50 protein-coding genes and 1 pseudogene (2 of these 51 cut by a window edge) are annotated in these 57,671 nt (G+C 34.8%); 10 read left to right on the top strand and 41 right to left on the bottom strand.

Features of this window, described 5'->3' with window-relative positions:
- Together ACTYBU_RS16915 and ACTYBU_RS16920 are read right to left on the bottom strand one after the other, a co-directional pair.
- On the bottom strand, window positions 1-268 hold the 5' portion of the coding sequence (locus ACTYBU_RS16915; protein WP_445491520.1) for a hypothetical protein. 38 nt of this gene lie to the left of the window's left edge; only the first 268 of its 306 coding nucleotides appear in the window; it begins with the start codon at window positions 266-268; the stop codon falls past the left edge of the window.
- 67 nt (window positions 269-335) lie between these two features.
- Window positions 336-653, bottom strand: coding sequence for a hypothetical protein (locus ACTYBU_RS16920; protein WP_445491521.1), 318 nt, complete (start codon window positions 651-653; stop codon window positions 336-338).
- Window positions 654-1,406: 753 nt separating this feature from the next.
- Between ACTYBU_RS16920 and ACTYBU_RS16925 the strand changes: the two genes are divergently transcribed.
- Entirely contained in the window at window positions 1,407-1,634 is a 228-nt protein-coding gene (locus ACTYBU_RS16925; protein WP_445491523.1) for a hypothetical protein, read from the top strand.
- 1,407 nt (window positions 1,635-3,041) lie between these two features.
- On the opposite strand, the gene ACTYBU_RS16930 is transcribed toward ACTYBU_RS16925, so the two are convergent.
- From ACTYBU_RS16930 to ACTYBU_RS16950, 5 genes are all read right to left on the bottom strand, one after another.
- Window positions 3,042-3,431 (bottom strand): MerR family transcriptional regulator, encoded by a 390-nt coding sequence (locus ACTYBU_RS16930; RefSeq protein WP_445491524.1) that lies wholly within the window; start codon window positions 3,429-3,431, stop codon window positions 3,042-3,044.
- A gap of 73 nt (window positions 3,432-3,504) precedes the next feature.
- Window positions 3,505-4,665 (bottom strand): MFS transporter, encoded by a 1,161-nt coding sequence (locus ACTYBU_RS16935; RefSeq protein ID WP_445491525.1) that lies wholly within the window; start codon window positions 4,663-4,665, stop codon window positions 3,505-3,507.
- A gap of 277 nt (window positions 4,666-4,942) precedes the next feature.
- A complete protein-coding gene (locus tag ACTYBU_RS16940; protein ID WP_445491507.1) occupies window positions 4,943-5,386 on the bottom strand; it encodes a JAB domain-containing protein in 444 nt (147 codons plus the stop codon).
- Between the two features lie 874 nt (window positions 5,387-6,260).
- Window positions 6,261-6,794 (bottom strand): hypothetical protein, encoded by a 534-nt coding sequence (locus ACTYBU_RS16945; protein WP_445491526.1) that lies wholly within the window; start codon window positions 6,792-6,794, stop codon window positions 6,261-6,263.
- 396 nt (window positions 6,795-7,190) lie between these two features.
- Window positions 7,191-7,457: a hypothetical protein gene (locus ACTYBU_RS16950; RefSeq protein ID WP_445491528.1), complete on the bottom strand. Its 267-nt coding sequence runs from the start codon at window positions 7,455-7,457 to the stop codon at window positions 7,191-7,193.
- A 1,286-nt stretch (window positions 7,458-8,743) separates the two neighbouring features.
- Here ACTYBU_RS16950 and ACTYBU_RS16955 point away from each other — a divergent pair.
- Genes ACTYBU_RS16955 through ACTYBU_RS16965 form a run of 3 tightly spaced genes read left to right on the top strand, consistent with a single transcriptional unit; the run spans window position 8,744 to window position 9,424 of the window.
- Window positions 8,744-8,995 (top strand): Abi family protein, encoded by a 252-nt coding sequence (locus tag ACTYBU_RS16955; protein ID WP_445491529.1) that lies wholly within the window; start codon window positions 8,744-8,746, stop codon window positions 8,993-8,995.
- Between the two features lie 34 nt (window positions 8,996-9,029).
- Complete coding sequence (locus ACTYBU_RS16960) at window positions 9,030-9,203, top strand: Abi family protein (protein ID WP_445491627.1); 174 nt, start codon at window positions 9,030-9,032, stop codon at window positions 9,201-9,203.
- On the top strand, window positions 9,200-9,424 hold the full coding sequence (locus tag ACTYBU_RS16965) for a hypothetical protein (protein WP_445491530.1): 225 nt from the start codon (window positions 9,200-9,202) through the stop codon (window positions 9,422-9,424). Before ACTYBU_RS16960 ends, ACTYBU_RS16965 begins: the two co-directional genes overlap by 4 nt.
- Before the next feature lie 861 nt (window positions 9,425-10,285).
- Here the strand turns inward: ACTYBU_RS16965 and ACTYBU_RS16970 are convergent.
- From ACTYBU_RS16970 to ACTYBU_RS17010, 9 genes are all read right to left on the bottom strand, one after another.
- Complete coding sequence (locus ACTYBU_RS16970; protein WP_445491531.1) at window positions 10,286-11,545, bottom strand: MFS transporter; 1,260 nt, start codon at window positions 11,543-11,545, stop codon at window positions 10,286-10,288.
- A 5-nt stretch (window positions 11,546-11,550) separates the two neighbouring features.
- On the bottom strand, window positions 11,551-12,756 hold the full coding sequence (locus ACTYBU_RS16975) for an ATP-grasp domain-containing protein (protein WP_445491532.1): 1,206 nt from the start codon (window positions 12,754-12,756) through the stop codon (window positions 11,551-11,553).
- A gap of 30 nt (window positions 12,757-12,786) precedes the next feature.
- Window positions 12,787-14,040, bottom strand: coding sequence for an ATP-grasp domain-containing protein (locus tag ACTYBU_RS16980; RefSeq protein ID WP_445491533.1), 1,254 nt, complete (start codon window positions 14,038-14,040; stop codon window positions 12,787-12,789).
- A gap of 36 nt (window positions 14,041-14,076) precedes the next feature.
- Complete coding sequence (locus ACTYBU_RS16985) at window positions 14,077-15,099, bottom strand: PrpF domain-containing protein (RefSeq protein WP_445491534.1); 1,023 nt, start codon at window positions 15,097-15,099, stop codon at window positions 14,077-14,079.
- Window positions 15,096-16,943, bottom strand: coding sequence for an asparagine synthase (glutamine-hydrolyzing) (gene asnB / locus ACTYBU_RS16990; RefSeq protein ID WP_445491535.1), 1,848 nt, complete (start codon window positions 16,941-16,943; stop codon window positions 15,096-15,098). The genes ACTYBU_RS16985 and asnB overlap by 4 nt, the downstream gene beginning before the upstream one ends.
- Window positions 16,936-18,471, bottom strand: a complete 1,536-nt coding sequence (locus ACTYBU_RS16995; RefSeq protein WP_445491537.1) for an FAD-binding protein — start codon at window positions 18,469-18,471, stop codon at window positions 16,936-16,938. Before ACTYBU_RS16995 ends, asnB begins: the two co-directional genes overlap by 8 nt.
- Window positions 18,468-19,847, bottom strand: coding sequence for an MmgE/PrpD family protein (locus ACTYBU_RS17000; protein WP_445491539.1), 1,380 nt, complete (start codon window positions 19,845-19,847; stop codon window positions 18,468-18,470). Before ACTYBU_RS17000 ends, ACTYBU_RS16995 begins: the two co-directional genes overlap by 4 nt.
- A gap of 31 nt (window positions 19,848-19,878) precedes the next feature.
- On the bottom strand, window positions 19,879-21,006 hold the full coding sequence (locus ACTYBU_RS17005; RefSeq protein WP_445491540.1) for a glutamate-cysteine ligase family protein: 1,128 nt from the start codon (window positions 21,004-21,006) through the stop codon (window positions 19,879-19,881).
- 276 nt (window positions 21,007-21,282) lie between these two features.
- Complete coding sequence (locus ACTYBU_RS17010) at window positions 21,283-21,423, bottom strand: hypothetical protein (RefSeq protein WP_445491542.1); 141 nt, start codon at window positions 21,421-21,423, stop codon at window positions 21,283-21,285.
- Window positions 21,424-21,581: 158 nt separating this feature from the next.
- Between ACTYBU_RS17010 and ACTYBU_RS17015 the strand changes: the two genes are divergently transcribed.
- Window positions 21,582-22,898 carry a helix-turn-helix domain-containing protein gene (locus ACTYBU_RS17015; protein ID WP_445491544.1) on the top strand — a complete coding sequence of 439 codons (1,317 nt, stop codon included), beginning with the start codon at window positions 21,582-21,584 and terminating at the stop codon, window positions 22,896-22,898.
- A gap of 397 nt (window positions 22,899-23,295) precedes the next feature.
- Here the strand turns inward: ACTYBU_RS17015 and ACTYBU_RS17020 are convergent, their stop codons facing one another.
- From ACTYBU_RS17020 to ACTYBU_RS17105, 18 genes are all read right to left on the bottom strand, one after another.
- Window positions 23,296-23,670: a JAB domain-containing protein gene (locus ACTYBU_RS17020; RefSeq protein WP_445491629.1), complete on the bottom strand. Its 375-nt coding sequence runs from the start codon at window positions 23,668-23,670 to the stop codon at window positions 23,296-23,298.
- A 745-nt stretch (window positions 23,671-24,415) separates the two neighbouring features.
- Window positions 24,416-26,143: a hypothetical protein gene (locus tag ACTYBU_RS17025; RefSeq protein ID WP_445491545.1), complete on the bottom strand. Its 1,728-nt coding sequence runs from the start codon at window positions 26,141-26,143 to the stop codon at window positions 24,416-24,418.
- A gap of 231 nt (window positions 26,144-26,374) precedes the next feature.
- Window positions 26,375-28,285, bottom strand: a complete 1,911-nt coding sequence (locus ACTYBU_RS17030) for a UvrD-helicase domain-containing protein (protein ID WP_445491546.1) — start codon at window positions 28,283-28,285, stop codon at window positions 26,375-26,377.
- Window positions 28,278-30,167, bottom strand: coding sequence for an ATP-dependent nuclease (locus ACTYBU_RS17035; RefSeq protein WP_445491547.1), 1,890 nt, complete (start codon window positions 30,165-30,167; stop codon window positions 28,278-28,280). Before ACTYBU_RS17035 ends, ACTYBU_RS17030 begins: the two co-directional genes overlap by 8 nt.
- A gap of 1,020 nt (window positions 30,168-31,187) precedes the next feature.
- Window positions 31,188-31,718 carry a hypothetical protein gene (locus ACTYBU_RS17040; RefSeq protein ID WP_445491549.1) on the bottom strand — a complete coding sequence of 177 codons (531 nt, stop codon included), beginning with the start codon at window positions 31,716-31,718 and terminating at the stop codon, window positions 31,188-31,190.
- Between the two features lie 15 nt (window positions 31,719-31,733).
- Entirely contained in the window at window positions 31,734-32,075 is a 342-nt protein-coding gene (locus ACTYBU_RS17045; protein WP_445491551.1) for a C40 family peptidase, read from the bottom strand.
- A 214-nt stretch (window positions 32,076-32,289) separates the two neighbouring features.
- Window positions 32,290-34,107 (bottom strand): reverse transcriptase domain-containing protein, encoded by a 1,818-nt coding sequence (locus ACTYBU_RS17050; RefSeq protein ID WP_445491553.1) that lies wholly within the window; start codon window positions 34,105-34,107, stop codon window positions 32,290-32,292.
- 550 nt (window positions 34,108-34,657) lie between these two features.
- Window positions 34,658-35,245 carry a lysozyme family protein gene (locus ACTYBU_RS17055; protein WP_445491554.1) on the bottom strand — a complete coding sequence of 196 codons (588 nt, stop codon included), beginning with the start codon at window positions 35,243-35,245 and terminating at the stop codon, window positions 34,658-34,660.
- Between the two features lie 102 nt (window positions 35,246-35,347).
- Window positions 35,348-37,441, bottom strand: coding sequence for a CD3337/EF1877 family mobilome membrane protein (locus tag ACTYBU_RS17060; RefSeq protein ID WP_445491555.1), 2,094 nt, complete (start codon window positions 37,439-37,441; stop codon window positions 35,348-35,350).
- 11 nt (window positions 37,442-37,452) lie between these two features.
- Window positions 37,453-37,884 carry a hypothetical protein gene (locus ACTYBU_RS17065; RefSeq protein ID WP_445491557.1) on the bottom strand — a complete coding sequence of 144 codons (432 nt, stop codon included), beginning with the start codon at window positions 37,882-37,884 and terminating at the stop codon, window positions 37,453-37,455.
- Window positions 37,884-40,337: an ATP-binding protein gene (locus tag ACTYBU_RS17070; RefSeq protein ID WP_445491558.1), complete on the bottom strand. Its 2,454-nt coding sequence runs from the start codon at window positions 40,335-40,337 to the stop codon at window positions 37,884-37,886. Before ACTYBU_RS17070 ends, ACTYBU_RS17065 begins: the two co-directional genes overlap by 1 nt.
- Before the next feature lie 12 nt (window positions 40,338-40,349).
- Complete coding sequence (locus ACTYBU_RS17075) at window positions 40,350-40,739, bottom strand: TcpE family conjugal transfer membrane protein (RefSeq protein ID WP_445491560.1); 390 nt, start codon at window positions 40,737-40,739, stop codon at window positions 40,350-40,352.
- Window positions 40,736-40,966: a TcpD family membrane protein gene (locus ACTYBU_RS17080; protein ID WP_445491562.1), complete on the bottom strand. Its 231-nt coding sequence runs from the start codon at window positions 40,964-40,966 to the stop codon at window positions 40,736-40,738. Before ACTYBU_RS17080 ends, ACTYBU_RS17075 begins: the two co-directional genes overlap by 4 nt.
- A gap of 4 nt (window positions 40,967-40,970) precedes the next feature.
- Window positions 40,971-41,993, bottom strand: coding sequence for a conjugal transfer protein (locus ACTYBU_RS17085; protein ID WP_445491564.1), 1,023 nt, complete (start codon window positions 41,991-41,993; stop codon window positions 40,971-40,973).
- Window positions 41,990-43,969, bottom strand: a complete 1,980-nt coding sequence (locus tag ACTYBU_RS17090) for a type IV secretion system DNA-binding domain-containing protein (protein ID WP_445491566.1) — start codon at window positions 43,967-43,969, stop codon at window positions 41,990-41,992. The genes ACTYBU_RS17085 and ACTYBU_RS17090 overlap by 4 nt, the downstream gene beginning before the upstream one ends.
- Entirely contained in the window at window positions 43,923-44,732 is an 810-nt protein-coding gene (locus tag ACTYBU_RS17095; protein ID WP_445491568.1) for a hypothetical protein, read from the bottom strand. The genes ACTYBU_RS17090 and ACTYBU_RS17095 overlap by 47 nt, the downstream gene beginning before the upstream one ends.
- A 1,221-nt stretch (window positions 44,733-45,953) precedes the next feature.
- Window positions 45,954-46,532: a hypothetical protein gene (locus ACTYBU_RS17100; RefSeq protein WP_445491569.1), complete on the bottom strand. Its 579-nt coding sequence runs from the start codon at window positions 46,530-46,532 to the stop codon at window positions 45,954-45,956.
- A 693-nt stretch (window positions 46,533-47,225) separates the two neighbouring features.
- On the bottom strand, window positions 47,226-48,335 hold the full coding sequence (locus ACTYBU_RS17105) for a hypothetical protein (protein ID WP_445491571.1): 1,110 nt from the start codon (window positions 48,333-48,335) through the stop codon (window positions 47,226-47,228).
- A 1,220-nt stretch (window positions 48,336-49,555) separates the two neighbouring features.
- Here ACTYBU_RS17105 and ACTYBU_RS17110 point away from each other — a divergent pair.
- Complete coding sequence (locus tag ACTYBU_RS17110) at window positions 49,556-49,837, top strand: DNA-binding protein (protein ID WP_445491573.1); 282 nt, start codon at window positions 49,556-49,558, stop codon at window positions 49,835-49,837.
- 234 nt (window positions 49,838-50,071) lie between these two features.
- Window positions 50,072-51,595 (top strand): annotated as a pseudogene (locus ACTYBU_RS17115) (IS1182 family transposase); the annotation flags it as partial.
- A 118-nt stretch (window positions 51,596-51,713) separates the two neighbouring features.
- Here ACTYBU_RS17115 and ACTYBU_RS17120 read toward each other — a convergent pair.
- From ACTYBU_RS17120 to ACTYBU_RS17130, 3 genes are all read right to left on the bottom strand, one after another.
- Window positions 51,714-51,965 carry a hypothetical protein gene (locus tag ACTYBU_RS17120; protein WP_445491574.1) on the bottom strand — a complete coding sequence of 84 codons (252 nt, stop codon included), beginning with the start codon at window positions 51,963-51,965 and terminating at the stop codon, window positions 51,714-51,716.
- Window positions 51,966-51,993: 28 nt separating this feature from the next.
- On the bottom strand, window positions 51,994-52,137 hold the full coding sequence (locus ACTYBU_RS17125; RefSeq protein ID WP_445491576.1) for a hypothetical protein: 144 nt from the start codon (window positions 52,135-52,137) through the stop codon (window positions 51,994-51,996).
- A gap of 188 nt (window positions 52,138-52,325) precedes the next feature.
- On the bottom strand, window positions 52,326-52,526 hold the full coding sequence (locus ACTYBU_RS17130; RefSeq protein WP_445491577.1) for a hypothetical protein: 201 nt from the start codon (window positions 52,524-52,526) through the stop codon (window positions 52,326-52,328).
- 470 nt (window positions 52,527-52,996) lie between these two features.
- Here ACTYBU_RS17130 and ACTYBU_RS17135 point away from each other — a divergent pair, with 470 nt between their 5' ends.
- Together ACTYBU_RS17135 and ACTYBU_RS17140 are read left to right on the top strand one after the other, a co-directional pair.
- Window positions 52,997-53,479, top strand: coding sequence for a hypothetical protein (locus tag ACTYBU_RS17135; protein WP_445491578.1), 483 nt, complete (start codon window positions 52,997-52,999; stop codon window positions 53,477-53,479).
- A gap of 8 nt (window positions 53,480-53,487) precedes the next feature.
- Window positions 53,488-55,152 (top strand): helix-turn-helix domain-containing protein, encoded by a 1,665-nt coding sequence (locus ACTYBU_RS17140; protein ID WP_445491580.1) that lies wholly within the window; start codon window positions 53,488-53,490, stop codon window positions 55,150-55,152.
- 281 nt (window positions 55,153-55,433) lie between these two features.
- Here the strand turns inward: ACTYBU_RS17140 and ACTYBU_RS17145 are convergent, their stop codons facing one another.
- The 4 genes from ACTYBU_RS17145 to ACTYBU_RS17160 all read right to left on the bottom strand — a co-directional run bounded on the left by ACTYBU_RS17145 (window position 55,434) and on the right by ACTYBU_RS17160 (window position 57,066).
- Complete coding sequence (locus ACTYBU_RS17145; RefSeq protein ID WP_445491581.1) at window positions 55,434-56,273, bottom strand: MBL fold metallo-hydrolase; 840 nt, start codon at window positions 56,271-56,273, stop codon at window positions 55,434-55,436.
- Window positions 56,274-56,571: 298 nt separating this feature from the next.
- Window positions 56,572-56,688 carry an aminopeptidase gene (locus ACTYBU_RS17150; RefSeq protein ID WP_445491583.1) on the bottom strand — a complete coding sequence of 39 codons (117 nt, stop codon included), beginning with the start codon at window positions 56,686-56,688 and terminating at the stop codon, window positions 56,572-56,574.
- A gap of 7 nt (window positions 56,689-56,695) precedes the next feature.
- The gene (locus tag ACTYBU_RS17155; protein WP_445491585.1) at window positions 56,696-56,923 is read right to left on the bottom strand and encodes an aminopeptidase; all 228 of its coding nucleotides are present in this window, start codon (window positions 56,921-56,923) and stop codon (window positions 56,696-56,698) included.
- Window positions 56,920-57,066, bottom strand: a complete 147-nt coding sequence (locus ACTYBU_RS17160; protein WP_445491587.1) for an aminopeptidase — start codon at window positions 57,064-57,066, stop codon at window positions 56,920-56,922. Before ACTYBU_RS17160 ends, ACTYBU_RS17155 begins: the two co-directional genes overlap by 4 nt.
- A 581-nt stretch (window positions 57,067-57,647) precedes the next feature.
- Between ACTYBU_RS17160 and ACTYBU_RS17165 the strand changes: the two genes are divergently transcribed.
- On the top strand, window positions 57,648-57,671 hold the start of the coding sequence (locus tag ACTYBU_RS17165) for an Alp7A family actin-like protein (RefSeq protein ID WP_445491588.1). It continues 1,119 nt past the right edge of the window; the window shows 24 of its 1,143 coding nt (coding positions 1-24); it begins with the start codon at window positions 57,648-57,650; its stop codon lies off the right edge, out of view.

The following is a 57,671-nucleotide window of genomic DNA, read 5'->3' on the forward strand; positions in this document are numbered from 1 at the left end:
AGGAAGTCGGTAGACCTATGGTACTAATAACAAGGGTATATACACCAAATCTATCTTTTTCAATTATTTGTTTTTTAATAGCGATATATGTTAATGCAGGTGTGACTAAATACAAGAAAACACTTATCATTGTTAAGGCAGTTAAATAGTATATAGGGTGAATTTCTATAATATTTTCATTCAAAAAATAAGCAATTCCCTGACCAAATATTCCTAATATGGTAGCTAAAATGATACTTCCAATTATAAGAACATTAGCTTTTATCATCATTCTCACCTCCAATTAATAATCAATAATTAAAAGCCACAGCAAACCATTCAACTTTATTTCAAATCTACATTTGCTTATTTTCTACATGCTCTACTCCATTTTCTGTATAAGATTCTAAAATAATTTTCCCTTTATCCTTATAATAAAAATACGTTTTATCATCATTCTTTAGTTTAATACCAACCATAAAATTTTTACTTCCACTTAAATTTGCTATAAACGATCCACTAGAGATAATATCCTTTTTAGAAATGTTTTTTTCGGTTGTCAAATAGTTAATTACATTACCTTCAACACTTTTTTCTTTAAATTTTATGCAAGCAATTGGACTTCCTATCAAAATAAATAAAACGAATAATACAATCCAAATTTTCTTCCTCATTTAAACCACCTTTATATTTTCTTGGTATCATTTAGTGTAACTTTACACTTTCCCTGTTGTTTTTTCAACCCTTTTAATTCTTAATTTTTCCGACGACTGGAAAATGCCAACACTAAGTTTCTTAGTATCGGCTCTATTTTTTAATAATTTTATTATCTTTTCAATGACTTTATTATTCTTTTCCTTTGTCCGAATGCTTCCATAGAAACATGATAGGAAGAGCTTTAGCCATATGGTTGTGTCCCTTGCATTGCGTGATCCAATTCTCCTTCATTACTTGACAGGATCCAAAATGGAGATGAGTATAACTCGCGACAAGGTTCCCCTTCTGATACTCCTCTAGCTTTTTTCCTCGCGTTCCCTTTGTTTCTTAAGCATATGGCATATGGAACTTCTCCTTTTGGATGGAAAAGTAGAGTAGTGTAATTCATGTCCTTTCTATTTTACATTGCCATGATACAAGAAAAGCCATTCAGTGAGGATTCTTTTATCCTATTATTCTCGATTTCTTGTTCCACCCAGGTCACCGTTTAAATCTTTGCTGTATTTCACACTTAAAAATACGCTACCTTTTTTTGTTATAGGCTATGTTAAATTTTATTGTTGATTTATTAAGAAAGGCTGTTTTCGTAAAGTTTTGTTGTTTTTGGTATTTAGATTTTCTGTGTTGAAATTTATCCATAGAAACATTTAGATGGGCTGACTCGTCAAATGAGAATGATACTAATAATAAACTTTGGGAGGTAATGTGATTTGAGAAAAGCTATTCTTATTTCATTATCCTTAACTTTTATATCTTCACTTCTTTTTGGTTGTCAAAATATCACTACTGAAACTGCTGTTAATCCAACAACTAAGACGGAAAACAATAAAAAACTGTCAATTAATAGTGATTTTATAGCGTCAGCATTTCAAAAACAACCTTCGTATAAAGTCTTTTTTATTTTTTGGTTATCGAAATCGAGTGAGGTTGCTATTTAACTATATCTAGTCTAAGAAGATTTTTTTAGAAATAACTAGAATAATTGAAACAAATAGAAGGATGATTTAGAAGAATAATTAAAGGTTCCACAAGGAATCTTTCTACCAAAGAAGAAACGTTGTTTTCTTCTTTTCTTTCTTCCTTGAAAGTTATTCTATTAATATTACCTTATATGAAAGATACTCCACGAAAAAAAGGAGATTTCTCTCCCTCTTTTACAGTTTCTAGTGATCTTTCATGCTTAAGGATCTCCTTTGATATGCATTACATGATTGAATATTTCTATACAGTTATCTGAAACAAGAAATTTTTAAAAATTTTTCTTGCAAGATTCCCTTCTCTTTTTCCTCTTTACTATAAACGGATTTATCCTTGTCCTTTACATACGCTGATTTCAAGTATTCGCTTATTATAATTGTTAAGGAATAAATCACATCTCTGAATTTATATTCTCCAAGCTCACAACGGAATATAGCTTATGTTATGAGTTAGTGACTAAGTTAGACCTGCGCAGATGGATTTTTAGAATTGTGATTTCTATAAAAGATATCTAAAGAGATATATTATCTTTCTATCTTCTATTCTTCCTTTATTGTTAGATTTCTAAGTTCGAAGAAACGTTCTTTTCCTCTTACTAAATTAATTAATTTTGATTTTTTCTTATGCAAATCTATCAAATCTTAACGCCGATTATGTACATGACCTTGAAAAAAAGTATCTTTATGGCGTTCAAATAACTCTTATTATACAGAAATGGACGATTAGAACCCTACATCACATTAATTTATGAGGTAGGGTTTCGTTCTGCTTGCTTTTCTTTGTGGAATTGTCTTTTATTATTATTATCAATTAACTTAAGGTGTTTTGCATATTTTATTTGTTTAATATATTAGCCCTATAAAACTATACTGTTAAATATTTGATACAAACAAATCGACCATCAAAAGACGGTCGATTTGTTCAACTATAGCAGTTGAATAAAGAAGTATATCAGGAATTTTTGAAGATGCTACATTTAGTATTCGAGTAAACTATCTTATAAAGAAACACCTTATACACTAATAAATTTCGAGAAGAAAACAGGAAGATATTTCGGTCAACCAAAACAGGAACTTTCTCCTTTTGTACATCCAGAACGACAAGTATATTTCTTTGCTTCATTTGTTCAGACTAAAAACAAAGAGTATTGGAAACACACAATTATTGATGCGGAAACTAAACGAGCACTTGAAAGCTCGAATGCTTATCACAGTTATGTGAATCCATATAAATTAGTTTCTTCATACAGTCGTCCTTGTGAGTTTCGATGCCTCTAAAAAGACATGGTTATCTTGCTTTACAACAAAGACACTTATTGCGACATAGTGGAAACATTATGTCGCAATCAACGTACTGTGTATTAACACCTATATGTCAAGCTCTTTAAACTTATCTTTCTTTTTCTTAATTAATTCATTGAAATTAGATAATTTATAAATTAATATTTCCAAGAGTTCTTCTCTCTCTTTAATTTGTTGTTTTACCAATGTAGCATGGGCATTTAATAATTCATAGCATTCGTCTAAATAATCCTCTGCATAAAAATCAATATATTTTTTGATTTCTGCTAGTGGCATGCCTGTCTTTTTTAGATTGATAGTAAAGCGGAGGGAAAGGATATCCCTTTCCGTGTAAACTTTGTACCCTCTTTTGTTTTTTAATAGACCTGAAATTAGACCAACTTTTTCATAGTAGCGCAAAGTATCAACCGAAAGATTAACAAGCATGGATACTTCAGAAATTCTATAGGTTTTCAAATCATCACCTCATAAAGACCCAGTATGGTCATTCTTTAGTAAATAGAAACTTGTTTGTCACCCGTTTATACGATTATACTAAACTAATTTCTTCTTGCAAGAGACTAGTGGCTGAGAAAACAATTAGTGCTATTATAGTTAAAATGGCAGCAAAGAAAGAGACTCCGTAAAATCCTGAGAAGTGTGTAATCAGAAACCCACCTATTATTCCATCAATGGTAGTACCAAGATACATGACAGCGTTAGAAAACGCAGAAATAGTACTTCGCATTGTTGGAGCAGATTGTTGCATAGACACCATGAGTAAAGGAAAAAGGAGACCATTAACGAAAAAGTTTAGTGTAAGCATGGTAATCGATATGATTAAGTTGGACGAGAATGGCAGAACGATATAAAGAATAGCAATAATAATCAATTCTGAAAGAAAAACCCACTTAAAACCAAATTTATTAGTAACACGGTGGCTAATTAATGTTCCAATTAAATTACCTGCTCCAATTGCAAGCATTGCGGTTCCAATGCCGGCAACGGTCAATTTATAACTCATTGATAGCCAAGTCCCAGTAAACTGTGTCATAGCAAAAATACCCATTTCAAAGAAAAAGTAGGCGAGTAAGAACCAAAGTGCTTTATTATTTTTAAATAAATCTACAAATATAGACATCATGGATTGCTTACTATGCTGTCCAACCGTCAAGTTTGGTAACAAAAATAAAACTATTACGGATAAAAACAAAGTACACACCGAAACAAAAAAAAATGGAGTTCTCCAAGACAATACAGCTAAGTAACTACCTATCGGAATTCCAATGAGTTGAGAAACTGCAAAACCCGCAGTTACATAACCCGTTGCTTGCACAACACATTCTCTTTTAATAACTACAGGTATTGAAGCCCAAACTTGCGGTGTTACAAATGAAGCACTTATACCAGCTAATAGGCGAAATACTAACATCATAACAAAGTTTTCAGAAAGACCGCATAAAAATGTTGAAAGGGTAAACGCTAGCATGCCCCAAAATAGTACTTTTTTTCGGTCTCTTCCGTCAGAGAATGGTCCAGAAAGAAGGGCAAAACAGGCATACCCTATAGCATAAGCACTGACAAGCCAACCTGATATACTTGTAGATACTTGATAATATCTTGAAAGTGTAGGTAATAATGGAGCAACTAAGAATGTATCAGTTCCAATTAAAAATGTAATAAAGAAGAAAATAACAGTGTATTTTTTCATGATTCCAACCCCTTGTTTTAAGATGATTACAATATAAAACAAGGAGTTAACTCCATGTCAACACTAGAGATAGTAATTGTATTTATTGCGCAGTACGAAGAAACTGTATATTTGTATTTAAAAGTACTATTAATATTTATCCAATTTTCCTTTCTATCTTCATTGTTAGCTTTCTACGTTCGAAGAAACGTTGTTTTCTTCTTTTATTCCTTGATTAAAAAATAACAGTAACATCAAAAGATTTCCGAAGAAAAAAAGGGAGATTGCTCTCCCTCACTTACACTTGCCCGTGCTCTTTCATGCTGTAATAATCAGCTTTTGCATTGACGATTACATGATCTAATACTTCAATCCCTAATACTTTCCCGCATTCTACTAATCTTGTAGTTACGGTTATATCTTCTAGGGAAGGATTTACATCTCCGCTTGGGTGCTGGTGACTCACAACGATGGAAGCACTGTTATTAAGAATGGCTGCTTTAAATACTTCCCTTGGAATAACTAAGGAAATATTCAATCCTCCTACGTGTGCGCGGTGTACTGCTACTACTTCATTTTTGGTAGAAAGACACATCACGAAAAATACTTCTCTGTCTTCATCTCCGATAAACTTTGCGGCAACGATGGCTGCATCTTGAGGAGATCGTATGATATATTTTTGCTCGCCCTCCACTTCCTTGATTACTTGTTTAATGCGTACTACTTCATATACTTTTTTCATGTTTCCTCTCTCCTTTCTGCGTTTGAGAGAGGATCAACAATTCGCGCAAACAGGGGGAAGGGCGTGCTGACGAAGAAGCACGCTTGCCAGTTTTGGGTAGGAAAAGTCCAGAAAAGTTCCTTCTTTCTGGACTTTTTCGTTAGAAATCGAGAAAAGCCCAATAACTTAGCAAGCGTTCCATTGCGTAGTTGGCAAGGTTACGCTTGTTTAGCCCACTTGGCTTTTCCGCTTTCTTTCCCAAAACACCCGCCCTTCCCGCTGTCATAAGCGAACTTGTTACAATGAGGAGAACGAAGGAAGGATAGAAAACAGAAAACAAACAGAAAAAACGGCAAGGGTTCGATGCCCGCAGCCGTTTAGCACATAGCTTTTTCATTTATCAAAAAAGCGTTCTGTATGAACGTACTTTCTTCATACAGTCGTCTTTTTGGAGGTTCGATTCCTCTGAAAAGACGTGGTTTATTGGGGTAAAAAGAGTGATGCGTAAGCAAGCGAAAACGATTCCTGGCAACAGCCGGGAATTCCCCTCTTTTTCTTATCTTTTAAGCATTTCGGCTCGTTCGATGCGGCGGCCTGCTGCAAAGAAAATAGGAACCTACGGCATATAGGCGAAAGCCGTACAGTCCTTAGGTTTCAGGATTCTTTAGTGTCGAAGCGACACATACGGAATGACAGAAAAAAGTATTCCTTTTCTGATCAGTCCGTAGTGCAACCGACATTTTAAACATAAGTATCCCTTTTTCTTCTTTTATTTTTTGTTTGGTTTCTACATTGGGAGGAACGTTTATTTCTTTATTTAAATTTAATTGGTAACTTAATTAGCAACAAAAAAGCACTAAAAAAGGAGCATATTGGTTATGTGCCTTTTTACATCTTAAAGATTTAGTTCAGCAATTGTCTTAAAAATTCTTGAATAAACATCCTTTATATGTTCAGCAGTCTTTTCATCATTATATAAACCATATTCCCATTCTTTTAATGTATCATTTTCTTGTGATTTAAGAACTCCAACAGCATAACTATTACCAGCAGTCCAATCCCAAGTCTTCTCGTACTCTAAATCTTTCTCAGTAAAAGGAACATAATTATTAGTTCCTATAAAAAAGAATGGAATAGTTGAATTTAAGTAAACATCTGCATATTGACTTTCAGCAGCTTTTTTTAGATTTTCTTTCATAATAAATACAGCATTATAAGAATCTAATTCTTTAGTTGTCAGTTCCCCAAAAGAAATTTCATGAAAAGTAATTTGTTCCTCCTTAATTTTTGGCAGCTCTCCAACCACTGCTATGCTTAAACCTTCGCCTTGATACGTTTCGAATTGAGGACTTTGGGAACAAGCGGATAGGGCAAATATTAGAATGAATAACATAATATATAAATAATGCTTTCCTTTTTGATTTTTCATATGCAACCTCCATATATCATATTTTAACATAATATCCCAATAGTACTTTGTTTAATTTTAATAAGTTTATCTTTCTACGTTGGAAGAAACGTTGTTTTCTTCTTTTATTCCTTCCTTGGTTTTTTTACAATTAAAATTACCTTATACGAAAAATACTCCATTAAAAAGAGGAAGATCTCCCTCCCTCTATTTTAGTTCCTAGTGCTCTTTTATATTGTGGTAATATACTTTCTTATTGAGCATTACATGAATACTTCTATCTCTAATTCTTTCCTACGTTCTTCTAATCTTGTAGTTATCGTTATATCTTCTATAAAAGGACCACATCAACGCTTAGATCCACGCTAGGAGTTTTCCTAAATTCTAGCTTTTTAAGTATGCTTTTAATACTTTCGTTTACTGTACAGTCAAAATAGTAGTTCCTAATCGTTTTTTATCTACATAAGAATCAATTTTCCATTTCCCTTCAGACATTAGATTTAATGGAGCATTAAATTTTAATACAGAATCACTATCTGGAGCTTGTGGATCATCACTATTTAATACTTCAATTTTTCCAGTTGATAGTAAAGTTTTTTTATCAGATTTTTCATTCTGGGCATATAGTTTAATTTCTTTTCCTAATAATTGATCTCTTTCATTCTTTTTAATCCAGAAAACCAAGTATATGTATCTTTTTTACCTACTAAAATAGGTTTATCATATAGTAATCCAAAATTACCAACTTCTCCTAAAAGTTTGTACTCATTATCTGAAGCTACAAAGGTACTTTCAACAATGTTTGGAAGATTTTTTCGTTAGAAATCAAGAAAAGCCCAATAACTTAGCAAGCGTTCCATTGCGTAGTTGGCAAGGTTACGCTTGTTTAGCCCACTTGGCTTTTCCGCTTTCTTTCCCAAAACGCCCGCCCTTCCCGCTGTCATAAGCGAACTTGTTACAATGAGGAGAACGAAGGAAGGATAGAAAACAGAAAACAAACAGAAAAAACGGCAAGGGTTCGATGCCCGCAGCCGTTTAGCACATAGCTTTTTCATTTATCAAAAAAGCGTTCTGTATGAACGTACTTTCTTCATACAGTCGTCTTTTTGGAGGTTCGATTCCTCTGAAAAGACGTGGTTTATTGGGGTAAAAAGAGTGATGCGTAAGCAAGCGAAAACGATTCCTGGCAACAGCCGGGAATTCCCCTCTTTTTCTTATCTTTTAAGCATTTCGGCTCGTTCGATGCGGCGGCCTGCTGCAAAGAAGACAGGAACCTACGGCATATAGGCGAAAGCCGTATAGTCCGTTGTTATCGGATTCTTTAGTGTCGAAGCGATACGTACGGAATGACAGAATAAAGTATTTCTTTTCTGATCATTCTGTTGTGCTGCCGCTCTAAATCCTAAAAATTACTTGTTATACTACTTTCTTTTTTTCTTTATTTATTGTTTTATTTCTACGTTGGAAGAAACGTTTATGTTATCTTTTCTTGATTATTTAACACTTAAAATCACTTATAAATAGCATCTTTCAAATCGAATACTTTTAGAGAAAGTTCGTTATACTTTACATATCCGTATCGAATCAACCAAATAAAGAATCTTAAAATATCTAGGATTGAAGAACTTTTGTGAAAAAGTTTGATCATATTCTGCTTGTGTTGTGCCATTAATATTTGAGCGGATCTCATAACTTTTCCTAGTCTCTATACCTTTTTTCTGTTTTAAATAAATTAAGACGTAACGTTGAAACTAATTTTGTAGCACATCCCAAAACTTTTAATAGTACTCTTTTACCTTTATCCTTTATCCCTACATGCTATATACACGAAAACATTATAAAGCGTATTCACTTCAATTCGTTGACAAAGATGTTCCCAAGGTATATGATCATAGTAATAGAACCCACCACGCCTCTTAACAATGCGGACCAAGGTGGGTCATTTTATTTATTCAAGGAGAAATGTTACGTTGGATTCTGAAAAAGATATTCCAAAAGTTAAATTACCCACTACATATACGGAACAAGTGGAATTATTTAAAAGCAGAAATTTACATATAGAGAATTCTGACAATGCTGAAAAAACACTACAAAGGATCAATTATTATCGACTTACAGCTTACGGACTTACTCTTAAAAATCCGTTAAATAAAGAGCAGTATGTTAGCGGTTCATCCTTTGAAACATTATTTTCTTTATACGAATTTGACCGAAAATTATAAAAATTATCATGGAGAAATCCCTATTTGGGCGGCAATGGAAGTAACATCCTTTGGATTCTTATCCAAACTATATCGAAATTTAAACGAAGATGTAAAAAAACACATCGCTAAAATGTATTACAATGTTCCATACCTATACCTAGAAAGCTGGTTGCAAACATTATCGAACGTTCGTAATGTTTGTGCACACTATGGAAGATTAAGATGATAACGTTCAAGCCTCGCTTATTTAAGAAAGAAAAAGAACAAGTGGATAATCGATATATATTTGCTGCAATATACATCATGCAAAGATTATTAATTAATATGGAAAAAACAAGATTTGTTACTGATTTAGAAGCACTGATTTTGGAGTATGAGGATAGTATTGAGTTTTCTCACATTGGCTTTCCTCCCAACTGGAGTGAACTATTAAAAAATAGTAAATAACAACTTTTTCATTTCTAAATGTATAAAGCCTTTTCCCGATTTGGAATGACTATTTAATCGGTTCCTTCTTTCTGTATTTTTTCGTTAGAAATCGAGAAAAGCCCAATAACTTAGCAAGCGTTCCTTTGCGTAGTTGGCAAAGTTACGCTTGTTTAGCCCACGTGGCTTTTTCGCTTTCTTTCCCAAAACGCCCGCCCTTCCCGCTGTCATAAGCTAACTTGCTACAATTGGGAGAACAAAGGAAGGATAGAAAAGGAAAACAAACAGAAAAAACGGCAAGGGTTCGATGCCTCTAGAAAGACGTGGATTATTGGGATAAAAAGAGCGATGCGTAAGCAAGTGAAAACGATTCCTGGAAACAACCGGGAATTATCCTCTTTTTTATCTTTTATGCTTATCGGCTCGTTCGATACGGCGGCATATAGGCGAAAGCCGTAGATTCCGTGGTTATCGGATTCTTTAGTGTCGAAGCGACACGTACGGAATGACAGAAAAAAGTATTCCTTTTCTGATCAGTCCGTTGATGCTGCCGCTCTATTAAAGTACAAGTATCCCATTTTCTTCAGTTCTTCCTTTATTTATTGTTTGCTTTCTACATTGGAATAAACGTTCTTTTCTTCTAAAATAGTTGGAAAATACTCGTTTATTTATCTCCTTTAAAACTTTATTTTTGCTACAAATATAAAAGGATAGATAACTTACATTCTATCCTCCTCTACCGCTTCTAAAAATGACTTATTCGAGTAACATTCATATTCTTTTCCTTGGAAAATCAACGGCTCGCTTAATTCTGTCACCATTTGATTTATCTTTTATCTTCATCAGAAAATATAAGTACTTTCTTTAAAACATGCCAAAACATTAAACAGAAATTTTATCAGATTTCCTATTCATATTTTTGGCTATTGAAATCGTTAGTAAAGAATATACCCCTCCAATTAAGATAATAATTGCGATACAAAGGTATAAAATACGTAAACTTATATTCTCTCCTAAATATCCTACACATAAATATGAAGTAAAACTAATATAGGAGATAAACATCGATATGGTGCTTTTTACTCTTCCTTGAAAACGAGTCTCTACCGAAGATTGAATCATGGTATCCGTATTAATGCGTGTACTAACAAAAAATAGTCCCATCAGAAAATATCCTATTACTGCCTGGTACGCATTATGAGCACTTAAAAACAACAATATGGCACCAGATAAACAACACATACCGATGGATAATACTTTATCTTCTCTTATTTTCTTCACAATACTAATTAATAATATACCTCCTAAAATTGCTCCAGCAGCCCAGGCTGAGTCTATTAATCCAAATTCTTTTGATCCTAAGCCCAAAACGTTCCCAGTAAATACTGGTAGTAAAACATTGGAAGTATATAAGGCGATATACAATATTAATTGGATAGAAGCAATCTTTACAATAAGCTTATTATTTTTTAAATAAGTTACACCTTCCCTAAAATCTCTAAAAAAAACATTAGATGTATTTAATTCATTCGAATTAGAATCTTTCGTTGGAACGATAATATTCTTTCTCACAAGGAATGTACAAAGTGCTGAAATAAGAAAAGAGAAAGCATTGAAAAACATAACAGAAACAGGACTAGCATAAGCAATGATCAAACCGCTTAAACTAGTACCTATTAATAATCCAATTTGGTTAAACATGCTGCTTAGGGAATTAGCCGATAATAATTGTGATGAATTGACAATTTCTCGAACTAGTCCACCGGAGGCAGGCAGATAAAAACGATCTCCTATTGAAACGAAAAAAACGATACAATAAATCATCCATATGGATAGATGATGGGAATAATATAATAACGGGATAAGCAAAATGATCAAACCACGAGATAAATCCGAAATCATGCAAGTTATTCTTCTATCCCATTTATCTATTAATACACCAATCCAAGGGGAAAAAAGAATTCCTGAAAGACTTGTAGTTGCTAATAGCCATCCCATGGAAAAAGTACTGCCTGTTAGCTTAAAAAGAAACCATGATATTCCTATAAACTGCATCCCATTTCCAATGGCAGAAATCCCAGTACCAATAAAGTATTTTAGAAATGCCGTATTTCTTAAAATAGAATGTGATTGTTTCTGCAATTTTTTCAATCCATTTCAATTTGAAATTTTTCGATAGAAGCGTTAATTTTATGAAAAACCTCTTCTTTTGTAGATCCTACCGCTAAAAAATAACCATATCTTTCAGAAGAATTTGAGAAGGATTTTATTTTTTTTCCAGGATACAAATTAATTTCATACCTTTTTATGTCCGGATCTAAACGGACCTCGTTTGTATGATGAATATGTTTTATTGTACCTTCCGGAAGATGTAGGTATTGAATGGCAGCTACACTTACATCCTTTTTTCGTTGAACAATTGGAACTTCTCCAGCTAATCCTTCAAATAATAAGGAAAACATATCAATGCCATAGGAGAGTTCAACCAAATCATAGATAAAATCTCCCCCAGCTCTAGTGTGGGACTCAATAAGATAAGCTTCGCCATTATCTATTATCATTTCTGTATGAGAAGGTCCCATCATATGACCAATGCTGGAAAGGAATTTACTTGTCATGTCACTAATTTTGTGGAAGAGCTCTTGCGTTAAAGAGCTTGGTATAATATGACCAGTTTCAACAAAATATGGACTCCCAGTAGTCAACTTATCTGTCATTGCTATCACTGTGTGTTCTCCATTCCAACTAAAAGCTTCTACACTTATTTCTTGTCCCTCTATAAATTTCTCAGCGAGTAGAAATGAGTCATATTCTGATTTGATATCGAAAAATGCCTTATCAATCTGATGGATATTCTCGATCTTATGAATTTGTCTACTCCCGGATCCATCTACTGGCTTTAGGATGATAGGATAACCGTACTCTCTTACCATATGAAGTACATCTTCCTTCGTCATAATTAACTTATAAGGAATAGTCTTCATCTTATTTTTATCGAGATGTTTTCTCATCTCTCCTTTATTTTTGGTTAATAAGACAGGAGCAAGAGGATTCCCCATAATGTTTAATGCTTTTCGGATATATGCTGCAGTTAAAAGCCCCTTTTCCTGCATGGAAACTACACAGTGAAAAGGTTTTTCTTTGTGTAAATACTTAAGCACTCCTATTGCTTTTAAGTCGTCTAATGACATCGTGATAAGTTGGTCAATAAGGGATAAATCCTCTAGTTTCACTTGATTCTTTTCTTGAATTACCGTTAGTTCAAATCCACTATTAACAGCTTTTTGGTAAAGTCTTGTCCAACCGCCAATCATGATCATTCTTTTTTTGTAAGAATTACTCCCTTTCACCATAAAAAAATTCCCCTTCAATGTTCATATCCTTTATTTCACAACGACTTTTATCTTTTTGCTGGCTTCTTCCAAACTGTTCATAATCGTTTCATTACTGTCACTAATACCGGAAAGGACACCAATTCCATCCGCTAATCCTTTAGGGTTATTCGTAACATGATTACCAAATTCATGCTCCATATAGAAATCTTTGATTCCATCCGTATTTAATGCAGATTCTGTTCCTTCAATCCCTTGCAATACACCAGTCTTTTGGGAGAAAATTCTTAAGTAGGCACCTACCCCTTTTACTTCGAAATCATAAGAAAAAGGCATGCCAACATGCATTTTGATTATTTCTTCATGAATGCTCTTTCCAAAAACCCAATTCATCATTAAAGAAATAGATCCTCCCGCAAGCCTCGGATTAATCTCCACAATTCTTGGACCTTCTGACGTAATAATAACTTCCGTATGAGCAGGACCAAAATTATAGTCAATGGCTCTTAACGCCTCCACAACTGATTCTATTACTTCGTCTTGCTTGGCAATTTTTGCAGGAAAAGAGGCAGTTTTGGCTATAAAATAAGGAGATTCGCATAATGTCCGATCCGTAATGCCTAAAACATAAATTTCCCCTTTAAACGATACAGTTTCGACACTAACTAAAGGACCATCCAGATATTCTTCCACTAATAATTTGGGGAATTTTCTTACTCCCCTATAATAGATTGGGTTTTCTTGATGGTTTTTTATAGGTGGATAAAAGTCTTCTTCCTTTTTAATAAAATGCACATTATCGCTTCCTTGACCATCCACCGGCTTCAGAATACAGGGATAGCCAATCTCCCCAGCAAACTCAATCGCTTCATCCATCGTTTCGATTAATTTATATTTTGGAACCTTAATCATCTTTTTATTAAGTACTTCACGAGTCAGATATTTGCTTCTTGCCGTTGCAATTGCAGATGGATTTGTTCCTATAACATGTAAGGAGTTTGCTAGAAGTGCTCCTTGATACATTTCTAGATCATATGTACTTAAAACTCCGTCAATTGGAAAAATTTCATTATATTTTAAAACTTTTTCTACTAAACCTTCATGATTTTGATGAGTATCAATGGTTAAAATATTATCGATATATTGAAGCATATGAGAATCAAGCTGTTTTTCCATTTTTAAGAAATGATTCGGCTTAAAGGAAACTAATGTTACAAATAAACCTAATCTTTTAGCCGCTTTCAAATATTCAATTCCTGTAGGACCGCGGTTTAATTCAAGCATTAGAAGATGTTTTTTATCCATTTCATCTATCTCCATTTCCATTAAAATGTTGAGCTTTTAACCTTCTATACTCAATAAGGGAAGAACCATTTTTGCTTTTTTATTATTAATTTTAACGAAGCAATAGTTATTTCTATTCCTTGTATTTATTGGGACTGTTCCTGTTGAATGGCGAATTTTAAGTGTGTTCTCTGGCTGATTAGCCGAATGATAAAGAATGGAATTTGGTGTATTTATCGCTGTTCCTAAACAAACCAATCCTGTTATCCCAAGACCCGGATGCCATTTATCGATATAAAGAGCTCGCGCCGCTATTCCCTCAAATTGTCCTTCACTCCCGTACTTTTCGATAACCAGGGCAATTTTTGGAAATACACTTGTTATGGGAAAACCTAATTTTTTCCCCACTTCTCTTCGCAACTCTAACAAATCAGGGATTAGATGATCCTGATTTAAAAATAAACTTTCCTCATCTTTGATGCCAAACTGGCTAGCATGAACTAAAACATAAGGATTCCCTGCATTAATGATGGAAACAGGTAGTGATCTACCTAAGACATCCAGAATCTGCGTACTTTTGCCTGTTGGCAGCAACTTTTCATCATACGAAACACAATACTCAATGCTGCAATTTATCTTTCCATACTTGATTTCGGATGTATCCACTTCAAATGATGTTTTTATATTGGTGTTTACCATAAAAACGGTTAGTTTTTGCTGAATTTCGGATGGCGTTATTAAGGATTGCCACATAGCTTTTGCGATAGCAGCCACTAAAGAGTGACCACAATTTCCTGAACTATCAAATTTGAACTTGATGGAATCTTCTTTTTTGATCATTACTTGTATAAACAAATAATCTAAATCACAATCGTTATGTTTACTTGGTCTTATTAACGCTATTTTGGTAGGACAGCAGCTTAAATGAAGTGCTCGCCAATTTTTATAAACAAAATCCATCACATCATGTAGTGTTTCATGTAGTTTAATCGAATTATCAAACAGTGCATCCTCCGATATAACAACCGTTGGGGAAGGTCCTCCCTCCCCATAAAAAAAAGCGATTGAAACATTTTTCATACACTAATCATTCTTTCTTCTTTACTATCAATAAATTGACGAAACCATAACTCTAAAGTTAATAAAGACCAGATTGCCAAAGAAAGTTGATTATTAGGATTGGAAAGTTGATTAATCATGCTCTCGATTTTATCTACATTAAAATAACCACGCTTCTCTACCTTTGTATCTAGAAGAATCTCTTTTGCAAACCTCCCTAGCTTATGATCAGGATGTAGCATTTGGCTAATGGGTAAAGTAAATGGTTGTTTCTTTCTTTTTATAATGCTTTCTGGTACCCATTTATATTTTTGAGCTGTATCGCTTAATAATATTTTTACTCGTCCGTCTCCTGAAATTTTTTTATTAGTAGGTATCGAAAAAGCAAAATCAACTACTTTCTTTTGGCAAAATGGAATACGAACTTCTAAAGCGTGTGCTGCACTCAAGTGATCCACTCGCAGTAGATGGTAAACCGGAAGTCGATGATTCACCTCAAAATTCAATAATGTGTTTAACTGTTCCGATGTTGGTTGATTCCTTATTTTCCTTAATAAACGATTCTGAACCTGCTCTGAACTTTGCATATCCAGTAAATATTCTTTGAAAGATGGAGAATACAGTTTTTCTCGCAAATTTTTGGAAACAGCAGCTAAACTACTAAAATAATTGGCTACTTTGTTCTCGACTCCATGAGAATCACTGGAGATGAAATCCTTTAACCGATCATATCCTCCAAAAATTTCATCGGAACCATCACCTGATATGGCTACCTTAAACCCATGATTCTTTATTTCTTGGAAGAGAGCATACGAACTAACGGTTATCGGATCTGCATTAGGTTGACCTAAATGCTTTATCACCTTAGGCAAAAGCGTTGGAATGTCATCTGGATTTAATTCAATTTCATGATGCTCCGTACCTAAATAATTCGCTACTTCCCTTGCATAATGCCTTTCATCCCCCTGCCAAGTTCCTGTATATCCTATGGTAAATGTATGGAGCTTTTCCTTATATTGCTTAGACACTAGGCTAGTTACGATACTAGAATCCAATCCACCACTCAATATGGAGCAAATCGGCACATCGGACTGAACTATTTTGGCTACTTCTTCTTCGAGAAGATGGGACAACTTCATTTCCAAATCTTCTGATTTAGTAATCTTCGTTTTTTCACCGGGATGATGAATAAATTTCTCCAGGTGCAGACCTTTATTAGGTTCCCAAGTTAAAGCATGTCCTGGTGGAATGGACCAAATTCCTGGAAAAGCTGTCACCGTTCCTATTGGACTTTCTAGTGTATACACAGCTTTTAAAGAGAAATATTTATCCATTGCCAAATGAGAAACATCTTTATTGATAGGAGCTAAAGATAATAGGGCTGAAATTTCAGACGAAAAAATTAATAACCCATCAATTACTGTATAAAATAAAGGCTTCATTCCTGCATGGTCTCTTGCCAATACGAGGGCCTGTTTCTTTTTGTCCCAAAGCGCACAAGCAAACATTCCATCAAGTTTTTTAAATGCTTCTATTCCATATACATGATATAAATAGGGGATGACTTCCCCATCGCATTCTGTTTGAAACGCAATATTTTTTTCCTTTAATATATCTCTGAGTTCCTTATGATTATAAATTTCTCCATTATACACAACCGTTGCACAAGAAGTGTCAAACGGCTGCTGACCACCTGCAGGATCCATAATCGCTAATCGGTTAATCCCCAACATACAGCTATCGATACTTTCTATCCCTATTTCATCTGGTCCTCCATGAACTAAGCTCACTTGTAATTTTTCTATAATTTCTTTATCGATGAATGAATCTCCGCGTAAACAACATGCACCAAATATCCTACACATAATTCTCCTCCAAGGTGTCAAATTGTGATTTTAAAAACGTAATCTCTTCCTTTTTTCCATCATTAAGCTGAATACGTATATTTCCGTCATAAGAGCCATCTTGATTAGGATATTCTATTAAACTATGCGCTCCTCTACTCTCTTTCCGATAAAGGCATGTTTTCGCCATTAACTTAATTAGGGAACAATACTTAGCGCTATTGGGATCTTGGTTTAACTCCTCATCATTTTCTAAAATATGAATGCATTTTTCTAATTCATGTATAGATCGCTCAACTCCTAAGTATTTGCTAACCATCCCACGAATAATTTTCAACGAATTGGATTGTTTAGCATCTATATCCATCTTGGAATCTTTTATTCTTTCTATTGCTAAGTTCACAATATTATTATCCATCTTGAAATGATTGACTGCTTCTTCGCCTGCAATTTTTCCAAATACCAATGCTTCTGTTAGTGCATTCCCACCTAATCTATTTGCACCATGTACGCCTCCTGTACATTCACCACAAGCAAGCAATCCCTGTAAGGAAGTTTGGCATCGCTCATTTATTTCTATCCCTCCCAGCGAATAATGTTCAACAGGGTTTAAGAGAAGCTGCTCATTTTTACCTGAGGCAATAATTTTATAAAGCTTTGGATTATATTGTTGGATGGTGTTTAAAGGCAAATTGTTAAGATTTAAATAGACCTTTCCTGATAACGCCATCGTATGAGAAACGATATCTCTTGTTTCAAGTTCCTTTGAAGGAAACTTGTCCATAATCCGTTCGCCTTTTTCATTTAGCATGATAGCTCCTTGTGAAAAAAGCTTCGTTCCTATATCAAAACTTCTAGGAGAGGTTAACCAATAAGGATAGAATTGTACAAACTCCATATCTCTTAAAATGGCTCCATGTTTCCAAGCCATAAATATTCCATCCCCTTTTATATCAGCAGGATTATCTGTATAGCGATATAAATAGCCTAAACCGCCGGATGCTAAAATGGTCTTGCCTGCAATAAAAGCTACCAGGTTGTTCTGATATTCTGCTATAGCTCCGTATACAACTCCATCTGTGCAAATTAAATCTACCACATTGACCTTGTCTACTATTTTCCCTCCAAGATGTTGAAATGTATCTCTCAAAGCTACTGTAACCGCTGTTCCTTTTCGTGTCGGTGGATGCCATCTACGATGAAAACGATGGCCTGGCGTACAAAGATCTGATTCAAATATCATGTCAACACCAAACGATTGAAGATCTTCTATAATAGATACAGACCCTTCAGCAAGCTTTCTTACCAACTGGGGATCAGCAATTTTATGACTATTTTTTAAAATATCTTTTTCAAATTCTTTAATAGAATCTTCTGCTAGGGTAATAGCTGAGTGTGTACCAACTGCTAAGGAAGAAGCTCCTGCTTTACCAGCAGTCCCTTTTGAAACCAACGTTACTTCCGCTCCATGTTTTCTTGCTTCTATTGCTGCTCTAAGCCCAGCTTCTCCCCCACCAATAATTAATACCTCACTTTTGAAAATAGTCATGATATGGCAGCCCCTGCATTTATAGACAACCCTTTAAAAAGATGTGACATATCATCCATTTCTTCTAATTCCATACAACGATGGAATAAATGATGAGCCTCATCTTCTTTTAATTTGGAAGAGGACAAGGAAATAAATTTATGTTGAAGCTCCTGGATAGTCAAAGGATTTTCAGGATCTCCTTTTGGGTAATAAATAACTTCCGTATAAACTTCCTCATTTTTTGTATAAATTTCGACCTTTGAAGCTCTTACTGCAGGATATAATGTATCCATCTCTTCGCTTGGATAAAATTCAACGCATGGCATAAAGCTTCGTATTTCTTTATTTGATAGTGCCGAATCTTCAAACATACTAGGGGTTACTTCGCCAGAAATAGCTGCATGGGAGATGCAGTAAGGTATACAAAATTTCGCGGTATACGATGAAGTTGGCTCCACATTGCTTAATAATTCGTACCCATTTGAATACAAATAAATTTTTATAGAGGAAATATCCTCTTTGCTTATTGCATGTTTTTTCATGATCGTAATAACACCATCGATTCCTGGATGAATATGTCGACAACAGGAATATGGTTTAAGCGAAACTTCCATAACTTTGTACGATTTACCCGATGGGTTAAACTCCAACTTGGACCAGTCAGGATTTTTAGACATGGCTTTACACAAGCCTCTTTCTCCTTCTAAAATCCTTTTTGGTCCGATTAACCCTCCATCCGTTAGATACGCAGACAAAACACCATCTGCCGCAGCTCTTCCAGTATGGAGCTGCTTACTCATCGCATCATCTTCAAGAAATTGCCACAATCCACCCGATAAAGTACCAGCATTTCCTATCGCTCCTGCAATGTCAGTTTGTTTATGCCCTAATAAACAAGACGCTGCAACAGCTGCACCAATTACACCAGCGGTTGCTGTTGTATGAAAGTATTCGTAGTGGGAAAGCCCTAAACATTCACCTAATCTAGTAGAAATCTCATAACCTGCTATAATCGCTACGATTAAATCTTTTCCTGACAAATTTTTATCTTGTGCAACTGCTAATGCTGCCGGAATGACCGTGGCACCTGGATGAAATACGGATGCATTATGTACATCATCTAATTCTACTGCATGGGAAGCTGATCCATTTATAAGGGAAGCGATAAAAGCAGAATCCGTTTCCCCATATCCTAAAACATCCGCCCCATTCCCCTTTCCTAAACTATCTGTAACATTTTTTATAATAGAAGTAACTTCACTATGCGTCCCCGCATAACAGCATGCAACCCAATCAATGAATAGTTCTTTTGTTTTCTTAATTACTTCCGTCGGTATCGAGTCGTAATCCAATTCTTCAACATATTTGGCTAAATTTAAAGTGTGGTTATCCATTAAAACAACTCCCTTCCTTTTTATAAATCTCTTATTTATTAAATTGTGGTAAAGGGGATAAATGAGAATAGCTTTTAAATAGTTCTTTCACGTCTTTCTGTTTATTAAAATCACTTAACATAAAATCCGCTGGCACTTTTCTCGCTTTAAGCAATTCATTTAAAGGTTGTAAATAATGGCTTCCTAAACTGTATTTATCTAAGGATTTTGCAGCACGAAGCAGAACATCCTCTGCCAACGCTTCCGGTTTAAACTTTTGAAATTGGCGATTCACTAAATTTGCTTTATATCCAAATTTAGACACTTCCTGAATATTATGCTTTGAAAAAGTGTCTGGTAGATAAGGAAAAGGCGTTTCATCAAGCATAATCCCTAACGTTAAAGCCGTATAAGCTTGAATTAACTCCAATGAATTGGTCATGTCAAATAACGTAACTTCTTTTCTGTAATTTTGGTCATCTCGAAAATATAATGTATCCCTAGTAAACGTACGTCGGTAAGAACGATCGGATTTTCCTATTGTATTTCCTAAATCCCAAACCTCTCCATGCCGAAACGGTGTATTCGCACTAAACAAAACGAAAGCTGGGGAAACATAATTAAAGCGATAATGCAATTCTTCGCGATTTAACTTCTTTTCCAATGATAAAGGCAGGCTTGCATTGACATGAATTCCAAATGTAGTCATCGCAACTTCTGCTGAAGCCCACTCTTGAATACCTCGAACTCCCCGAGGGCCTTCATAATCTAATTTCGCAGGGTGTGTACCAAAACAAACACAGTTCATCCCTTCAGTTAAACAAGAGGTTTGTATATTTTTATATAGAACTTGAAAACTATCCATTAAGTCAGAAATGGTAAACGCAATGGGTGTACTAATTTCTATCCCTTTTACATCAAGGGAAGTAAACTCACCACTTTTATTTACAAAATCGTATCCTTCTAAATAATAAGGACGACTGTTCGCTCCTGGATATTTTGTAACTAAATATTCTAATGAAGAGCCTTCCGTATTTTCTAAAACATTTTTCATCTTATCAAATGGTAAATCACTCACATGCAGTGGTGTATAGGATTTATCCGTCAGCATCAATTCAACTTCTAACCCCATCTTAAATTCATTATCATTTTTCTCAAAGAAAGATAATTGTTTTTGCATACTTTCGCCTCCATTAGGTTTTTGTTTTTATACAGAAACGGAAAATGGAATAAAAATACATTATCCGTTAGAAACATCATAACACTTTTCCAATACCAAATGAATAATAAATTAAATTTTTTAATATTTTATTCATATTCTACTTTTTCTAATCTTCTTGCTTAAAAGGATTGTTATTAGGCAAAAAAAAACCTTAGATTAGATAGTTGTTAGCCGTTAAAAAAGCTTGTACACTATCTAGTCTAAGGTCATACGTATTATTCTTATTTAGTTATCTTATGGCCATACAGGGTCAGAATAAGTTATTATTGTTCCGGCTTCTTTGGAATGGTTCGTTTCTAAATGTTGGTACTGACTAATACTTAATACAACAACCGTAGTTAAAGCTACTATTACTGTGAATATGTACTTTTTCATCCTCATCACTCCTGAACAATATATTAACATTTTTAATTATATATTCTTAACATTCTGACTGTCAATTGTATTTATTTGTAAAATAGCAATAATATTTTATTCTGTTGTTTATAACGGTATAATTAAAATATTAAAATAGGATTAATTGGAGGAATTAAATGAAAACCGTAGGGCAAAGAATTAAAGAAAAAAGAAAAGCTTTAGGGTTTACACAAGGGGATTTATCTGACAGGAATTTAAGCAGGGGAATGATTAGTTTAATAGAGAGAGACCAAACCACTCCTTCCATTAAAACGTTGGAACATATCGCCATAAAATTAGGGGTTCCAACAAGTGAACTTTTAGGGGAAAGCTTATCTGCTGCTGAAAAACAGGCTAATATTCATATGGATATTGTGGAAATTAAAAGAATTATCAATTTGTGCAAAGCTTTAATGAAGGCTGGAAAGTACAGCAACATAAATCAGATTTTACAAAATATTATACTCCCCAATGATCTCTCATTTTATAATGGTCCGATAAAGAAGATTTTAGGCCTTGTAGAAATAGAAAACCTTCATTATAAAAATGCGATTGAATTATTAAATGAGAGCTTGTTGTATTATTCACCTATGGAAGGAAAAAATTATATATCTTTATATTATTACTTATCAGAATGCTACAAAAAAACGAAAAACTATCATTTAGCAATTGAAAATTCACTGTATGGTTCCATTTTATTAAAATCTAAGCATTATGAAGATGATGTGCTACTACAATTGAAAATCCTTTATAATCTTGCCTATTGTTATTGCCGAATTAGTGAATATAAAAAAGGGTTGGAAGTGATTGAAGAATCTTTTCATTTAATGAAAAAATCACAACTACTTTATGCTCAAGGGTACTTCTACATGCTAAAAGGAATTGCAGAACTTTATTTAATGAGATTCTCAGAAGGTATAGTCTCTACTAGAAAAGCGCTTGAGTTATTGGAAGATAAAAAAGATTCAAAAGAGAGCATAGGTTGCTTAACAAATCTTGGTATTCTTTATCGAAATGTTAAAAAATATGATGATTCCCTCCTATATCTAGAAAAAAGCCTAATCAGTGCGGAAGAATTAAAGCATAATGGGCTTTTTCTTAATAATTTATATGAGATGATGCTCACATATTACAAAGTAAAAAATTACGCATTATTAGAATCCTGTGCAGAACGTGCATTGCTTATTTCAAGTTCTTCGCCAGATATTAAAACAAAAGTACTGATTGTGTTAGCGCAAAGTAAATTAGATCAAGGTATGGACGGAGAAGCTTTAACTTATATTAATCAAGCAGAAAAAATTTCAAAAGAAATAAACGATACATGCTTGGAAGCAAAAAGCTGTACGATAAAAGCAAATATCCTTAGTAATCAGAAACAGTTTGAAGAAGCAAATCGATTATTACAAAAGTCGAATCATCTATTAATGAATATGTCCTGTTTTAAGAATGACTAAAGACAGTAACAACTTAACTATTCTGCTTTAAATTTTCATAAATAACAGGAATAATAATACTACTCCTTATTATAGTAAGTTAGCCTTCCACATAGGTGGAAATGATAACAAAAAAGTTAATAAGCACATTGTGAGACCAAATGTCAGTATTGTCTTTAAAGTTAAGAGTATACAGTATTTAGTGTATATTTTTCCGCTTTACATGGAGTGGCGGGTATGTATTTTAAAAAGTACAGTGCTACTTATATTATACCCGCTAATTTTTTTACAAAATCTATCTTTCTACGTTCGAGGAAACGTTGTTTTCTTCTTTTTTTTATTCCATGATTAAACAAATAACTTTAACACTAACACCTCAAAAGATTTCCGACGAAAAAAAGGGAGATCACTCCCCCTCTTACACTTGCCCACGCTCTTTCATGCTGTAATAATCAGATTTTGCATTGACGATTACATGATCTAATACTTCAATTCCTAATACTTTCCCGCATTCTACTAATCTTGTAGTTACCGTGATATCTTCTAGGGAAGGATTTACATCTCCGCTTGGATGCTGGTGACTCACAACGATAGAAGCACTGTTATTAAGAATGGCTGCTTTAAATACTTCCCTTGGAATAACCAAGGAGACATTCAACCCTCCTACATGCGCTCGGTGTACCGCTACTACTTCATTTTTGGTAGAAAGACAAATCACGAAAAATACTTTTCTGTCTTCATCTCCGATAAACTTAGCGGCAACGATGGCTGCATCTTGAGGAGATCGTATGATATATTTTTACTCCCCCTCCACTTCCTTGATTACTTGCTTAATGCGTACTACTTCATATAATTTTTTCATGTTTCCTCTCTCCTTTCTACGTTTGAGAAAGGATCAACAATTCGCGCAAACGGAGGGAAGGGCGTGCTGACGAAGAAGCACGCTTGCCAGTTTTGGGTAGGGAAAGTTCAGAAAAGTTCCTTCTTTCTCGACTTTTTTCGTTAAAAATCGAGAAAAGCCCAATAACTTAGCAAGCGTTCCATTGCGTAGTTGGCAAGGTTACGCTTGTTTAGCCCACTTGGCTTTTCCGCTTTCTTTCCCAAAACGCCCGCCCTTCCCGCTGTCATAAGCGAACTTGTTACAATAAGGAGAACGAAGGAAGGATAGAAAAGGAAAACAAACAGAAAAAACGGCAAGGGTTCGATGCCCGCAGCCGTTTAGCACATAGCTTTTTAATTTGTAAAAAAAAAGCGTTCTGTACGAAAACGCTTTCTCATACAGTCGTCTTTTTGGAGGTTCGATGCCTCTAAAAAGACGAGATGAATCTTTTAGTATTACTCCTCGTTCGATACGGTTTCCTGTCTTCTTTAGTATCGAACCGACACGTACGGTATGACAAAAGAATGCATTCCTTGATAAGTCCGTAGTTGCAGCTGCCGTCTTATTTTTTTATTGAGTAGAATGCTTTTGTAAAAACTAGTTATGATTTTCCTATCTCATTAATAGAATATTGTTGACTCTAGCATGTTTGCAATGATCATACTTTATATTGTGACTCTACTAATTTTACAGTATTATATGTATTTATAGGCTCTTCGATTAAACTAATTAATTTTGATATTTCTTCTTCCTTAAGTACATTTAATGAATCTCTTACTAAAGTAGTGAAAATTCTAAAAAGTAAATCTAATTTTTCACTATATATTTTCCCTTTATTTTCTTTTTCTTTTTCTTGATTTATATTTCTTAATAAATCTTCTTTGTTAACCACCTGTCCTAAGCATAACTTTGAAGAAATGTAAGGATAGTCTGGTGATGGACATATTCTTACTAAATATAGAATTGCATCATAAATATTTATGTAACTGGACCACTGCATATAGAACTGTTTTTCTATAGAATACATTAATTGAAGACTTTCTCCAATTTTGAATAACTTACTTTTGGAAACTTTTGTTTTAATATCATAGAACTTATCTTTATTTGTATATATAGTAGCATTAATTTTTGTTCCATTTTGTTTTTTCTTGAACATAGAAAATTTAGTAGGTGTATTAAAGTAGACTTCAACAGCTGGAATTAAATCTTCTATTAACCACCTAAAAGTACTTTGAGCACTCCAAAGGTCCTCACCGGCAATATTCATATAGTCCCACACTAACCATACATTACTATGTGTGTTATACCAATTAAATCCATCATTATTATCTGAAATGGCATAAAGAAAACATCTGTATTTCCCACTATCTTTTTCATAGACCTTAATCATTGTTCCATTAGCATCAAAAATATGCCATTCACTCTCTCCAGCTGAATAATCATGATCTCTAGTAAATAGAATAATTTTTTCAAAGAGATCTGGTAGGATGCAAATTAATTTGTAGTTATTCAAATCATGTAACATTGGATAAAAGTTCTTTGACTCCAGTTTACACTCTATATTTTTTATGGCTTCAACATAATTTTCAATGAAAATATCTATTGCCCTAATTAAATGTTTGACTTCGTCAATATCCAGATGGAATACACAACCTCCAATACTAATTATATACGTTTTAAATTCATTACTTAAAGTATTCACCATTATATATGACCTCATCGAAAGTTCTAATGGTGTTTTATGTCCCCTATACAAGGTCCTTAATATTTCCTGATGTGAAAGAGTAATATTAACCTGCCGTAAATAAAAGCTATTAAAAGAAAATAAACAATTTCCTTCTCTTTCTTCTACCCTTGGTAAATGTGCTGAAATTCTGACACTATGAGAATTGACTTCAATGCTATTTATAAAATTATTTTCATTACTTATTACTTCATAACCATAATCCACTTGATAATCTCTTATTTGATCAACATATTCTTCAAGTGCTATATCCTTTTTACGAATTGCTTCCCTAATAACTTCGATGCTGAGCGCATATTGTTTTTCTTCATGATATTTAGTGATTTCTCTCTCAACTAACTTCTTTAAGTTTCTTGCTTTGAGTAGATTTAAATTTACTTGTTCAGAAGGAAGTTCTTGATTACTTTTTTCTCTATTCCATGCTCTTAATACTGGTCTCAAGTTTTCTAGTCCATGTAAATCGAAATCTTCTGGTAAATTATATATTGCTACCTTTTTTTTATCTTTAAAAGTACTCACTGAGATAATATGATCAATTTCCATATCAGTAATATTTTCAATTAGATTTTTTGTAATTTGACAACGTCGTTTATATGCATTCCATATTGCATACCGGACAGCATTCTCATCTTTTAATGACATAAAAGAAGGACTCCTTTACTATTTCTAAGTTAAAACAGAAAATAAAGAAGGGTGCCTTAGAAGTGTTTGTATTAACCTTAAGAGACCCCAATCGTTCCCATGATCAAGATATAGTTATAAATCTTATTTACAATAATAAATAGTACAATCTAGATACCTTTTTAAAACACACTATACCAATCTTTTAAAAGGTAATACAACAGCACTTTTTTACTTTTTCAATTCCTCAATCTATAGATATTTTATTTGCCACCCGGCATTTTTAAGATCTTCCTCATTTCCATCAATGGTGTCTTGCCTCATAGCCAAACAAAGGAGGTGGGTAGGTCTAGTTAATCCAACATAGGCAATACTTAAAGCTTCTGGAAGCTCTTTACCTTTCGGAATAATATGTTTTTTCTTTAAATACTCTCTTATTCTCATTAAGTCATATTGTTTAAAATAGGTCTCTAGATAAAGTGTTGCGGTATGAGTTTCTCCCTTTACATTATGAACTGTATCTATGCTAACAATTATTTCATCATTTGTATTTTCATCTTGATAGGTTATTGTATTTATCTGTTTTGTTATACATGAAGATTCATTAGTTTCATATATTTCTTTATTACAAAATTCTTTTAATTCATTACTGATTTGCTTATCCCCCTTAAAAAAAGGTATAAACTTTTGCATAATAAATTTAGATATTTCAACACTTATGTCTTCATCATTTTTAACCTTTATTACCCATCTTGCTATATGTCTATTTAAATTCACAACCAAAATCTTATTTTTTTCTTCTAGCTTCTCGACAAGTTTTCTTTCTGTGTACCATTTACCATCGATTCTAATATTCTCAATTCTCATTGTGTTTAATAAACAATTTATTAGTAGTTTTCGGCAACCTCTTACATTAGGATCATTAAACTGTGAAATGGCCTTTAAATACTCACCTAATGATTGGTAACTTTTTTTTATTTTCTCATTACTACTTTTAATGTAAGAAGTAAAATAGCTCGGAATTGTAATGTGCCCTTCATTGTGAACTTTAGCAACCCTACCAACTGCTTTAAAAATCTTTCTATCTTCGTTATGTAGGTTATTATCAATAATTATTTTAGAAAATGTTGGTAACACGTTTTCTATATTTGAATCATTAAATACAAGTATTATAGGTGGTATATTATTTATATTTAGATTTCCTTTTATATTTTGTGGTTTAACACACACTTTATCTACACAATCTGCAATCGATGATGAAAACCGTTTACTTTCAGCTAAAGAAAGGGGATTCTTAGGTTTCCATCTTAACTTACCACTTGAATTTTCAAATATTGCTTGATTTTCATCTCCAATACATTGAATACTTACTTGTTCTTTATCAAAGACACGGTATAATAATTCTATCTGGAGACTTGAGGTATCTTGCATTTCATCTATAAATAAATATCTAAACCGAGCAGAAATTAAATCCCTTGTTTCTGGAAATTTATTTAAGAATTTATAAGCCAATACATATGCATCATGAAATGAAAGGATTCCTTTATTAAATAGATCATTTTTAAGCTCTTTTAAATAGTTATAAGTATCTGACGTCTCACTATATACCTCACTCAATTTTTTGTTCCCTAAATAAATAAATCCTTCCTCTTCTAAGCCGAAATTCAACTTATTACAAAGATCATCTGTATTATATTTTCGATTTATATTTATCCGATATTTCCTTGGAATCTTTAAAAATGCCCTGTGAAAGTTTTCACCATATGTCTCTTGGTCAATGCTGTATACATTGTTGTTGTAAAAGTGTTTGTACGATGGAATTGCTAGGTATTTATTAACAAATATCTGTATAGTTGATACGTGATTAGGATATTGAAATAACTTACTAGCTTCTTGACTACTACTTCTTTCTTTAATCTCATTGACTCCGACATTTGTATGAGTTAAAACACATATTCCTTGATTGTTTATAAACGGAAGTTTCTTTTCAAGAATTAAAAGTTTTGCAATTAGAGTCGTCGTTTTTCCACTTCCAGGACATGCTTTTATGTCCACAGTTTCTAGATTTCTAATAACCATCCTGTGATCATCTTCAAATTTCCCTCCATAAGGCAGCAATATTGTTTCAATTGAATCTATATCTTCATTTGTAATTTCAATCATTTTTAAGACCTCCTTGGGAAGTCACATAATTAATGGCTTCAACTAAATAACTTAATTTCTTATCCCTTAATATAATTTTTTTTAATTCTTCTTTATCTTCGTTTTCTTCAATTAAAGTTGCAAAGCACTGACCTATAATTGCTTTAGATATTTTATTATTTACTTTGGTTATTTGATTTCTATATATATCATGAGCTATTTGAAAGTCAGTATAGTTCTTCTCCTTCCATGTAGCATTTAAGATATTAATTTCAGTTTCGATATCTTCATTTTTTTTATCTGTTAATCCATACTTATCACTATTTTGAATTTTTTTTGCTTGCAAAATTGCCTTCAATAATAATGGCCGAAGTTCACTTAAAGCAATATCATGTTCAAGTGTCCAATAAGGTGAAACAAAGGTTCTAACAACTTGTCCATCTAATCTTTCAACAATATTAGCTTTTTTCTCTTGTCGTTTCTCATAGTATGCTTCGCTTAATCCTTCATTACTTATATATTCCACAGTATCTATATCCAGGTCTGTCACGCATGCCACAGGAATATTTAATAAGCCATTTTCACTATTCTTTCGTCTAAAAATCCTTGAGTATCTTAAAAATGCCGTACTACCCACATTCAGTACCGTTACACCATATTGTGAAAATGGTTTACCAATAATCTTACTTAAGGACGGTAAGATTAAATTTTCAGCATCCCCCTCAACCATTATTACTCCTTGTGCAAAGAACATATCTGCTTTTGTAGCATCTAAAAATCGTTCGAGAAATAAGTAATCCCCTTTTAACAACTCGGTTTCATCGGATCTCATTGAAAAAATACTGTTATTACTACAGATAAACAAATTTTCTAATTTGATTTTTGAAGATAATGCAGTACTATGAGTACTTAATATAAGTTGAATATTTGAGCTTTCAGCTTCTTCTTGTAAATATTCAATTAGTCTGATTTGAGCTTGAGTATGTAGATGGGCCTCGATTTCTTCAATTAAAGCTAACTTAAGACCATCAAATTCATCCCTTTTTAACAATAAAAGTTCGGCAGCAATAAATAAAATGTTATGTGAGCCTAAACCTGGTTTTGAACTTTCAAATTCTAATGTAAGACGTTCAAGTATGTTTTTTAATTTCAAGTCTGAAACTCGAAAACCAGATTCTAAAACGTTATTTTTGTTCGAGAACTTATTAAGGTATGTATTAAGTTCTTCTAAAAGATTTTTCCCAAGCTGGTCTGGTAAATTTTCTTCATTTAAATCTTTTCCCTTAAAGTAAGAATCTATTTTTTTATTCGCTTCTTTAAAGGTATCGAGTAAAAAATGACTATCTTCATTTTCAAAAGCAGAATGACTGCTTAAAATGTTGGAAAGCCTTGAATTTTTCCTAGGTGCTAATTCAGTATTAGCATCTCTTAAAGGCTTTAAATACGTAGCCCTTATTCTATTTCTTGCCTCACTGTTTAATAATTTCCCCCCATCCCCAATACCCGCTTTTACATCGTAAAAAATTTTCTTTCCTTCTCTTTTAGCAAGATAAGAAATATGAAGTAAGTACTCTGTTTTTCCTCTTACCTTTTCAAACGACAACCATTCTAATAGATGTTTTGCTTCATTCAATGAAATGTCTCGTATTATACAAGAAATTTCTATAGTTTTAGCCCTTTCAAATTCGGGAGAATTTTTGTTTGGAATATGAAAATCATCAGTCTCAATCCTATTAAAATCATTACTTTGAGTGCCTAATACTAGTTTTATAGCATCAATTATTGTAGTCTTACCAGAATCATTTTCTCCTACAAACAAATTAAACCCCTTATTTAAGATTAAGTGTAGCCCGGGGTTTCCGAATTTGCGAAAATTTTTAATATGGATTTCTGAAAGGTACATTTTTCATACTCCTTTTATATTCTTATATTTTTAGTAAATTTTTAGTAATATTGTTCTTTATTTACATTATATTGCAAATCTTATAGTGATAAGTAACAAATTGTCGAATATTACATATGATTTTCATTTTCTGAAGTAAGGACAATAAATCTCCTTTAGTAGGCAAGAAGAATTAATGTACCTTTTTATAGAAATAAATTATTAACAGGGGGAGCTCTTATTAAGACCGAATCTTTCAGCATTTTCATTCTTGCAATACGAATGTTTTTCTTTTAATATTCTTTATAGGAAGAGAGACCATTGGAGGTCTTCAATGTTAAAAAATTAAAATTGGAAGCTACACTAGATGACAATATAATTTTCAGCATTCATACTTATTGGGTGAATTGTATTGTATTTTGGTTGTTTATTAAGGATGATACTAATACTTCAATTATTTTGGAAATACTATCCAGATTACTTAACTCGAAATAAAACTTAAAAATTACTATTAAGGTCTCTTCTCCCTTAAAAGGGGGTTAGAGACTTTAATAGTAAATAAATTATATTTATTGTATAACCCAACAAAAAAGACATCGACCGCATAAGAATCGATGTCTTTTTACTTTGTTCAAGATAACCTTGAATTCATATTTTTATCAATTATGCTTTATCCACTCAACCCTACGATGAAACAGTGACCCTTATGTCATTCTGTGAATGAGCATATCGATTAGTTGTACTAAGAGAATAACAGCAAGTCTGATGAATACACTAGGTAATTATATGATCCTAACATAATATGATGAAGAGGGAGTTAAAAGTGAAATTAAAATTTATTAACTTACTTTTCATATAGCATCATTATTCCATTTCGTTTAATCTGTGTTCCCACATAGTATCCTGCTGCAGACCTTAACACTTTTAAAGTAGTAATACCTTTCATACATAAATCCCTTAGAAAGAAAAAAATAATTGTGCACATTGTGAGACCAAACGTCATCATAGTGCACGAAGCTCTTTTTGTGCACACAGAAGCCTTTAATTTCCTGTTAACTCCCCGATATATTCGATATCATTTACTTTCCATCCCTTATTCTTTACATAAAGCAAATCTGTTTTTACTAACGTTGTGACCGTATCTGAAACTCCGTTATATTCTGTTGTAAGTTCAAATTCATTGATATAAGCGGTTTCCATTTTGCTGGCTTTATACTCATATGCTTTTAAGCCCGATAAAGAAGATTCCACGGATTCTTTTGTAGAAGGAATCTCGGCCCCAGATGGATGGGTAGAAGCAAATCCCTGGTCTGTCATAAGTGTTTCTACATTTTTGTATCGATCCTCTGTATGTTCATAGGTGAAAAACTTATCCAAGAATGTTTCATTTAAAAGAGCTGCTTCCGATCCGTGCACGTTCTTTAACCTTTTTATTTCCTTTTCATAGCGGCTTTGATTGGATTTTACCTCCTGCAGCTGTGCTTTTAAGCTAATGATATAAAAAAGGAGCAGAGCTCCTCCAATGATCATGATAAAAATTAATAGAACATATTTCTTTTGGAAAGGTTCCACTCTCCTCACTCCTTCCTATATTCGCCTGAAGCCTAGGAAAGGATAAAGTTTTTTCCATTCCTCTACAGAAGAAAAGGACGTTCCATTGCTGGAATTGGCATTAATAAACTGACCATTTCCGATATACATGCCAACATGAGAGGCACCAGGCTTATACGTGGAGAAAAAAACTAAATCTCCTGGCTTAATATTCTCCTCTGAAACAGGAGAGGTTTTATCAAATTGAGATTGTGCAGTCCCCGCAATATCGATCCCGATTTTTCCAAATGCATATTCCAGTAAACCGGAACAATCAAATCCTCCTGCCTGCGGAGTTCTTCCACCCCATACATAAGGAATGCCAAGGTATTTTTTCATAATCACCAAAACTTCTTCTACATTAAACGATTGCGTGCCATCATTACTGACTACCGTTTTTCCTCCCTCATTATAATAACGAAGCACATGATCGACATATTCGTAGGGTAAGTGCCCAGCGCCTTGTTATATTGCTATAACAGGTTTCCAAACACTCCCCTCCGAACCGGACTTACACCTCTCAATGTATCCGGCTCTCCATCCATCCTTGCATTTATATTTCGCCTTTATGCCGTTTTATATGGCATTTTGTACATAACGCAATCGTTTTTCGTCTTCTGGCTATCATTTGAATTTCGAGGAATGTATTTGTTTTCTTATTTTTAACATCTTTTAATCGCTTGACATGATGCATATGGATGTCAGTATTGGTTGATCCGCATAATTCGCATACTCTTGCCTTCAGTCGATCTGATAACTTCGTATAACTCAAAGTATATTGGTTGTTTGGTAAGATATCTGGTTTGGTCTTTACTGTTACATCCATTTTTCTTGGAAAAGATCGCTTGAGGAACGTAAGGGATCTCATTCCATTGGCTGTTTCATACGTAATCACGAATTCGCCATTCTTCATATACTTCTGTCGGATGTCTTTCAGCCCTGTTTTATACTTTGAACTGAAGGTTTTTAACATTGAATAAAACATGAAATATGCAAATCGATGCATATGATTACTCACATTTTTTGCGAATTTATAGTAGTTGTATAATCCTCGAATTTCACTATTGTACTGGGATACAATTTCTAAATCTTCACTATGGATGAACTTTCCCCTATGTGTAGGGTTCCATTGTCCTTCCTTTGTGATTTGGATAGCTTTATAGGTTTTAAGCTTGTTTACCCATACTTCATGAGGCATTTTAAGTTGGACTTTGCCTTTATATACACGTTGGAGTGTATTATTTTGGGTTCGCTTTAAATGGTTACCGTTGCTGATTGTTATATCGTAACCTAAAAATCTAGCAAGGTCCGTTCCATGAGTAATAAGTGTCTTCTCCTGGGATAGATTTAACTTCAAATTCTCTTTTAGGAATGTCGTGAGATTGCTTTTTATTGCGACTGCATCTTGTTTCGAGCCAATAATACCTATGAGAAAGTCATCTGCGTATCGAACATACTTTATTCTCTTATATGTTGTGTCCATAGGATCCACAGAAGAAAGAGTGTGTAATTGTTGCTTTAACTCCCCATGATGTTTTAATAGTTTATTGCGTGTTTCTATGGGTAAGTTACCCTTTTCAAGTTTCTTTCGCATCTTCTGTAGCTTACTTTCAATTCTTCTGTAAACTGGATTTCGTTTTCTCTCTTTACCTTGATTAGTTGCTGTAATGTATCGTTTCATGTGTGTGTCTAGTTCGTTCAGGTAAATGTTAGAGAGTATTGGACTGATAATTCCACCTTGAGGAGTACCGCTGTAAGTAATGTGGTATTTCCAGTTTTCCATATATTCAGCTTTTAAGAACTTCCATATAAGATCAATAAACCGTTCATCATCAATACGCTTTCGAAGAAGATTGATAAGGACATGGTGGTCAATATTATCAAAGAAGCCTTGAATATCTCCTTCTACGAACCATTTGACTCCATTAAAGGTATGCCGTATTTCTTTAAGTGCTGTATGGCAGCTTCTATTTGGCCGAAATCCATGAGAAGATGCTGAAAAAGTATCTTCATAAATAGCTGCTAATATCATTCGGATGACTTCTTGGACAAGTTTGTCGCAAAAGCTCGGGATTCCTAAAGGTCGTTGTTTCCCATTTTTCTTTTTGATGTAAACCCGTTTTGATGGAAATGGTTGATAGGTCATGTCTTTAATACTTTCAACTAATTTTTCCATTTCCTTTATACTTGTTCCATCAATAGATTTCCTATCTATCCCTTCGGTCATGCTCCCAGTATTATTGTTTATATTGTCGTATGCCATCAGATAAAATTCTAAGTTAAATAGATTGCGATAAAGGCGATTGTACTTGTACGTGTCTTTCTTACTGTGTTTTTGCAAGTTACTTAATACTACTCTCGGATTTTGCATAGTGCCTTCCGCACCTCCCCAATTTTGTAGTAAGTTGATAGACTGCCTTCCTTCGCCATGTACTAGGCTTTCCCTAGCTCAGACTACTACGAAGGCTCCGTTACCTTATCAGATTTTCAGAACCTGTGTTCATAGCCTTTTGGCGTTCTGACTTAGGTAATCCCCGTTTAGTATGATAAGAGACGTGGCCTGTTATGATATCGGATGCGACTTTCGTACGTTTCCACTGACTGTGGCTGGATAACTCAAGACCTTCTGATATATAAAGACATCGAATTTTATATATCCTTGAGTTACATCTCGTATACAGGCACCTTTAGAGATGTGTTACGGTATTCATCCTTGTACTATCATTCAAGCAGTGTAGCTTTCATCCTTGTTCATAACCTTTTATTTTGCTACTCAGCCGCAACATGGTACCTTGTTGGCTTGTAGCTTTCCTGCCATGCTATTGTCCCCCTTCAGTTTCCATCCAAGGTAAGACAGGTAATAATGGAGTATTAAGAAGGTAACCCCACTAACTTGCCAAAGTCAGATTCCCTTATCACCCTTACGGGCGCACGATATCCCCGTAAGATGTCCATCCCGATTTTTCTGCCATATGTTTGCTGTAGTTGGCAGCTACTTCTTTGCTGTAGCCTCCATGCTCTTGTGCATAGGAAATGAATCCTTTTCCAAAGTTATATGATTGCAGCGCTAGGTTGATATCCCCTTCGGATTCTTTTAAGATGCCCGCAAAGTAGGCTACCCCTACTTCTATCGAATTAGCAGGATCCATAATTGCACCTCGGGATAACCCAAGAGATTCGGAGGACTGCATCACATCAAGATGCCTTCCTCCGGATTCCTGTTGGATAAGTGCAAGTAGTAAATTTGTATATTTTCCGATTCCCTTTTTTTCTGCATATTGAGAAACAAGGGGCTCATACCGCAATACTTCTTTTGAAAGGGAAGCTGCACTTCCTGCACTGTTTCCTGTTCCAGAATCAAAAGAACTGTCACCGCCTAAGCTGACAGAAAGAAAAACAGAGAGTGTAACTAACCCAGCAACCAAAACAGAAATACCTGCAAGAATCCAAAAGATAGGACTTTTGAGAAGTGCATACGTAACAGCAGTTTTCGCACTTTTTTTCAGCATCGTGATCATATGTCCTCCTTTCCAAAACTGTCTTAACTTATTCTATAGGGACCATTAGGCAGAAACATTTATCCCTCTTGAGCCTCCCTTTTTTGTTTTAAACTACCTGCTATTTTTTCCTCTTGGATAGCTGCCTTCCCTTCTTTTAGAAAGTGAATTTTCCATTCTTCTTGCTGCTCTTTTCCGGTTTATTGCTCCCTTTTCTCTTTCAGCATCCCCTCCATCTTGCACAACCGTATTACTATTCATCTTTTTCTTAGGCTCTCTGTTTCGTGATTGTCTTATTTTTGAAGTATCCTTTTCACCATTGACTTTTTTAGTGGTAGTTGTCGATCTTTCCTCACTCTGCTGAAAATGATAAGGATCTCTTGAGGACGGATTATTTTCACTACTATTATTTCTTCCCGTTGCGTTCACCTGCCAACTAGTAATTTTTATGGCTGATCCGCTATTATTCTCCTGAGCTTGTACAGCGGAATCTTTCGGCTTTCTAAAAGAGGAAGTTTTTGCAGCTGTTCCTGATGGTACCCCCTCCTTCGTTGCTCTCCCTTTTTCTTTTTTATAACGATCAAAGGCTATAACTTCTCTTTCATCATTGTGTGAGAAAGATGAAATCGTTCCTTTCCTAAAACCGGATGGACTCATTCCATTTCCTTGTTTAGTCGAAAGAGTAGTATTCACCTTTCTCTGTTTGGAATCATTTCGCTCTAGAGATAGACTGCTATCTCCCACTGCTTCACGCTGGGAAGAAGTTTCTCGTTCTTCTAAAGCAGCTAACGTTTTTCTTCTCTTCTTTTCCATCTGTTTCTTCTCATGATTTTGCTGGTTTTCTCGAAGTGAAGTACCGACCATTCTTTTCGCTTGTCCAACTCCTTTTTCTCCAACATCTCCAATTCGATTCATCACACCTAGAGTTGCTCGTTCCACTCGCTGCTGACCATGGACCATCCCGGAAGATGCCACTTCAAATATTTCTGAACGATATTTAAACAAGCCCCATATAGTGATGCAAACAAGGAAGACAACAAATACATATCCTTCCACACCGTTAGTTACCGATACCGATTCATACAGAAGAGTAACGAGTCCCGTTATAACCCCAATCAATAGTACCAACCCGGCTTTCAGTAACAGCACACCCATCAGTTTTTTTCCATGGTTAAGGGCCGTTTCTGAATAAGCAGGGATAAGAGACAGTACCAACGGAATAGCGGTAAAGATAACAAGCGCCAAAAACCATACCTGCAGCAAGAACTTAAAAGAAGCAAGCAATAAAACAGGCACCGAAACGGCAATCGTAGAAAGAAGCGTCACAATCAAATAGCCAAATCGCTCCCCGCTGAAATCTGGTGACATTTGTTTGTTTTCTAATTCTGATACTTCTTGATCAACCACGTCTTTTCGCTGTTCTTTCCCTTCTTCTGTAAAGGGTTTAATTTCTAAAAGTTTATCCACCCGATTAGGATCTTCCTTAACAAGTTCGCTTTCTTTAGTCGATCCGTAATTTAAAAATAAGTAGGGTCGCTTTATCATGAGATTAAAAAGCTGATTCTCTAGAACCGCGATTCCTTCCTTGCTATCATAAGCTTTGTTTGCATCAAATTCCTCACTGCTCATCAGTACATTGACAGAACCAGCAATTCCTTCCAGCTCTGCCCCCCGGTCATTCAGCCATTTGATATGACCAATCGCGTTGGAATAAAACCAAAAAGTCATCGTCATGATTATCAGGGCACCGAGTATCGCTTTTACCGCATATCCCGATTGCCCCCTCACATAATATCTCCAGGCAGCTGACCCGCCAGCCAACACAATAAAAAGAGAAAGAAAAGTACCCGACATGATGCGGTAAATTCGTTCACTCATGAGTGCTGCTTCTTCTGTAATCTTGCTGATAAGATCAAAAGACATTAACTCTTCCACCGCATATAGGGTGAAACTTGCGACTGTTTTATTCAGGCCCCACATGCCCTGGTTAATGGAATGCAAGCCTCTATCCCCGACTTCTGTTATACCATCGCCAACATCACTTTCCATTTTGTAATGGTCCAAAGGATACTCTTTGCTTTCCACTATCACCCGTCCGACTGTCTCTTCCTTTTTTTCAACAGTAGCGGTGCTCTCCTCTGCTGCAGAATGAAGAGGAAGAATAAAAAACAAAAAGAAGAAGCACCACCCCTGTTTCAGGAATTTCATGGGATCCCTCCTTATTGGCAGTTAATGCAAGCCTCCCTATTTAAAGATTCTGACACATCATCTTGATCTATATCTTTACTTTGATCCTGGTCTAATTTCCAACCTCCATCTTTTTTTCTAAAAAGAAGTTTGTCGTTAACTGTATTATCACCCTTTGGATTTTTAAAATTGGCAAAAACAATATAGTTATCATTTTCCTTGTCATAATAAATTTCATATTGGATATCATCATATTTAAGACCAGAATCTGTTGTTTTTGATTCTTTATCTACTTCATAAGAACCTTCCTCATAAATTAGTTTTTGCTGCCGCTCATAATCTCGATCAAACTTCGCATCTTCCCATTTATAAGCTAGCTGTGCAATATCTTCCGTTGATGTTCCTTTATTGCATCCACTTAGAAGCAATATCAATGTAAGCATTGAAAATGCTAAACCTTTCATTACAGAAACGCCTCCTCGGTTTCCGCTCTTCCATTATCTTTTTCTTTCGTATTGAAAGCAGAAACCCATTCGTTGAAAAGTACATCTGTTTGTATTTTGGCTGTTCTTCCGTACATATCTTCCATAATGCATTGGCCCTCTGTCAGCTCTTTCAGCATCTTCCGATTCGCTTTATTATCCTCCAAGCCTAAAAACTCGATAATATTGGCTGCTTCTTCGTTCGTTTTTGCTTTGAAGGCAAATTTTGTCCCAATATTCTCTTTTATTTGCGGCTTGTTATACTCATACGTAGATTGCGTGATAATATAGACGGCAGAACGGAGGGAGCGGCCGGTGCGCAATAACTCGTTGATGAGCTTATCCCCGGCTCCTGTATTCATCAGCATCCATGCTTCTTCAAAAATCGTTAATTTCACAATCGAATCATCGCGGGCAAATTTTGTCGCAAATTTAGCGAGCGGCTGCATTAACGCAACCGCGATATGTTCATCCCTTGTGGCTGGTTTTTCCCCTTCATTTGGAAGGTTGAGATTTTGAATCTGCAAAATATTCACCTGTTCATCCAAGCTGATTCCTTCCACATTCCCGTCAGAAAACATGAGCTTTGCCACACCATTTGTCGCAATTTCATAAAGCAAATCCCCCACGCTTTGTACATCCGGATCTTGTGACCCTTGCAGGTAGCGGACTACTTTCAATAATCCAGGATGATGATCCTGCTGCATTACATGCCGTACGCCTCTATATATCGCTGTTTTTACATTCCGTTCGTTATATTGGAGCTCCGATAAATATTCTAAAACAGCAACCGCGGCATCCTGTGCTTCCTCTCCTTCTAAAAAGGTAAGGGGGTCCAGCTTCCCGGCATCTTTTGCTTCGTTGGAAAGCGTAATATAATGAAAACTTTGTATTAATTCTTTAAAATAAGGAGCATTTTGTTCCATTTCAGGGGAGAGGGATTGTTTAAATTTCTTTTCCACTTCGTCTTTTGGATCCGTCATGAGCACTTTCGCTCCAAAAAAGACGCTGTTTAATAAAATATCTTTTAATAAGTATGATTTCCCCATTCCTGTCGGTCCGGAAATCGTCACGTGGGGAGAAGAATATTTCGATCCTTTTAGTCCTAAATGAGCTAAAAACGGATGATAAAAAACAAGAGACTGGGAGTTTTCCAAGCTTTCCCCCTCATGCGAAATGTTTTTTCCAAGATAAAAGCCGATCGTATTGCCAATTTTACGGGTAAGGGAAAACAACGACTCGGCAAACGACTCTGGCGTCAAAATTTGTTCCCAGTCAGGTGCCACTATGTTAGCGGCCGGCAATGATTGATGAAATAACAGCAGTTGATCCGCTAGTGGCTGCACTAAGTGTATGCCCCTGTCTTTGAAATCAGCTTTTAACCTTCGTGCTCTTTTTCGTACTTCTTCTTTCGAGGAAGCATACACCACGAAATGAAGAAAGGTGCGTAGAAGCGGTTTTCCCTGATTTTTTATGCTGTTCTCTAATTCATGCAATAGCTCTCTTCCCATATTTATGAGGCTGTCGTCATCTTCATTCGCTTCAATCAACTGGGCATCTTGATCCCGGAACCGTTTTTTTATTTTATTTGTGACATGTTCATCCTCTTTCTGCTGTTTATAAACAGTGCGCATATGCAGTTCAATTGGAAAGGAATAAAATTGGAAAAAATAAGCCCATTCCGAGTACGTCACATTGACTGGAAAATCCACGACGGGAAGAAAAGCACACCAGGAATCTTCTTCGAGCTGCTGGATATGAAGATATCCTGGATACTTTGGATCGAGTATGCCTTCTGTTAACCCATAATCGTTTTCTGTCTCTTCTTCTGTTGTACTCTGACCTCTTCTAAACGCGTGTTGGATCAAATACCAAATGTCCTGTTCCTTGGCACGAATAGACGAAATATGCGATTGAAGCGTGGAGTAGGCTTCTTCCTCACAATCAGAGAATAGTTTGACAGTGTAATCATCTACACCACTGCCGGTAAATCCGCTTAGCTTCTGCAAGTAGCGGTTCATACTTTTTAAGGAAGAGGAAAAAGTAGAAAGCAGATTTTCTTCCGGTTCCTGCCGCTTTAGTTTGACTGCCACAAAGAACTTGTATTCAACGAGATTTTCCGCTTCCTCGCAAAGAATCTCTTTCGCTCGTTCGGCATAATAAGAGCCAATTCCTTCGTATTTCCCGTCATATTGTTCTGACAGGATATGCATTCTTTTCTCTATATCAACAGGTACAGGAAGTATTTTATAATCAACTTCCTCAAAAGGAACAAGTTGAGAAGCTAATCGCTGAAGTGCATGAACCATGGTATTTTCCGCTTCTTCTTCGTTGACGCCTACTGTATGCTCATGGATGCGATAGTAGGCCCACGCTTCTCCATCTTTTGTATACACGACATTGTTTTGATAGAAACTTATCGGAAATTGTATCAAACAACCATCTCCTTACCGAAATTTCTCGTAGGACTGCACCTGTTTCATTTGCGGCTGATATAGTGGCTTATCCGAGCTGTAGCTGTATCGTTTATTGTACAAGTACCGAAATAAACCAAGAAAGAACCGATCCAGCCTTTTCCCGTCCAGCTTGCTTCTAGTAATCCCCCCCGCAATCATCCACGGAAGGATGAGATAAAAAGCAAGCTGCAGCGTTTTGGGGAGGACGGCATTAATGGAAGCTCGAAACAACAGCAGCACCCCTAAAAGAAGGGCCGCAAGCAAAATCTGGCGTATTTCAATTCCTTTGCTGAATACAAGCGATTTATCCCCTCTGCCAATCTTCCAGATTTTTAGTGGATAGTGAAAAAACTTTCGGTAGCTGTAGGAGGCTGGTCTCAATTGAGACCACCGCTTTTCACCTGGTTCCATAAGGTCATGGCCATGCTTTCAAATTCTCCTGGGTTGGCGACTACCACCCAGCACACAACCGCAAACAAAAAGCTGGAAAAAAACATTCCCCATCGCTGCGAAATAAAGGCACGGACAATCATAATAACCATCACAATAAACAACACGGCGGCAACCTGTGTGGAAACATAATCAGTAAGACCTGTAATATCCGGCATCCTCTCATCCTCCTAAACTGTGTTTTAGTTCCTCTACAAAGAATCGATCGTTTTCCTTTTTAACGGTAAGCGTATATGGATGTTTGCTGATCAGCCCGCTTTCCTTTTCTTCCAAAAGAAGAAGCGTTTTGATAACATACTCCCCGTCTCTTTTTCCGTCATAAACAACGAATTTATCCATCCCTTTATAAGTGTATAAACCGTTTAATGTTTCCGGCTTTTTCATAAAATACGACATCTCCTCTTCACTGCTTTTTGTATAAGAGGTGAAAAACTGGGAAGCAAATCGTTTTAGTTCTTCTTCTGCCCCGCTGTTCTTTTCGGACTGATCGGTATGATCGCTAATAGCAAGTAGTCTCGTTTCACTTGGCAGAGCTTCATAATAGGGCTGCTCCACCACATTAAAACCCCTTCCGTCTGTCGCAAGAGGAACGACGATTAATTGCTCCTTCCTTCCAATAGATGTTTCTTTCGCTGGTTCTCCTTTTTTCTTTTCTTCGCTCTTGAAAAGTTCATATTCTACACGATAAACAAAACTGGCAGCAGTTTCACTCTTGTCTTTGATATCATATAAGCTAGCACTCTTCAAAACTCGTTTTCCATGAAATGACGAAGTATTCTCCAACGCTTCTACTGGTAATCCCTCTGCAAGATAACCCTTTAGTGCGTTTACTCTTGCTTCTCTTTCCTTCTCATCACTTGGAATATTCAAAAAAACGGTTAAAAACTCGCTGCTGTGGCTTTCTGCTGCAGGAGAAGTAATAAAGGATGAATCGTTTATTCCACTTGCATGCGTTGCTGCTGTTTTTTGAAAGGCGTTTACTTTATGGTTTAAAAATCCGGTTCTGTACCATGAAAGAATACTTAAGGAGATAATCCCAATTAAGGCACTCCAAAAGAGGAGGGTAAAAAAAAGACGACTGTTGATTCTCGATGACTTCAGTTTTCGCTCATTTTTTAATACTTTCTGACTTCCCCTCTGCATCGAACGGGTGAAAAACGACTGCGTGTTACTCAGAAGCTTCATTTAATCCCTCCTATATCCAGTGCATTTCGTACAAACACACGGCGAAAATAGGTTTCCGTATTTTTTTCTTCGATCATTTTCCGGTTGATGAAGATTTCCCCCAGCTGCAAATTCTTGATGTCGCTCGGGTGGGCTTTAAATCGTTCTACTTCGCGAACTGTACCCATTTCCGATTCATAACGGAGATGCTGGTATTTCTTTTCAATCTGCTGGGTAATTTCTCTGTCCGAATACGTTCCAAAAACCTTAGCCATCCGTTCCGCATCTTTCGAAGAATTGATGCGCCCTGTTGCAATAACATTGCAGTTTGTGATAATCTGCTCCGTCATAACAGGATCAATCGAATCTAGATCCGATAATGTTTGGGTGGAGATGATACATTCGAATCCGGCGGAGCGGGATTTATTGACAATATCAACAATTCTTCGGTCTCCGTAGGCGGAAAATTCATCATAAACGCCAAAAATAGGGGTTCTTCCCATCATTTGTCGATACGCTACTAAACTGTTGACATCTAAAATAATCATTTTTCCGATTTTTTTTATATAATCGGCATACCGGCTCCCGGAAATGCTGAAAATAACGACATCCTTATGCTCCGATATCCTTCTAAGGTCAATTCCATCCTCCTCTTCTCGAAATAAATGGCCAAGATCGGATTCTAATAATTCTCCTAGCTGCATTTTTAAGCGGGTCAAACATCCTTTTACCAAGTCTTCTGGAAATTCACGATCCAGGATCGTCTTGATCTGCTGCAGCCCATCTTGAAGGATCACGACTTTTCTTTTTCTTTTTTTTATGGTTTTTTTTCCGGTAGGTTCCGCTCTTTCTTGTGGTTCTTCGATGTGTAGAAAATCGGTCAAATCTTCTTCAGGTGGAGTCTGAATGGTTTCTTCTTCCTCCTGTGCCACCGTTACTTCTTCTTCGATTTCTTCTTCCGAGCTTAATTCCCGAAAAAAAATCGTTCGGTACTCCATCGACGTTAATTTTAAAATGGTGCCGAGCTCTCTTGGCACCCCTGCCGTATCCAGCAGTTTGACAATGAGCTGTAAATAACGGGACGCAATATCTGTATAGTAGGCGCCGTCCCCTGTAGAGGAAAAGGTAAAAAGAGACAGAAGTTTATCCCGGGTTTCTGTCGCTGTACCGTTTTTAATCGGGTTATACGTCAGCTGATCACATTCTGAAAATAAGTAAACCTTTTTTCCATACGATTCGCATAATTTTTTAAATTCCAGCATTGATTTTCTTTCGCCTTTTCCGTCCATATAAATAATTGGTTTATTCTGCTGCAGTGCTGCTTCCATGAGGGAAGCGATTAACGTTGTTTTGCCTGTTCCAGTTCCTCCCGTAGCAAGCATATGATAGTTCAGCTCATTTTCTTTTAGAGACACTCTTTCCTTAAAATCGGAATAGCCGATAAAGTTCTCTTTCGATTGTTTCTTTCTATAGAGCAATTGCTTCTTTTTCAAGTATTGAAACCGAGTTTGGCGAAATCTTTTGTATTTCTGTTCTGCTTTTTGTTTCGCCATAGTTCCAGCTTTCGTTGTTACCCGCTTTTTCCAAAAATAAGTGGTAAACAAATACCAGAAGAAACAAGCGACCAAGCCTAACCCAATAAGATTAAAGAAGGACGAAGAAGTAATCGGAATCGCTTCTCCACGATTCAAAGTATGATTCAGCATCACGGACATGTAAGGGATCTTCATTTGGGATAGAAAAGCAACGTAGGAAAAAACATGGCCCTTTGACAGTTGAAACAAGATGATCAAGGTTCCAGAAACCATCGATACAAAGTAGATGGATTTCTGCTTCAACGGCTGAAACAAGGCAAACAGCAGCATCCCAAGCATCCCTGGTAAAAAAAAGAGCAAGATAGCTACAGCCGCTACACTGTATAAGACCAGCTCCCCGATCATGACGTCTGTTTCAGTTTGGCCGGAGGCTGTTTCTTTCTTCTCCATTTTCTGACTCACTCGGCATCACCTCTTCCCATCGATCTTCCAGTATTACAGCGGGAATTGGGCGCACAGAAATTTTGTTGTAGTGAATTAAGTTTTGTTTCACTTCATTTACCACATTATGAATGCGGATATCATTGGCAAAATAGATCACCTGATCATAAGAAGCCGCCTCACTTTCTACATGTTTGTTCGCTAGTATTTCATCAAACAACTGAAACTTTTCATGGTATCGCTTCCGGTCTTTTTTATTGAGCTCCAATTCAATCCAAGTTGTCGTGATTTTCCCTTCTTTTGATTTAAAAAAGAACACGGCATCCGGTATGCGGTCCCGATTGTCATTATAGGCTTTCAATTTGCTTTGGTTGTCTCCTCCACCTATCATTCGGTACCGAACTTCCCTTTCCGAACGATATCGAAATTCCACCTCCTGTTTTTCCGCCTGCAGTTCATAAAATAGCACCAAATCAGTTGTCAACAGTTCATGCTGCATCGTATAGAGAGTTGCTTTATTTGGGATCGTTGCCTGCACATTCGTTAATCGTCTTGCTTCGATTGTTCCAAAATACACACCTACATTATGTGCCACGTATTCATGCTTCACATATTTTTTATCTTCCAGTTTCCTCAGCCTTCGATACACCCGAAACACATTCGGCTCCCGGAATTTCACCATCAACTGCTTTGCTGTCACCATTCCATTTCTTAATATGAATGACAGGTAGTCTAAATCTTTTTGTTTTAAGGTGGAATATTTTAATACCATTCCTTTCATCATCCTTTTCACCAGGATCAGGGATATTGCATTTATTCATTTTTCACTTAGAGTTTTTTCCTTTTTCTTTTCTCTTTTTCTCTCATTTTTGTTTTGTTTTTGTAAACCTTGACCTTGTTCTGTCATACTTCCACTCTATTAATCTTCCGTTTCCTTAATATTCTTCCTCCTCTCCTTGACCCAACTACCTTTTTTGTAGCTCATCACGCTTTAGCTTCTCTTTTTTGTTCCCTCCTCCTTTGATCGTTTTGTTTTTGATTTTATTATGGATCTTGGGTTTAGTATTTAGAATTTATTTATGTTTTTTGATTGTTTATCTTTTTTCTTCCGTTTTTGTTCTTGTTCTTGTAGACCTTATCCTTGTTCTGTCATACTTCCACTTTATTAATCTTCCTTTTCCTTATTAATCTCCCTCCTCTCATATGACCCAACTACTGTTTTTAGTAGCTCTCCATCACACTTTAGCTTGCTTTCTGACTTTTACGAGTACCAGAAGGCCTCGGTCATGTTTACGTAGTATGGGCGAGGTCTTCTGGTGGGGACGAGAAAAAGAGAAAGCCATAAGCGTTAGTGTGATGGGCGTTTGAGCTACTTTTCACCCGAAATAACACAGCAATCCTCCAATTTTGCATTGCGGTTCTTTTGCGGGTTTGATTATGCTGGAACTTTTGTATGAGTTTACCAAATAGATGACTTGCTATTAGTGTAACGCTTCGAACAATTGTTTGGAATATATCAATTACCAATTTAATGGAAAATAAATATATTTGTCATAATTATCAAAATATTTGTAATCCTGTTCATGTTTTTGTTAGTGTCATGTAATATTTTTCTGCATTTTGATAAACAAAAGCTTCTCTTATTTTTGTAAGGTAACAATAAAATTATCTAATTTTACATCTTCATACATGTATAAACCCGTTCTAATTTTAGAATATGGTTATACTAAAATTGTTTCATTTTTGATTTAAAATACTTCCCAGTCTTAAAAATATTAATAAAATCAATAACCTGATTTGTTAGTTCAAGAAAAAAAACTGCCTTTTATGACAGCTCCGGTTTATCACTATCGTGAAATTTATTAGTTCCTTAACGCTTTTTCTGACTTTCTTGCAAAAACTAATGGATCATCAACGCTTCGATATTAACGTAGATCAAATTCGGATTAAACAAAAACCACCAATTATGGCAACACTCTTGATCTAAATGAAAGCGAGTGTTCGCTTAATAAGCCTTAGTGATATCTTGTAACAATAATTCTACATCATATTTCAAGTTACTTCTTCTTTCTTCATCACACTCTCCTGCAACTTCTTTTACAGGGTATTTCTGTAAATTTATTATATAATGTTTTAATTCGAGGAAGGTGTTCATGGGGAAATCAAAATCATTCCATTGTTCTCTATAACCGATAATTCCGTGTCGTTTAATTAAGGCATCTAACTCCATTAAAATAGTTCTTAAGAATTTATCATATGGATATTCAGTTTTTATTAGTGTTTGAGGATTATCTTTGTTGTATAAATCTTCATAATACGCTGCCTCAATAAAAAGTATGTGGTTTTCTTGTAATTCAAAAGACAAGAGGATTCCATCTGGCTCCCCCTCCCATTCACACTCTGCTTTTTTCCTTGTCTCATTTTTCGGAACACAATAACAGTTTAGATACATTAAAGACTTTAGAAAATCATCTAAACAATTAGTTAAATAACTTACTGTGAATTCTAATTTCTGTGTATTAATTTCAACGACGCAAGTTGCCCAGCCAATTCCATTAAGATAATATTTGAACTCCATTTCCATCTCGCCTTTCCCAACATTTATAACTACAAGTTATTTTACTTCAACAAATATCCGTTAACATTTTTATCATTGGTTTTTAGAGTTAGAACAGACTACATGCTATTTTACTCTCATTCGTATTATTATTTCGTTATCTCATAAGATCAAAGAGTCGATTCCAAATAATTATCAAGATATTCAATCGTTAAAAACCCGCTCTTTTTTTATGTTAAAGAATAATTGTCTATACCTATTAATTAATATGGATTATATTATTAGACCATTTTTAATTGGTATAAAACATAAAATATTAAAATATATATCAAAATAAAGAAGAACAAAAATAATAAAAGAATACAAATATATTAGACCCTTTATCGAAATGAGTTCTAACACCTTTTATAGCAAGCCTTCGAGCCTTTTCCCCTGTATCCTTATATCATAGTTTCCACTTGTGCTCAGCAAAACAATCATTATTTTCACATGTGCACAAGATGAAAAATGATAGATTCAGAAACACACAATCTTATAAAAAGGATATAAACAAATTCACAAGTGTACTAATGGAACAAGTTTAACCATAAAAAAAGCCCACTCGATAAAAGTAGGATTATTTTAGGAGAAGTTAGTATTCATTCCATGTAATTAAAGGAATGATGGATGGTAAACCAAACACGAATAACCCTGTAAAATTTAAAAATTTTTACAGAGTTCCTAAATAGGGAAAAGAATCTTTTCTTTTTGCATAAAGGCTTCTACTTTTGCATCATGCACAATTCCATATGGTATTTTCTCTAAAGTAGCCTTTAAATGATTACGGAAGAATATCCGGAATACAGCTCCAATGGAATGCCATTTATATGTAGGTTTTTCTTTTTTCTTTTCGTGATATTGTTCTTCTATTTTATCAATGCATGCTATGAAGTAATTTTTTATGAATTGATCTCGTTGGAAAGATGTATTTCTTTCATCTTTCAGATATTTCAGCGCTCCAATCACTTCCTGGTTGAAAGCAATCATGACATCTCTTTGATCACGCGGTTTGTATTTGATTCGAAGGCCGTCTAGAAAATACGTCAGCTCATGGGAAAGCATGGCCATTAATTGGTCTACTTGGAATTCATCTGTTTTTTCTACCACACACTCTGGTTTTAAAGAAATCCACACTTTTCGAATCCACATTTGTTTCCCGCGAAATGAAATTCCATCGAATTGCACATTAAATAAAGATTCTAATACACTTAAAATCTGTCTAACACCTTTTGCGTTTTTATTTAACTGCTCTTTTAACGTTTTCATCGTTCTGCTCATTTTTACCGCTTCAAATGAGTCCCCTTCCATCTTGGATAAACCAGTACGAAATTGATTTAGAAGGGAGAATAATAGTTCAATACCTTCTGGATTGGAGGTGCGCACAAATTCCGCTAAAATATTCGTTTCCAGCAGTGCATGCGGAATAAGCAAATAATTTAACTCATGTCCCTCTTCCGGTTTGTTGTATTTTTCTACATCTTTCATTACCGTTACAGGCATACCAGCAGCATCCACCGTATTTTTAATAAAATGATATTTTTCCAACCAGCATTTGCCGCTGTATAAGGTACTATAGGAGATATTTAGCTTTTTGGACCAATGTGCTAGATTATACTCCCGCAATATACCGCGGCTATTATTTTCGACATCCAACTGTTTCAGCATGGTAAGGTAAACAACGTAGCTGGATGCTGGAGGACGAGAGAAGGATTCGTCTCTCATAAAACGAAATTCATTTAATATCGATTGGTGCATTCGAAAACCATCTATCATCATTTTGTTTTTAGACATACTTCTCCCCTTCTCTCATTGTTTTTATAAATTATAGCAAAGAAGTTTTTTGTAAAATCTCTCTCTTTAATTAGCGATTTTTGAAAGATGCACAAACGCTTGTATCCCTTGTCCCACAAGCACTCAAAAAAAATAGTTAAAAAATTTGTGTGACAGGAAACGTCATCCATTTATGCTTTTTTATCACCATGTGACAGGAAACGTCATTTTTACCCTTTTTGAAAATAGGGTTTAATCCTTTTATATCAACCTTTTGGAGTAAGTTAGAGATTACATAGTAGAATTTTTATAAAAACGTGCACAAAAAATTGTGCATATTTGTGTGAGAGGAAACGTCATTCTTTCTTTTTGTGCATGTTAGAAGGATCTTAGTGGAGGAAAAAGCTAATTAAATAAAGACAAATCTACTGATTTATATGCGTAGTGTGAGAGGAAGCGTCATTCTAGTAAGTGCAGATAATTATATAGGGCCTTATATTAAAGAGATAACCTGACATTTTCGATTAAAAAGGACGATAGCTTGTGCATAATGTGAACCAAACGTCATAAAGGAATGCACTCAACAAATATTTTCTTATTGAATAGCACTTAAGGTAATAAATTCTGTGCGCGGTGTGAAAGAAAGCGTCATTCTAGTGAAGTGCACAATAAAATAAATGGTCCTAATATAAAGGAGAGAGCAACATGACATTTTCGATATAAAAAGGTCTATATTTGTGCATAATGTGAACCAAAACGTCGAAGAAGAAGGTATTCAATATTCTTCTAACTTTTTGTATAGTTCTTCTGGTAATAAATTCTGTGCACATTGTGAAAGAAAGTGTCATTTTAGAAAGGTGCATAGAAAAATATATGGAACTAATGGTAAGGAGAGTAACAAGACTTGAAGATAAGGAACATTGCTTGTGCATAATGTGAACCAAAACGTCAAAAAGGAAGTATTAAAATCTCCCTCTCTTTAAATATATTACTTCTGGTAATATATTCTGCGCATAGTGTGAGAGAAAGTGTCATTTTAGAAAGGTGCATAGAAAAATATATGGAACTAATGGTAAGGAGAGCAACAAGGCTTACTAAACTAAGTATCACTTATGGAATCCCAATAATTACTCTTGTAAAAAGCTAGCGCTATTTTGTAAACTAGGGATAAATTCTACAAACTGTCTTTCTATTAGTTTTATGATAAAATGGTTTTTATGGAAGTTTTTAGGGGGGTTACCATGGATATAAATTTCTTTTGGATTGCAGTAGGATTAGCTGCCTTTGGGTATTTTATAGGTGATGGGTTAAAGAATTTTAGTAAACCACAAAAAAAAGTAGGTTACCCTCATTTAATTAAAGAGAAAGATATCCATTTTTATTTTAATTTAAGTAAGGGGGAAGTCGAAGAATTGTTAAACAAATATCCTGATGCTCCTAAAATAGAGCTTAAAGGGACTACATATTATCCTTATCAACAATTAATAGATTGGTTATCTTCAAATGACATTTATAAGAGCTAATGGTGATGTTATTAAAATGATTGTTCTTTTTATTGTCATAAGACTCATTATGTTAACTAACCTCTAAAAAACTAAAAGAGGCTGGGACAAAACCCACCTCTAAGATGAAAAAGCCGGTGAAATTTTACGTCGAGTAAAATTTCACCGGCTTTGATTATTTTTTGAATAAAAATAAGGACCACTTCTGATAAAATAAAGTTACCACACCAAATTCCATCCGAAAGAAGGGTCCTTATGTTTAAAAATTATAACATGAATCAATTAGTTTTACCTTTAGATTTAGAAGTAAAAAAGTATTCCTGACGAAGCCTTCGAACTATTTCTCCGTAATGAGGGCTGTCCTGCCTATCATCCACGCATGATGCTTAAAATTATCTTATGTGCCTACACACAATCTGTCTTCTCAGGGCGCAAAATTGAAGCCCTATCAAAAGATAGTATTCGTATGATGTGGCTAGCTCAAGGGAATGAACCGAGCTACCGCACCATCAACCGATTCCGTGTTCAATCAGAAGTGAAAGATTTAATTCGCCAATGTTTCGTCCAATTCCGTTGCCAATTGATCGAAGAAAAACTTATCGAACAAGAAGCGATTTTCATCGATGGTACAAAGATTGAAGCGAATGCGAATAAATTTACGTTTGTCTGGAAGAAATCGATAGAGAAATATCATCAAAGTTTAATTGAAAAGTCAAACCAGCTATACAATGAGCTCCTTGAGAACGAAATCATACCTGAAATGGAACGTGAAAGCGAGGAACAGTTATCAGTGGAAGAACTCTCACAATTGGTTCAAAAAATCGACGATGTCGTAAACGAGTATGATAAACAAATGGAAACATCATCAGACGTTTCAGAACGAAAAGCCTTAAGAAGTGAACGCAAATATCCGAAACAAGTGCGTAAGCAGTTGATTGATTTTGTCTTACGGAAGCAGAAATACCAACGAGACTTGGAAATATTTGGCACACGTAATAGCTATTCAAAAACGGATCCGGATGCGACATTTATGCGAATGAAAGATGATTATATGCAAAATGGACAATTGAAAGCTGGTTACAATGTACAAATCGCAACGGAAGGTCAATACACGCTTGCCTATAGTTTATTTTCAAACCCAACAGATACACGGACGTTAATCCCATTTCTAGATGAGATCGAGCAGCATTATTTCGAGTTAAACCAAAACATATTGTCGCAGATGCAGGTTACGGTAGTGAACAAAACTTTAATGATATCCTTTCAAACAGAAAACGGGAAGCACTTATTACGTATAACATGTATTTGAAGGAACAAAAGAAAAAGTACAAACAACACACATTTAATCCCGACAACTGGGAGTATGATGAAGAAACAGATACCTATACATGCCCTAATCAAAAACGTCTTAAATTTCAATATCATTCTATCCGTAATGACCGAACAGGTTTCCAACGGAAATTCAAAATCTACGAGTGCGAAGACTGTATGGGATGCCCATTCCGTTCATTATGTACAAAAGCAAAAGAAGGAAACAATCGAAAACTAATGGTGAATGAAAATTGGGAACAGCAAAAAGAATATGTAAGATTGAAGCTTTCAGAAGAAAAAACAAGTGCCATCTATCGAAAACGGAAAATCGATGTGGAACCAGTTTTTGGATTCTTGAAGGCTAATTTGCGTTTCGTTCGATTTTCTGTACGAGGAAACTCGAAGGTAGAAAATGAAATGGGCTTCGCATTAATGGCAGTGAATTTAAGAAAATTCACTGCCAACAACTAAATACTAGAAGAATTTACACGTAAAAATAGAGAAAGGTGAATTTGAGTACGCTCAAATTCACCTTCTTCACAATTTGAAGCTAGTTATGTCCCAGCCTCTTTTTTAAATAACAATATTAATAAATAACTATTAATATAACAGATAATAAAACAAATAGAATCAATAATGAAATAAACAAATAACCTGCAATTCTAACAAATTTGGGAAAAGAACGGATATTATAGTTTTTTATTCCTATTTTATCATCTGTTGCTTTCTGTGCATTCGCAAATTCTTCTGGAACAAAAACCTCATCATCATTTAACATATACTTGTCATCTTGTTTTTGAGTTTCATGTTTTTTTATCGTTCCCACCACTTTCAGCACATTCAGTAATAAAATAATTATATTGTATTTAATTTACTATTTCAACGTCTGCATCTTTTACTACTTCTTCAGTATATTCGCTCCAATTTTGTTCTAATTCATTTTGTGATATAGCTTCATTTTTTTTCTGTTCTTCTTCAACCTTTTTTTCTATAAGGGGACCAATTGACAAAGAATCTTGATATGCTTTAGATGCATCTTCAATTCAATATTCTTCTTCACGAGAAGTTCCAATGATTTCATTGAAGCTTTAGTTTGTTCAGCAAATGCTTTTTCTTCATTTAAACTAATAGATAAACCTTGTGATACTGCTTCTTTAACCAAACTAGTATTAGATATTATATTTGAGTTCTTTCTTTATCAGACAAGCTCAATGGCCGTTTGAATAAAATCAATAATTTGTTTATTTTCTTCAACTTCTTGATTAACTTTATCATTTACTACCATTGCAGATTTATTTCCTTCAGCAGAATCAATAAGATAATTAGGCGGCTTTCTCCCAAAAATGTTTACTAAGTAAAAAGGAAGTAAGGTGAAAATTATAAAAATAATTCTGTGCACAATGTGAGAGGAAAAGTCATTATGAAATAAAATTAGTGCACAAAACTAAGCGTGTTATTTAAAATTTTTGAGGTGAATAATTTTATCGTGTGCATATTGTGAAAGGAGACGTCAGAAGAAAAATGACGGATGCACATTCTAGTAAATCCTTCTATACAAAACAAAAATTATCATAATTATTTTATTTATATGGATCGATTTTCTTTTTTCGCAACAACTAAAATAACATTTCTGTCCGTTTATTTTCCTTTAATCGTTAAAAAGAAATTTGTAATTGTGCACGATGTGAAAGAAAGCGTCATTTTTTTAAATTTTATGCTAGTATTTTTTTAAACTATGTGTGTTCCTCTTCTTTGTATCTGTTGACAAAAGCAACAGGACTTTTAATAATAGTGGTAGATACATAGATAAATATACTTTTCTGACATTACTACTATATCCTCATATATTAGTTGATTGGGGCTAAAGACATGACTCTTTTTGTTGGACTTAAGGAAGCTGGAGAAATTCTTGGATGGGATCGAAGGAAAGTTTCCACCTATTATATTCGTGGAGTATTTCCAAGTCATTTAGAGGTTCTATCAAGCGGACCAGTATGGTTTAAGGAACAGATAGAATATTATAGACTTACAAAAGAGAAACAGATACCGTTTTATTATTATGACGGAAATACCATCTTTCAATGTTTCTTTAATCAAGAGCAAATAAAGACAGAACTGACTTTAAAGTATTTAGAAAAACTAGAAAGCAACTATATTTTATGGAAAGCTGAAGATGTTCAATCCCTTATGGAAGCTATTTTACAGCAGCTGCCCCTTGTTCGTTTCTTTTCTCCTGGAAGTATTAGCATTATACATGACTTGGGTATTCTACCGAATGACCTATATTTATACTATTTAGAAAATTATGCTCCGGATGCTTTTCATCTCTACAACACAAATCATACTAATTAGGTGATTCCATGACAGATACAAATGATATTCAAAAACGTTTTTTACAATTTGGAAAAACTACCTTTGGGGATTTTCCATCGCTTCTTAAACAATGGAAAAAAGATATGAAAAATTTATTGAAAGATGAGGCGAATTTTGAACCTTGCCAGTCTTTAAAGGCCTTTTTGGTAATAATTGATCAAATAGCAGCAGAGCATCACCTATCAATGAGTAATATGAATGAATGGCTGCATATTTATGAAAAGCAAATTCGTGACTTTGTTATTCCTTATATTGATTTGGATTCCACTGATAATAAAAAGAAAAAGAGTACGAATAGAGATTTAATCTCTTCTCTATTAAATCAAAGTTTTGTGGAATCTGGTTCCGCTATTCTTTTTCATAAGATTAGAGAAACAATCAGCAAGAATGAATTTGATTTAAATGATGCCCTTCCCACCGCTAAAATTAAGGAAAAAGTGATTGAGGCAACCGCACAAGTGCGGACTACAAGTGATTATCCAAAGCTCTTATCCAGTCAAGAACTTAATAAATGGAATCACTTGACCGAACAGGCCCTAACTTCGATGGATGACTTAACGGCAGATATATTTGATATTATCTCGATTCTTTGGATGAAGCAAGCTGCTCATAAAGATCAAATGATTAAGTTTCATACGGACGACGCTCTTAATTTAAGACAAGTACAAGGCCGTTCCAATGATGAAGGCTATCAAACCGGCTATCGTAAAAAAGAACGGGATGATATTATGAAGCGGCTGGCGGCTCTTACGACGATTTGGGTGCGTATAGAACGGGACAACTTAAAATTAATCGATCCGGAAAGTGGGCAGATGGAAGAGTATGGGCATGTTCAGTTTAACCCTCTCTTTGTGGTTGACAGTGTAAATGTTGCTTATCGGGGAGATAAGCCGATTGGTATATATGAGTGCAGCATACGTCCTGGGGAATTATTATCGAATTTCTTATATGGCGCTAAAAAAAGCAGCGGTTTATTGGCGCTTAAAACGCTTCACTATCATCCAACGAAGCAAAAATATCACAAGCGCTTAGCAAGATACTTATCCTGGCAATGGAGAATTCGGCAAAAAGGCGCAGATTATTTAAGACCCTACCATATCGGCGGCGATAAAGGCCTTTTAAATGTCATGGGCTTAGAACCAAATGCGCGTTATGGTTCGAGGATGAAGGAGCAATTTGAAGAAATCTTGGACACCCTGCAGCAAGATGGCATTATTAAAGCGTGGGTTTATCAAGCAAGTGATTGGACCGAGGACATTATGGAGAGAGAACGAAATTGGTTCGGCAATTCTTGGCTAAAAGCGCGAGTGCAGATCATTCCTTCTGATGATATTACACTAAAAGATGTTGATCTATTAGATGAATTCTCTTTAGAAAGCAATACGTATAAGGCTGTTAACTTCTCCTCTCTTTTAAAAGGCATGTCGGCACCAGAAGAAATTGCTGTAGCTTCCATCGAAACAAAGGAAATTATTGTAACACCAGAATTAATGAAAACAACGAGAAAGAAAAATAAAATTAGTTTAAGTGATGCTGCCAAGAGTATAGGAATATCGCATAGCACCCTTTCTCGCTTTGAAAGAGGCTTGATTAAACGTCCCCTTTCGGAAAATCTGGACAGAATGAAAGAATGGATTAACCTTTTGGATTAGTTTTTAATTATGTTGTTTTTTCTTTTAGTAAAGAGGAACTTCCATTTGAAGTTCCTTTTTGTGTTCTCCAATGAGAGTTTAATGGATCATTTGTAGCTTTAAAATAAATTTTGATTAAAAGGAATACACAAACACGTATTCTATATTAAATAAAAAAGAAAACATTTTGAAAAAAGATTGACCAAAATGTTTTCTTTCTTTGTGAGTAGTATTCAGTTTTTATCAAATTGTCAGATCATTTAGTATTGTGGGTCTTAACAAAAGCACTTTGTTAGTCAAAACTATAGATATGAAAGTTGTAGGCCTACTCCAACCTCTTTTAGAGGTGCAACTGTTGAAAGAGCTACTTTAGAGTGGAAATCTGTACAATGGCAAGCATGAAGTATAGTAGGTTTAAGTTCATTAATATAATGGACTGTTTTTTCTAACTGTTTTTTTGTTGGGTTAATCAGGTGAAATCCTCCAATAATATCAACTACTCTTTCTTCCTGACATACTTCTTTAGCGTATTCAATAATGTTACATATTCCAGAATGTGCACACCCTACGATAATGACTAGCCCTTTTGAAGATTTATATACTATTGCTGTATCATCCTGAATGTAGTCGTTAATTTCTCCTTGATCTGTAACAACTTGCCCTATAAAATCTTTTCCTTCAAAATCAAATATTCTATTAATTTCCCCTAGAAATACTAATCGATCGGTTAGCCATAATGGATCTTTAGTTAAACGGATTGGAAAGTGTTTACTTAACTTTTCATGAGATAAGATACTACCTATCTCTCCTATGGGATCAAATAGTTTAGTATTAAAAACCAACGGATGCCCAATAACTGTGGGAGTATTGTACATCATTTTCTCATTTTTAGCTTCCATATGTAGTCTAATTAAGTGTGTTAGTCCCCATGTATGATCCACATGTCCGTGTGATAAGGCGACATAATCGAGGTCTCTTAAATCAATTCTCATTTTTTCTGCATTCTTTATAAAGACTTCAGAGTATCCAGTATCAAAAAGAATTCGTTTGTCCCCTTCTTCAATAAAAAAGGATATTGCCGGTTCTCCTAAAAAATATCGATCTATAAAAGTATTATTATCTACTAAAACGGATAATTTCATATAATATCACCTTATTATATTTTTGTTCATTATAGCAGATTAAAATAAAATGTGTTTTATATAATTTATTTTCTCTTGAGCTATGCATAACCGTTTTTATTGCACCAACCTGCTTTGTTCTTGAGTTATATTGTGAAAAGAGCTATTAATTCGTAATTTTTATATTGAAATAAATACTTAAATACAACTTCATATGTTGAAAGGTTTTTTAGTTGTCAGAAATTAAATGAATCAACTTAATCAAAATCAAAATGGATTTAGTTTAATTCTTGTTTAACTAACGCACCATGCCGAAAATTTAGATTTTCCATGCACCATTTTCTATTATTAGAATTTCTTCTTGATTTAATAATCCGTAGACATTCATGGAGCTATCGCCAACCATAATATCTTCATGAACTGTTGATCGATTCATACCTAGCTTAGTTAGTTCTTCTTCCGTTTTTAACCCCACCCAAAATATTGTCAATGTATGCTTGAACTAATGCAATATGACAAGCTGTATTTTCATCAAATAAGGTACTTCTGAGGGTGACTTCCGTTTTTGCGATACTCGAATTTGCTGAAACAAGTGCAACTTCGCCATGCATTCTAGCCCCATCATCCGTTTGAAGAAAATCAAGAACGACATGTGTTTTGGTTCGATTCATGTAACTTTTCCATTTTCAAAGAACAGCTTTAAATCTTGAATAGTCTGTCCTGATAAAATAACCGGTTTTGTGATGGTAACATACCCATTCACCTGATACTTATTTGGCGTTGTCCAAACTTCTTCAATAGGGATATTAGACATGAATTCTTTTCCGTCTTTAGTCGTTTCTGATTTACCTAACCAAACATGATTTTAGACTAAAGAAACAAATAAGTACTACTATACACCCTATGTCTCTTCAAACCTAAAGAAAATATCCTAATGTAATTGAATTTCTGCATTGCTTTTAGCTGTTTATTCCTTAAAATGACTTATTAACATAAATAAAGTAAAATTCTCTAGATCATTCGAAGATAAATTTATTTTGCACTAGTCTCCATTTTAACAAGTCTGCTTTTAAATAAATTGATAAATACTTATTTTTGTAGAGTATATATAATGTATACTCTACGGTTACTCTATAATTATTTTATAAATGATTTCTAAAAGAGATGCTAACTTACCGTAGATAGGTATATTTATTTGGAGATACTCCAAATAAAAGCTCTTAATTTATGTGTATGCTAGTTGTATGCAAATCTATAAAAGAGCATGCGTTTTGCATACAAATGGAAAGTAAATGTTGCTTGCATTTTGTATGCTTATTTTTGACAAAAGTATGCAAAAAGCATACAATAAACCTATTAATCTAAAATATACCAATACTTCCAAGGAGGAACGATATGTCTAGATTTGTTTCAATAGAT

Source organism: Niallia sp. 03133, assembly GCF_052663225.1.

Bases quoted from the DNA above. Each gene is read 5' to 3' on its own strand.
- ACTYBU_RS16920 (WP_445491521.1), bottom strand. From the start codon at position 653: ATGAGGAAGAAAATTTGGATTGTATTATTCGTTTTATTTATTTTGATA.
- ACTYBU_RS16935 (WP_445491525.1), bottom strand. From the start codon at position 4,665: ATGAAAAAATACACTGTTATTTTCTTCTTTATTACATTTTTAATTGGA.
- ACTYBU_RS16940 (WP_445491507.1), bottom strand. From the start codon at position 5,386: ATGAAAAAAGTATATGAAGTAGTACGCATTAAACAAGTAATCAAGGAA.
- ACTYBU_RS16945 (WP_445491526.1), bottom strand. From the start codon at position 6,794: ATGAAAAATCAAAAAGGAAAGCATTATTTATATATTATGTTATTCATT.
- ACTYBU_RS16960 (WP_445491627.1), top strand. From the start codon at position 9,030: ATGGAAGTAACATCCTTTGGATTCTTATCCAAACTATATCGAAATTTA.
- ACTYBU_RS16965 (WP_445491530.1), top strand. From the start codon at position 9,200: ATGATAACGTTCAAGCCTCGCTTATTTAAGAAAGAAAAAGAACAAGTG.
- ACTYBU_RS16975 (WP_445491532.1), bottom strand. From the start codon at position 12,756: ATGGTGAAAGGGAGTAATTCTTACAAAAAAAGAATGATCATGATTGGC.
- ACTYBU_RS16980 (WP_445491533.1), bottom strand. From the start codon at position 14,040: ATGGATAAAAAACATCTTCTAATGCTTGAATTAAACCGCGGTCCTACA.
- ACTYBU_RS16985 (WP_445491534.1), bottom strand. From the start codon at position 15,099: ATGAAAAATGTTTCAATCGCTTTTTTTTATGGGGAGGGAGGACCTTCC.
- asnB (WP_445491535.1), bottom strand. From the start codon at position 16,943: ATGTGTAGGATATTTGGTGCATGTTGTTTACGCGGAGATTCATTCATC.
- ACTYBU_RS16995 (WP_445491537.1), bottom strand. From the start codon at position 18,471: ATGACTATTTTCAAAAGTGAGGTATTAATTATTGGTGGGGGAGAAGCT.
- ACTYBU_RS17000 (WP_445491539.1), bottom strand. From the start codon at position 19,847: ATGGATAACCACACTTTAAATTTAGCCAAATATGTTGAAGAATTGGAT.
- ACTYBU_RS17005 (WP_445491540.1), bottom strand. From the start codon at position 21,006: ATGCAAAAACAATTATCTTTCTTTGAGAAAAATGATAATGAATTTAAG.
- ACTYBU_RS17010 (WP_445491542.1), bottom strand. From the start codon at position 21,423: ATGAAAAAGTACATATTCACAGTAATAGTAGCTTTAACTACGGTTGTT.
- ACTYBU_RS17015 (WP_445491544.1), top strand. From the start codon at position 21,582: ATGAAAACCGTAGGGCAAAGAATTAAAGAAAAAAGAAAAGCTTTAGGG.
- ACTYBU_RS17025 (WP_445491545.1), bottom strand. From the start codon at position 26,143: ATGTCATTAAAAGATGAGAATGCTGTCCGGTATGCAATATGGAATGCA.
- ACTYBU_RS17030 (WP_445491546.1), bottom strand. From the start codon at position 28,285: ATGATTGAAATTACAAATGAAGATATAGATTCAATTGAAACAATATTG.
- ACTYBU_RS17035 (WP_445491547.1), bottom strand. From the start codon at position 30,167: ATGTACCTTTCAGAAATCCATATTAAAAATTTTCGCAAATTCGGAAAC.
- ACTYBU_RS17045 (WP_445491551.1), bottom strand. From the start codon at position 32,075: ATGAAAAAATACCTTGGCATTCCTTATGTATGGGGTGGAAGAACTCCG.
- ACTYBU_RS17050 (WP_445491553.1), bottom strand. From the start codon at position 34,107: ATGCAAAATCCGAGAGTAGTATTAAGTAACTTGCAAAAACACAGTAAG.
- ACTYBU_RS17055 (WP_445491554.1), bottom strand. From the start codon at position 35,245: ATGCTGAAAAAAAGTGCGAAAACTGCTGTTACGTATGCACTTCTCAAA.
- ACTYBU_RS17060 (WP_445491555.1), bottom strand. From the start codon at position 37,441: ATGAAATTCCTGAAACAGGGGTGGTGCTTCTTCTTTTTGTTTTTTATT.
- ACTYBU_RS17065 (WP_445491557.1), bottom strand. From the start codon at position 37,884: ATGAAAGGTTTAGCATTTTCAATGCTTACATTGATATTGCTTCTAAGT.
- ACTYBU_RS17080 (WP_445491562.1), bottom strand. From the start codon at position 40,966: ATGCCGGATATTACAGGTCTTACTGATTATGTTTCCACACAGGTTGCC.
- ACTYBU_RS17085 (WP_445491564.1), bottom strand. From the start codon at position 41,993: ATGAAGCTTCTGAGTAACACGCAGTCGTTTTTCACCCGTTCGATGCAG.
- ACTYBU_RS17095 (WP_445491568.1), bottom strand. From the start codon at position 44,732: ATGATGAAAGGAATGGTATTAAAATATTCCACCTTAAAACAAAAAGAT.
- ACTYBU_RS17100 (WP_445491569.1), bottom strand. From the start codon at position 46,532: ATGGAAATGGAGTTCAAATATTATCTTAATGGAATTGGCTGGGCAACT.
- ACTYBU_RS17105 (WP_445491571.1), bottom strand. From the start codon at position 48,335: ATGTCTAAAAACAAAATGATGATAGATGGTTTTCGAATGCACCAATCG.
- ACTYBU_RS17110 (WP_445491573.1), top strand. From the start codon at position 49,556: ATGGATATAAATTTCTTTTGGATTGCAGTAGGATTAGCTGCCTTTGGG.
- ACTYBU_RS17135 (WP_445491578.1), top strand. From the start codon at position 52,997: ATGACTCTTTTTGTTGGACTTAAGGAAGCTGGAGAAATTCTTGGATGG.
- ACTYBU_RS17140 (WP_445491580.1), top strand. From the start codon at position 53,488: ATGACAGATACAAATGATATTCAAAAACGTTTTTTACAATTTGGAAAA.
- ACTYBU_RS17145 (WP_445491581.1), bottom strand. From the start codon at position 56,273: ATGAAATTATCCGTTTTAGTAGATAATAATACTTTTATAGATCGATAT.
- ACTYBU_RS17150 (WP_445491583.1), bottom strand. From the start codon at position 56,688: ATGAATCGATCAACAGTTCATGAAGATATTATGGTTGGCGATAGCTCC.
- ACTYBU_RS17155 (WP_445491585.1), bottom strand. From the start codon at position 56,923: ATGAATCGAACCAAAACACATGTCGTTCTTGATTTTCTTCAAACGGAT.
- ACTYBU_RS17160 (WP_445491587.1), bottom strand. From the start codon at position 57,066: ATGTCTAATATCCCTATTGAAGAAGTTTGGACAACGCCAAATAAGTAT.